Here is a 57,671-nt window from a genome sequence, read left to right on the forward strand (position 1 = left end):
GGGAGGGTGAAGGTGAAGGTGTCGCTGAACGTGCCAGCACCGATGCCAACGCGCGAGATTGCGCCGTTGTACGTGCCATTCGGGCCCATTGCAGCCTGGAACGAACCGACGCCAGGCGTCGTGGTGCCAACGGGGAACACAGCTGCCGAGGCAGGTGCAACGTTTGCGATCGCGACAACTGCAACAGCGGCGACGGCGGAGAGGAACTTGGTACGCATGGGAAACACTCCAGATTGGTATGTTTCCCGTATCCGCAAAAGCCGTGCCAATGGCGCAATTACGTGGAAATTCGTTAATTCAAAGGCATGCATGTAAACTTGGCTGACAGGCATCAGGGGCGCTGTGACGGAAACCATGCGCCGTTTCGTCCGTGACCAACCACTTGCTGCTAAGGTGATTCCGCTGTGGGAGCGGGCTGCCACAAGCGTGGATCTGCGGCAGCCCTGGCCGACTAGGTCATTTGGGGGAACGCTAGCCGGTTGGTGAAACCGTAGAGCGCTGTTCCTGCGGTCACAACGCGCAATATATTATTGACCGGGAGGGAGGCGCTTGATCTCTGGCAAACAAAAGGTGCCGCCGGCTCGCGCTGGCGGCACCTATGCGTTACGCGATTAGGCGAACTTGACGTTCGCGCTACGACGCCGATAGCGCAAGCCTGCACCCATCATGCCGAAGCCGGCCAGCATCATCATCCACGTTGCAGTCTCAGGGACAGCGCCCGGAACGAAGGTCAGGTTGCCACCATAGGATGCGCCACCTGCCGAGGTGCCCGAAACCACCAGCGTGTTGAGCTGGTTTGCGAAGATCTGCACATTGTTCACGCCGGCGAAGGTCAGGTTGCCGTTCGAATTGATGGTCAGGGACGTGCCGTTGAAGGTCACCGACGAAAAAGTGAGGCCAGTGACGCCACCAACGTTCGAGCTAATCACTGAGCCGCTGCCGAAGCCTGCCGCCGGGAGCGTGAACGTGAACGTGTCGCTGAACGTGCCTTCGCCGAGACCAATGCGGTTGATCGCGCCGTTGAACGTGCCGTTCGGTCCTGGTGCTGCCTGGAACGAGCCTACACCTGGGGTGGTCGTGCCGACCGGGAAAACTGCAGCCGACGCCGGTGCTACGTTTGCGATCGAAACCAGCGCAACTGCTGCGACGGCCGAAAGAAGATTGGTACGCATTAAACACCTCCAGTATGGTTAATCCGGTAAAATGCAAGAACCGGCCCAAACGCGGATATGTGCCAAAACGGGAGCCATTGGATTGTGAGATTGTAAGCACTAGCGACGGTTTCACCGTTGCCGTCTACGTAAACCTGATGCCGGCGTAAGGCTTCATACAAGCCATTTATCGTCGTGGCATTTCCCCGCAAACAACGGTTTTATAAGCTAGGTAGTCAAGGACAAAGGTAGACGCGATGCACACACCAGCCTTGCTGGTCGTGCTCAATGCGACGATTTCACCGGTCCACCGAACTGCTAACGATTGAACGGTAGCCAGACAGTCGCCTAATGAATTATAAAGCAATCCGTCGGTTTTTGGTCGTTGATACCCCGCCAGTTGCGTCAACAGACCGTCTTGGGCAGGAGACAAGCTCGAAAATCGAGTGCGTAGGATGGGGCGTCATACGGATGGTCCCGTGGCATGTAATGGGGATATTTGGCACGTCTGCCCTGGCGCACATACGCTGTCTGGAGGCCGGCAAAAAATATGAAGTCCATTTTGGGGAGGGCAATGAGGCCGAGCAACGCTTCGTATCGGATGCTCCAAGTGACCCGACAGGCGGTTAATAAGCTTATAGGTAATGTGGCAGCGCGACATGGCCAGGACTGGCGACGGCGGAAGATGAGCTTTCGGCGTCAGTCGTGAGGTAGCTCTCAATCCAACGAGAAAGTTTGTTCTTTCGACGATACTACGATCGCTTCCGCATGCTGATCCAGAGTAAGCATCCGAGCACCCTCCCCAGCTTACCGCCTACGACCATCTATTAAGTAGTTAGCCGCCTCCCTGACAACTAAATGGGTGGAAACCCGCCTGGCCGCTTTCGGGGGGCGAACGGCGTAAGCGGACGTTCGTTCAGGCAGCTAGGCAGGGGGCTGCATCGTCATATGGGTGGAAAGCGGAACGGCCGCTTTCAGGCGGCGATAGGCGGTAAGCAGCCATTCGTTCAGATTGCAGAACAGTGGGCTAACCGGCTCATTGGGTGAAAAGCGCCTAACTGCCTTACGCGTTGAATATGGGTAAATGGGCGTTCGCCCATATGGTGAGGCAGGCTCCCGGATGAACGGTAGTCCGGGTTCACGCATTCTCAATTAAACAACGTATCAACTTCTCGCTCGCGGCTGCGACGTTTCCTCCATGGAGTGCTTCAGTGCAAACCGAGCCGATTGATACGATCATGAAGGCCTCCGCAAGAAGGCGGTGCTCCGCGCTCACGAAGTTACTTGCTGCTAAACCGGCAAAAGCCCGACTTATGTTTTCTGACATTGTCTTGCGAACATCAGAGAAGATTGCGCTAATCCGTTGGTTCCGGGATGCCTCAGCTGCTATTTCCAAGAAAAGCCTGTCACCAGCCTTCTCCTGGCGACAGGTTGCAGACGTCAGCCATATCATGATTCCGTCACGGTTTCTCGCCGCTAATGCCCTCTCGAGAGTAGCCAAGTCCGCGAACTTCTTGCAGTCCGCCTCCACGATTGCTGCAATGATGTCCTCTTTAGAGGGAAAATCGCGGTACAGCTGCTGAACGGCCACTCCGGACTCTCGAGCGATCAAGGCAATTCCGGTTGAATGGAAGCCGTGCTCTACAAAGAGCCGCCGCGCCACCGCCTTAATATTGTGCCGGCGCAACTCCGCGCGCGAGGGGGGCGGGCATTCAACAGTCGACAATCTAAGGTCCTCTCTCATGCCTTGTTGACGCACTCAACTGGCACGTCTAACGACGCCGCTCGTGAGTGATCGCTCTCATACTTTTTTTCAAGCGGGAAATTTTATGTCCTCCAATCGGCTGATGCGCTGCGTGTTGGCGTCAAGCGTTTTGCTCGCACTGCCGGCGTGTGGTGCGAAGCAGCCGCAGCAGGCGCCGCAGGGGCCTGCACCGGTTGGCTATGTCGAGGTGAGGCAGGAGCCGATAACCCTGACGACGGAATTGCCTGGACGAACATCTGCATTCGAGACATCTGAAGTGCGACCTCAGGTCAACGGGCTGGTGCTCCAGCGCCTGTTCGTCGAGGGCGACGTGGTTCACAAAGGCCAAGGGCTTTATCGCATTGATCCGGCCCCCTACGAGGCACAGGTTGCAAGCGCCCGCGCCGCGCTGACGCGCGCCCGCTCCAGCATCGCTTCTAGTGCCGCGTTGGCTCGCCGCTATGGCGAACTGGTAAAAATTAATGCCATCGCGCGTCAGGAATTTGAGAACGCCCAAACCACTTCAGCGCAGGCGCAGGCCGACGTCGCGGCGCAGCAGGCGACGCTGCGCACTGCACAGATTGATCTGGCCCGTACGACCATTCGGGCGCCAATCACCGGTCGGATCGGCCGGTCGGTATACACGACGGGCGCACTGGTCTCCGCATCCCAGACCAACGCCCTCGCAACGATCCAACGCCTTGATCCGATCTATGTCGACATTCAGGAGTCCAGCGCCGATCTGCTCAAGCTACGACAGCAAATTCTCAATGGCCAACTTACCCGCGACGGCAACGCTCGCGTTAAGTTGAAGCTTGAGGACGGCAGCGAATATCGCTCACAAGGAACGCTGCGCTTCGCCGACGTCACGGTCGATCCCTCGACCGGGTCGCAGGTCATCCGCGCGCTGTTCCCGAATCCGAACGGCCTGCTGCTGCCGGGCATGTTCGTCCGCGCGTCGCTCGTCGAGGGCACGCAGGCCAACGGCATCTTGGTCCCGCAGCGCGCGGTTAGCCGCGACGAAAAGGGGCTTCCGACCGTCATGGTCATCGGCGCTGGGAACAAGGTTGAGGTGCGCTCGCTTCAGGCTACCCGTGCGATCGGCACAAACTGGCTGGTAACGAGCGGATTGAAGCCGGGCGACAAAGTCATCGTCGAGGGTGGCATGATGCTTCGCCCCGGCATGTCTGTTCAGGGCAAGCCATGGAATCCTAACGCGCAACCCGCCGGTGCTCAGCCCCAGCCGGGTAAGGCGCAGGCACAGGCGAAGTAACCAGCCATGTCACGCTATTTCATTGATCGCCCGATCTTCGCCTATGTGCTGGGCGTGATGGTCATCATCGCCGGTATTCTGTCGCTACGGACCTTGCCGATCGCGCAGTTCCCGGCGATCGCCCCGCCCGCCGTCTCGATCACCGCCAACTATCCGGGCGCAGACGCGCAGACGCTCGAGAACACGACGACTCAGATCATCGAGCAACAGATGAAGGGGATCGATCACCTCCGATACTTCTCGGCATCGTCCTCGTCCGCGGGAACGGTGACGATCACGCTCACCTTCGAGCAGGGTACCGATCCGGACATCGCTCAGGTCCAGGTGCAGAACAAGCTTCAGGCTGCAACGCCGCTGCTCCCACAGGAGGTGCAGCGCCAAGGCATCGTCGTGGCCAAGGCGACACAGAACTTCCTGCTCTTCGTCGGACTTTATTCCGAGAACGGAAAGCACGACGCTGCCGATCTGGCGGATATCGTCGCGTCGAAGATCGCTGATCCGCTGTCCCGCGTTGCCGGTGTTGGCGATACCCAGATATTCGGTTCGCAATATGCGATGCGGATCTGGGTCGATCCGATCAAGCTTAACAACTACGCGTTGACGATGACGGACGTGACCAACGCAGTCACGGCGCAGAACGCGCAGGTCTCCGCTGGTCAGATCGGCGCACAGCCGGCCCCCAAGGAGCAGATGCTGAATGCCACGGTGTCCGTGTCGTCGCGTCTGACGACGCCCGAGCAATTCGCTAAGATCCGCCTGAAAAGCGGTGCCGACGGGTCGGTCGTTCGGCTGGGCGATGTCGCCCGCGTTGCGATTGGCGCAGAGAATTACGCCTTCTCCGCGCAGTGGAACGGCAAGCCCGCTTCGGGCATCGGCATCAAGCTTGCTCCTGGAGCGAACGCCCTCAACACTGTGGTTGCCGTCAAGGCACGGGTCAACACGCTCGCCAAGCAGTTTCCGCCGGACGTGAAGGTCGTCTTCCCGTACGATACCTCCCCGTTCGTTCGGCTTTCGATCGAACAGGTCATCGAGACGCTGATCGAAGCGGTGGTGCTCGTCTTCCTCGTGATGTACCTGTTCCTGCAGAACTGGCGCGCGACGCTGATCCCGACGATTGCTGTTCCGGTCGTGCTGACCGGGACCTTCGCAGTGCTCGCGGCCTTCGGTTACTCGATCAACACGCTCACCCTGTTCGGGATGGTGCTCGCGATCGGCCTACTGGTCGACGATGCGATCGTCGTGGTCGAGAACGTCGAGCGGCTAATCACCGAGGAGCACCTCTCCCCCAAGGAGGCGGCGCGCAAGTCGATGCAGGAAATTACCGGTGCGTTGATCGGCATCGCTGTAGTGCTGTCGGCGGTATTCCTGCCGATGGCGTTCTTCGGTGGGTCGACCGGCGTCATCTATCGCCAGTTCTCGATTACGATCGTGTCGGCGATGGTCCTCTCGGTCGCGGTCGCGCTGATCCTGACGCCAGCGCTTTGCGCGACGATCCTCAAGCCGCACGATCCCAACAAGGGGCAGGGCAACGGGCCGCTGTCGCGCTTCTTCCGCTGGTTCAACGACCGGTTCGATCGCGGTCGGGCACGCTACGAGGGTGGGGTGCGTTCCACGGCAACCCGGTGGGGCCGTTCGCTCATCGTCTACGCGCTTATTGTCGCAGGAATGATCTTCCTCTTCACGCGCCTACCGACTGGCTTCCTGCCGGACGAGGACCAGGGCGTGATGATCGCGTTGGTACAGGGGCCTCCTGGTGCCACGACCGCACGGACCCAAAAGGGTCTGGACTTGGTGCGCGATCACTTCCTGAGCGACGCAGGCGATGCGATCCGGGGTGTTTACACCATTAACGGTTTCAGCTTCGCGGGTCAGGGACAGAACAGCGGTATCGCCTTCATTCCGATGAAGGAATGGAAGGACCGACCGGGCGCCAAGAACAAGGCGCAAGCAGTGGTCGGTCGTGCGATGGGTGCCTTCTCGAAATATAGCGACGGACTGATTTTCGCGGTCATTCCGCCGGCCGTGCAGGAACTGGGCAACGCTACCGGATTCGATCTGCAGCTGGTCGACGAAGGCGGGATCGGCCACGACAAGTTGCTGGCTGCCCGCAACCAGCTGCTTGGAATGGCGTCGCAGAACAAGTCGTTGATGGGGGTCCGACCCAATTCGCTCGACGATGCGCCGCAGCTCAAGGTAAACGTCGATCAGGACAAGGCGGGCGCGCTTGGCCTTGATCTGGCCTCGGTCAACAGTACGATCGCGACAGCGTGGGGCGGGGCCTATGTGAACGACTTCATCGATCGCGGTCGCGTGAAACGTGTCTATATCCAGGCAGACTCGCCCTATCGCATGGCCCCTGACGATATCGGCAAACTCTACGTACGCGGCGCGAATGGTAACATGGCGCCGTTCTCGGCCTTCTCCGACGTGTCCTGGAACCAGGGCCCGACGCAGTTGACGCGCTACAATGGCCAGCCGTCGATGGAGATCCTCGGACAGCCGGCACCGGGCGTCTCGTCCGGAGCCGCGTTGAAGGCGGTCGAGGACATGCAAGCCAAGCTCCCGCCGGGGACGCGGTTGGACTGGACCGGGCTAAGCTACGAGGAGCAACTGTCCGGAGGACAGGCACCAGCGCTGTACGCCTTGTCGCTGCTGATCGTCTTCCTGTGTCTCGCAGCACTTTATGAAAGCTGGTCGGTGCCAATCTCGGTGATGCTGGTGGTTCCGCTCGGGATCGTCGGCGCGCTGCTGGCCGCCACGTTGACCGGTCTCAACAACGACATCTATCTGCAGGTCGGCCTGATCACGACTATCGGCGTCTCGGCGAAGAACGCGATTCTGATCGTCGAGTTCGCCGAGGAGAAGATGCGGGACGGGCTGAGTGCGTTCGATGCGGCGATCGAAGCGGCAAAGCTGCGTCTTCGTCCGATCCTGATGACGAGTCTCGCCTTCGTCTTCGGCGTCTTCCCGCTGGCGATCTCCAGCGGAGCGGGCGCAGGTGGACAGAATGCCATTGGTCGAGCGGTGGTAGGCGGCATGCTGTCGGCGACCGTGCTCGCGATCTTCTTCGTCCCGATGTTCTTCGTCGTGGTCATGCGCCTGTTCAACCGTAAGAAGGCGGAGCAGCCGGGGACGGACGATCGCAGGTCGGATGGCGATCGACACGATGATGGTGCGCATGGGCACGAACCCGCGCCGTCGCAGGGAGTCTGAGTGATGTTGAACAGCAAGATCGTCCTTGGCCTGATGGGCGCGACGGTACTGGCCGGCTGCAATCTCGCGCCGAAATACATTCGCCCCCTGGGGGAAGTCCCGGCTGCTCTACCGGCAGGCGGTGTGTACCCGGTCGCACCGACGGATGCGCCGGACATCACTAAGATCGGCTGGCGGGAGTTCTTCACGGATGACCGACTGCGCAACACGATCGCGTTGGGATTGCAGAACAACCGCGATTTGCGGATCGCGGCCGGCAACGTCCTGCAGGCACGCGCGCAATATCGGATCCAGCGAGCCAATCTTGTTCCCTCAGCGACGCTGTCCGGGTCGGCGACGTACACTAACAATATCCAAGGAGCGACCGGCGCGCTTGGCGGGGCCGCGGGGAGCGGTACCGGAACTGGCGTGGGTACGGGTACTGGAACTGGCACTGGCACAGGTACCGGGGGTACCGGCGGTACTGGAGCTGGTACCGGCGGTACTGGGGTCGGCGCAGGGATAGGATCGTCTTCGTCCAACCTCGAGTTCTATTCGGTAAACCTCGGGGTCTCGGCTTACGAACTCGACCTGTTCAGTCGTTTGCGCAACCTGAGCCGTGCAGCGCTGGAACAGTATTTCTCGACCGAAGAGGCGCAGCGGTCCACCCGCATCACGCTGATCGCCGAAATAGCCACCGCATGGTTGACCTATGCATCGGACCAGGATCAGCTTCGCATTTCGCAGGAATCGCTCAAGTCGTTCGAGCAGTCGCTCGAATTGACCCGCGCGCAGTTCCGCATCGGTGTCGCATCCGAACTCGAGGCACGACAGTCCGAGACGACGTATCAGGCGGCTCGCAACGACATAGCAGTGCTGCGGACCCGTCTGGCGCAAGACAAGAATGCGCTGGACCTGCTGGTCGGCACGCCGGTAACCCCGCAATTACTGCCGCAAGGGTTGGGGAATGGTGAGGTCGCGATCAAGGCCTTGCCCGTAAGCCTTGCGTCCGACATCTTGCTGCAACGTCCCGACGTGCTGCAGGCCGAACACCAGTTGATTGCGCAATATGCCAATATCGGAGCAGCCCGGGCAGCCTTGTTCCCGAGCATCTCGCTCACCGGAACCCTCGGGACGATCAGCCCCGCGCTGAGCGGCCTCTTCTCGGGAGGGAGCTTCACCTATACCGCAGCTCCGGCGGTCTCCCTTCCCCTGTTCGACGGAGGCCGGTTGCGCGGCAATCTGCAGGTTGCGCGTGCGCAGCAGCAGGTTGCGGTATCGACCTATGAGCGAACTGTGCAGACGGCGTTCCGCGAGGTTGCCGATGCGCTGGCGCAGCGTGGGACAATCGACGAGCAGATCGCGGCGCAGACTGCGCGTGTGAATGCGGCGAACGCTGCATTGCGCATATCGGACGCACGTTACCGGGCCGGGGTAGAGTCGTTTCTGACGACCCTGGATTCACAGCGGACAGCCTATGCGGCGCAGCAGCAGCTCGTTACGACGCGACTGAACCAGGGGAGCAATTTGGTCGAGCTGTACCGGTCGCTTGGGGGCGGTCTAGATCCGGTGGAACGCGACGTCGGGCAACGCCGAAAGGTCCCGGCTGGTACGCAAGGTTCCTAGTTCGCCTGGGCGGAGCTTGTGGCCTTCGTCGACACTCTGAATTCTCGACTTGTGCTATGCCTCGCAGTGCACATGTGTTGCGGATACCCGATGCCAGCACTGCATTCTGTGGTTATAAGACGTTCCAGCCCAAGCCGACGGGCATCGAGCTTCAAACATTTCCGGCTTGCATGTCGACATTCGTCTTGACGGGCCTCGGCATAAATTCGTCGACGCCATAGACTTCCTCGGCAGCGTCGGCGAGCTTGTGGTGTAATCCTTGAAGCCTTACGCCTTGGCATAATGCTAGAGGGTCCGAGGCCCGTGGGGCCATTCTGGTGGAAAGCGGCCCGTCCGCTTACGGAAAGAGCTCATTGTAAACAGCCGTTCGTTCAGGTGGGGGAGGGCCGCGACCGAAGAATGGCTTCCTGTTTGAACCTCTGTCTTCGCAGCTTGAAGATGTGCCAAAGCTGACGTGCGGTCGCTGAGGCGGCTTCGCGATTCCATGTAAGTCTTCTGATGCTCGCCATCGAAGCCCCCCACGCGACTCCGCTGTCCCCCTGGTCGGAGGGCGACAAGGACCACCGCATCTACGTCTCGGGCTAGGAGCCGGGCGTCTCGAACTGCAGCAGTTCCACGCTGGAGAGTTCGGAGCGGTCGCCGGCAACCTTATCGCTTACACCTCCGTCGGCGACTGGCCCGCTCCGCGTCTTGACGTGACGTTGTCCGATACCGTTTAGTCCGTGACTGTGTTCGTTTCCACTCGTGGCCGATGACCACGTCAGCTACCGCTTGCCCTTGGAGTTTCAGCGCATTGAGCACGCGTCCTGTCCAGATAGTCCATTTCGTCGCGACACCGGCCCGCGTTTCGCTTCGCCGGACCGCAGGGGACGTAAGCCGGCACCTCCACACGTTGTGGGTCGCGGTCGAGACTCTCGCTAGGAGCCCTGAAATCCGCCCCGCCGATCTGCACCTGGGATGGGCGAAGCCGCTCACGGCGGCAGAGTAGACCGAGACGCGCGAGTTCGTCGCGAAGTCAGCCATGACGTCCATGCTGGACGGTGTCGACCAGTACATGAAGGTGCTCGGGCAGATGCCGCGCCTTACCGATCCGTCCTTGGCCAGTGTCCTGAAAGGAACCGCGCGCACGCCTGCCGGCGCGAGGCTCACGATCTTCGCCCGCTTCGCAACCGTGGTGGCGCACTATTCTTGCGCGGTTGGACCGGAGCAGCTGGCCACGATCGAGCTGCTGGCGACCTGGCGTAACCAGTTCGTCCATGGCGGCTACAGGCACTCGCTCGGCTCGCACACCCGATCGACGCTGGAGCGCGCCGGCGCCTACTTCAGGAACTCACAGGGCGGCGCGGACATCGCGGCCGCGCTCGCTCGCTTCGATGCCCGGCAAGGGCCCACGCTGGCCGACCTGGTCACGCTGATCACCACCTGCCAAGTCGCTGTCGCAACGGTCGACGAGCACCTGCTGCATCTCCAGGCACCCGCCGATCTTGCCGTTGCGAACGTCGAATTTGCACTGGCGCAGAATGTCGACCCTTCGGCGCTGCTGGAGCGCCTTTTCGTGCAGGGTGGTCGCCGCAGTTCAGGTGCCGTCCTCGCGCTGCTGCACAGGATGGGAGTGGTGAAAACGCAGGGCTATGTCGGCAGTGCGCCGAGCATGACCAGGCCAGCCTTCGACGGCGTAATCGGAATGGGCCGGAACGCGGCCAGCGCGCTGTTCGGGATCGCCAGGCCATGAAGTCGCTTCGTCGGGCCGAGCGAGCTTACTCCGGATACCGGTATCGGCCGAGCTAGGGCCTGCAGCGGCTACTAGCCCGACAGAGGCGACTTGCCGCCGACGGCGCTCTGGCCAGAGCGCTTCCTTCGGACCGTCTCCGACGACGTCGGCTTGACCTTGGCTACCGGTTTCCTGTTGGGCCTGGTCCCTGTCCCATGGACGATGATGGGCTGCCAGCTCATGTCCGCTCGCGAAAGCTTGAACTCCTCCAAGATCCGCTCGGGGGCCGCGACCGGCGTCGCCGTGTAGAAGACCGCGAAGAAGCGGTTCCACTGCGGATCACCCGCGTAGCCGTTCATGTCCGCGTAGACACCGTCAAGCTCGCTCTTGAGCTCCTTCTCGTCGAGCGCATACTTGAACTCGACCAACGCCTTCAGCGCCGGAACACCCAGATCGGCCCTGTAAGTCTTGAAGAGGTGCGACACCGGAATTTCGCGGCGGCAATCGGAAAAGACCGTCTTCAGCACATCAAAGACCGGCTGACGGACGTCCTTCTCCGAGATCGGCGTCGTGCCGCGATTGGCCAGAATGTACGGCGTCTGGCGCAGTATGCGCTCGAGCAAACCCAGCTCGTATTGGTCGCGCGTGCCAACACCCCGAAGCATCGCCGACAACGCGTCGAAGCTCTGGTCCATGAAGATGAGCGGTTCGCTGTAGAGGTCCTCCGGGTCATGCGGAGAATGACCGAGCACTTCGAGCTTGCCCTCGTATGCGGCGAAGCCCGCGCGGAAGTTCGTCAGGAACTGCGAAAGCTCCGCACGCTCTATGAGGATGAGCATCCGCAGGAACGCCTGACGGAGTCGGAACCCCAGATACGACCTCTCCGCCCCATAGCGTTCGTCCTCGTGATAGCCATGCTCGTCCTGCGAGTAGCCGAAGACCCGTTCGCACTCTCGGAGCTGCTGCCGACAGGCGTCGATCTCGGCCGCCACGGCCGACCACTCTGCGGTCCGAAGATCATCCCTCATTCTCGTCGTTCCCACGCTGAATGGAGCCGCCAGCGAGTGCGGCGTGTCCGGGCGATTAGATGGTGCGCGCATCGACGGCGGCAACTGCAGCGTCAATCCCCTGATCGGTCGGCGGGTCCACCAGCCGAGGCCTGGCGGAACGACGCGCCTTGGCACCCTCCCATTCCTCGCTTGTTCCGAGCGGCTCGGGCTGCCGAGCGGCCGTCCCTCGTCGTAGGTCCATTCGCCGTTGGTCAACCGCGTCGAACTCGTCGATCGCGGCCAGCACGCCCTCCCTCGTGATCTCGGCTCTGGCTCCCGATAGAGGTAATTCGGATGCCGCCTTGTTCCGCGCTGTACCGCGTTCGGGAAGCGGAATGGTTGTGCGACGCGGGCCAGCTTGTGGAGGACTGGTCAGATGGCGCGGGCATATCGATATCGGCGCGCTGCCGGTTCTGCCCGATCCGTTGCCTTGCGCTGCGCGCTCGCCGCTACTCGATAGCGAACCGTCCAGCCCGCCGAAATCAAGAAACTGAATGAGCGGGTGATTTTGGGAAGCGGCGAGAGCGCTTTGAATGACCGGGTTTGGGTCGACCGGAAGCCGTAGGGCAGTGCGTGTTCGCCCACAATTGGACGCCCCGGTGGGCGATGGCATTCCCAAAAGCGGACATCCGTTCAGCACGATGATCCCCGGTCAGACCGCCGCGACCCCGCCATCCACGAAAAGCTCATGGCCCGCAACGAAGCTGCTTTCGCTCGACGCTAGGAACAAGACGGCACTCGCGACATCTTCGAGGCGCCCTAGGCGTCCAAGTGGAACCCCGTTGATTACCGCTTCTTCAGCTCCCGGTGTTGCGTCGAAGTAGTCCCGAATAAGACGCGTTTCGGTGCCACCGGGTGAGACGACGTTCACGCGGATGCCGCGTTCTTTCAGATCAATGGTCCAGCTTCGTGCAAAGGAGCGAACCGCCGCCTTGCTGGCATTGTAGAGCGACTGGCCCGGATACGCCTTGGATCCAGCTATCGAGCCATTGAGGACGATCACGCCCCCTTGCGTCATCAGCGGCAGTGCCTTCTGCACAGTGAAAAGCAGACCTTTCACGTTGAGGCCGAACGTCGCATCGAAATGAGCTTCCTCGATTGCTTCGAGCAGAACGGGCTGGTGCATGCCGGCATTGGCGAACACAACATCGACCTTGCCGTGGTCACGCTCGACACGCTCGTAGAGCGTCGTAAGGTCGGCGAGGTTCGTGACGTCGCCCTGTACGCCGATCGCACCGTGACCGATCTGGCTGACTGCCTGATCGAGCAACGCCTGTCGCCGCGCGGTGATGTACACCTGGGCACCCTCTTCCGCGAAGCGCTGTGCGGATGCCAACCCGATGCCATCACTACCGCCGGTAATCACCACGACCTTGTCTTCGAACCGCTTCGTCATCACATCAAACTTTCGCGTAACTGGAGGATTGCTCCACTTCTAATATGGAGGCATCCTCCACTTGCCAAGGCAGGGAAGGAATAATTTTGGTTGAGGCTGGCCTACGTGCCGACGCGGAACGGAACCGCCAACGCATCCTCGTCGCCGCAGAGGAAGCGTTCCTAGAGCGAGGTGCAACCGTCTCGCTGGAGGAGGTGGCCAAGCGAGCGAAGGTCGGGATCGGCACACTCTATCGCCGCTTCCCGACGCGCGAAGCGCTTTTGGCGGCCACCAGCAACGAGCGGTTCGAGTCGGTCGCGGAGACGAGCCGCGCGCGCGATATGGATGGCGATCCCGGAGACGCGATGCGCCAGTTCCTTGAGGATCTCGCGATGAACACAAGCGTCTATCAAAGCCTTGCTGCTTCGCTAGGGACTGTCATCCAACACGGCACGCCTGGCTGTAACGCGATCACCGCGGAAGGGCAGCGACTGCTTGAGCGCGCTCAAGACGCCGGTATCGTTCGTTGGGATGCCAGCTTCGACGACATCATCTGTGTGGTAAGCGCGATAGCCATTGGGGTCGAAAAAGACAGCGCACCGGTGCCGCGGATTACTCACCTGGTGGACTTGCTCCTCAACGGCATGCGCGTGCGTTGACAAAGTCCGGTTGCCTGCCTGGCCTAATATTCGGTTTTACGATCGTTTTCGGGAAAGGCGGTGCCGCGCATCGATTCCAAGAACGCTTGCGCTGTCTTGATTGTCTTTCATTTTTGGGAAACAACGACTCCGGATGTCGCAGTCAACCACGCAGCGAGGTCAAGTAGGCCACAAACATGTCCGCCATCGCATCAGCGAAAGCGTGGATCTCCTGATCCGTTCGTGATCGCTCTGAGAAGCGGCTCCCGACCTGCGTCATTGTCGTCTCTATTAGCCCTGCCGCCAGCAAGATTTCTGCGTCGGAGCGATTGGGAAGGGCCTCGTGCATGAAAGCCAGGATCACGGAAGATCCTGCTTCACGGGCGTCGTCGCTTTCCGGAGCATCGCGATAGAGGGGGGCTGCGTCGGCGAGGGCGGTTCGAACCTCAGCCTCATCACATTCGGACTGCAGGAACGCATGGGTCAGTGCGCGGAGGCGTGATGCCGGCGATGCGTCCGTTTTATCCAATATGCCTTTCAGCAAGAGGCTTGTCCGCTGCCACTCATCGGTTTGCAGGCGAAACAGGATCGCGGCCTTGTTCGGGAAATACTGGTAGATCGATCCAACGCTCACGCCGGCGCGCTCGGCAACCCGGGCGGTGGTGAAGCGACCCGCACCTTCACTACGCAAAACCTGAACAGCAGCTTCGAGAACGGCCGTGACGAGGTCGTTCGCCCGCGCTTGTTTGGGATGCTTTCGCGAGGAAATCTCGGGTTTTCGGCGCTCTGTCACAAACAGCTCCTGCAATGCGATTAGCGAACCTGACGAACTAGTCGTATTTTCTCACGCATCGCACAAGTCGCTTTCAAGGAGCTTATCATGACCACCCTGACGACCAGCCCGGTCGCCCCGCTGCTCGACCGCCTGTTTGCCGAGGCTGATGCCGTCGATCCTGAGACGACGCCTTCGGTCGCAGACTATTGGAACGGCTTGTCGGCCGAGGAAAAGGGACGGCTCGTTCGCAGCCGTGACGACTATCTCGACCTCTATAGCCGCATGAAGGACATCCCCCTGGCGGTTTCCCGGAGCACGGGCGATCTGCTCTATATTTTCGCTCGCTCAACCGGCGCCACGTCGATCGTGGAATTCGGCACCTCCTTCGGTCTTTCGACGATCTGTCTGGCCGCAGCCCTGCGCGACAATGGCGGTGGCTTGCTTGTCACGAGCGAGTTCGAGCCATCGAAGGTCGTTCGCGCGAAGGCAAATCTCACCGAGGCAGGCTTAGCCGACCTTGTTGAGTTTCGGGAGGGCGATGCGCTCGGAACCCTGGCGAGCGATCTTCCTGAAAGCATCGATCTGTTGCTCCTAGATGGCGCCAAGGCGCTGTACTCGGATGTGCTCGACCTCGTGGCACACCGGCTCCGTCCGGGCGCGCTGATCCTCGCTGACAATGCGGACTTCTGCCCACCCTATGTGGAGCGCATCCGTGCAGCTGGCAGCGGCTACCGATCCGTGGCGCTTGCTGATGATATCGAGCTTAGCATCCGCTTGTGAGGCAAGGGCGTGGCGCCAAACCGTGCTCGTCGCCACGCCTGCTCATCCCTCGAGCATACTTTGCCGCTTCCGGCATTTGTCCTTCCTAGCAACCAAACGAGGCGTATTATGATCGTTGTTACCGCCCCCACCAGCCAGATCGGCAGCAAGGTTCTCGAGGGACTGCTTGCTACCGATGCCGACGTTCGCGTCGTTGTACGGGACGCTGCCAAGCTGTCCGAAGGCGTTCGGCAAAGGGTTCAAGTCGTAGAGGGATCCCATGGGGACCCGGCGGTGATCGAGCGCGCCTTCAGTCGCGCAGATGCGGTATTCTGGCTTGTCCCACCCGATGCCACCAAGACGCTCGATCAGGCTTACCTCGATTTCACCCGGCCGGCAGCTGAAGCCTTGCGCTGGAACGCTGTTCCACGGAGCGTTTCGGTCACTGCGATTGGGCGCGGCACACCGTGGCAGGGCAGGGCGGGGCCAGTCAGCACGTCTCTACAAGCCGACGAATTGCTGATGGAAAGCGGGGCGGCATTCCGTGGGTTGGCGATGCCCTCATTCATGGAGAACACCGCGCGGCAGGCTGGCGTGATCCGTGAACAGGGCATGTTCTTCGGCCCAATCGATCCTGACAAGAAGCTGCCGTTCACAGCGACGGCCGACATTGCCGTCGCAGCAGTTAGGTTGCTTGAGGACGCTAGTTGGTCAGGCTGCGCCGATATACCTGTCCTCGGGCCGGAGGATCTCTCGTTCAACAACCAGGCCGCGATCATGTCAGAGGTTCTGGGCCGCGATATCCGCTATCAGCAGATCAGCTACGAGCAGTTCCGCCAGGGGTTCATTGATCGCGGTGCAACCGCATCCTTCGCGACAGGCTATGCCGAGATGTACCGGGCCAAGGACGAGGGTATCGATAACACGGCTTCGCGTGCCACTGGAAACGTGGGAGCAACCAGTTTCCGCCTGTTCAGTGAGCAGGTCATGCGCCCACTCATCGCTCGCTAGGCGGCGGTCAGTGTCGAGAGTCGTTTACCGAGGAAATATCAGGGCATGGCATTCCGCAGATTATCGTCCCCACGGCTGGGCTCGAACGAGAAGCGACTTTCATGGCGATGCCTTTTGCTTGGGTTGGTCGCTGCGACGCTGATCCCAATCGGGATCCACACTGTCCTCCTGGACTATCTGGGCGTACCTTATCCCGATGCTTTGCCGCACGCAGGATTGGCGATCGTACCGGATCACGTTCTACTCGCGGTAGGCCTTCTCGTAACGGATCTGGTTTTGAGACGCCGCGGTATGTCACTGGCAAGCCGGCTGACTTTCCTGGTCCTGACAACAGCCGCGATCAATCAGGCACTGTTCCGCGTGCCCATCATGCGCAACATCGTCTCGACCAAATGGACGATCTTCCCCTTCATCGACAACCTGCCTGACCTGGGACGCATTGTCTTGATGGTCGTTGCGGCAGTGGGGCTCAATGCCGCCCTTCGGAGCCGTGCCGCGAAGGCGACGGGTGCCATCGCAGCGACAGCAATTATTGACCTGTGGCTGTCGCCACTGGTCCACCAGTCATTTGCGGGCATCATCGCTGCCAATGCCAAGCGCGAAGGTGATCAGCTGTACACCATACCCTATGACTGGCACGTCGACTTGCCGAGCTATCTCACCTCCATCGAACCCGCTGTCGGTGCGCTGTTTGTGGCGTTTGCCTTGCGAAAAGCGATCGTTCCCGCGTGGACGAGTGTGGCCGTGATCTTCGCGCTGCAGGCTGGCCCACTATTTCGGGTCGGACTTAATACCGTTTACGCACCGTCTGGCGTCGGCTTGGCGATCCTTAGCGAAGCACAATTTATGTTTCAATCCATCGCGCTGGCAATGATCGTGGTCGCTACCGCCCATCGCTCCGTCGGGCATTCGTCAGCGTAAGAGCGGGATTTCGGCTAACCAGCACCGGTCGCAATCGCAAAGCACTACTTGTTCTTAGGGAACATCGCGGAAGGGTACCTACTTCCGAAACCGCATACCCAATCGCTGCAGGAACAATTTAGCCCATTGTGAATTAGGGCAGAATGTTACCGATAGACCCCGAGAACGCCCGCGCGGTCTCGCTGGCCGTTCATTATCGAGAAACGACCTTCGTCGCTCCTGGTTTGCACCAACACCTCGTAGCTGATGCTGCTTGCCGGCGAGCGTAACCAGGTACATCCTCCGCACATGGACACGCTAGCTGGTCGACTCGATTATCTCGGCAGGAACTACGTTGTTTTCCTAGGGCCGTTGATGCTTTTACAGGGCGTGGGATATGCCACTTCTCTGGCTCTGGTGTGGATTAGCAGCGCCCTCATTGCTCTTCTCGTATTGAACAAGATCCGCATGATGATGAAAAATGCGAGAGCACCGCGCTGACTTCCTAGAGAGCGCATAAGCGAGGTCGGTGATACGACAAGCCCACTCCGAGCGTTTTTCGTTACTATAGCATCTGCGGCAGACAGGCGATGATTCCCGGACCTCGATCGATTTCGAGAACGCCGCGCCTTCTCGCTGGCCGTTCCTCAACGGGAAGGAGGTGGCTTCACATCACCGATGCGGATACTGGACACATGGGTGCTGCGCTGTACCGGCGAAGCAGCGTGGTGAGGGGGGGAGATTTGGTGCGTCGATCAAAGATTGCTTGGGCCGCAGGGTTGCTGCTGGCCGTAGCTGCTACGCCGTCAGCGGCGCAGCCTACAGGGCAAGTACCGTTGACGGTATCTGCCACGCGCGCGACCACTCTCGTCACCTGGGTACCTAAGCATGTAAAAGGCGTCATCCTGTTCTCGACGGGACATGGCTCATGGCCTGAGCGCTACGATGCGGTCGTGTCGGCATGGCAGAAGGCAGGGTTTGCGGTGATCGCGCCGGTGCATGTCGACTCGATGCACTATCCCGATCGCGAGAAGTTCAGCCGCGAGGCGAGCTTCGGGGAACGGATCGCCGACCTTCGCGCGGCCAGCGCCTATGGGGCGAAGACTTGGCCGGGGCGACCGGTAGTGGCGGCGGGGCATAGCTTCGGTACGCTGACCGCTTTGTGCTTGGGCGGCGGGCTGGCATCGCTTGGCAACTTCCGTGATCCTAGCGTCAAAGCAGTGCTCGGTTTTTCGTCACCCGGACGCATTCCTGGCCTGATCGGACCGGATGCCTATGCCGGCGATCGTGTGCCGATGCTGCTCGTCACCGGCGACCGCGACCTTGTGCCCGGATTGGTCACGGACTGGCATGATCATCTGCTGCCAGTGCAATCCGCTCCGGCCGGCGACAAGTTCGGTGTCGTCTACGCCGGTGCCGATCACGAGTTCATCGGACGGCCCGACGATGCCAATTTCATCAGCGCAGCGGCAATCAGCACCGACTTCCTACGTGCCTACGGCCTGTCGGACGCCAAGGCGCGCGGTCGGCTAATGAAGATATCCGACACAGCCATGACGACGTGGACGCGGCGCTGATAGAAGGTAGGCAGGGAGCTCACACCGGCGAACCTTCCCGAAATTCGATCCCAGTCGGGTCGCGCAACGGCGCGCTGACGTGGCGTTAGCGTATTTCTGGGTCTGCTTTATGTGACGCTCCGTTGGAGCTGCTGCGGTGCAGTTTGATAGGGTTCCGTATGGTCTTCCTTGGCTAGGGCTCCAGGCAGACCGACGGGCTATTTGAGCCAAATTTTAGAGGTTTGATTTCGGCGCAAATCGGACCGGCTAGCATAGGAACGCTCAGGGTATACTTAAAACGTACAGGCGGAAGTTGAGCATATAGAAGGGCGGCGGCAGGAGGGGGGGGCGGGGTAGGGCGGTATTCGTCGGGAAAGCGGACGGACCGGAAGCGCCCAATAGCGGACAGGCGCGGGGCTGGTATGGTGGAGCTTTGGAAGGCGAACGAATGCGTATCGACATACGAGCGACATCATACCCGAGCCTGCTGGAAGCGGTTGGCTTGGCCATCATACGTTGTGATGGGATGGAGCGCGCGATACCCAGCGTGTTCCGCGCGGCCTTAGGCGTGAGCCTAGATTTTCAGCGGGGAGTCTTCGATGCGACGCGAGGGCTTGAAGTTCACCTTAAGCTGACCGAGGCCGCGGTCCAGGAGGGAGCGCCAGACTTTCTCAAACGGGGGCAAGAGCTTGCATTTAGAGTGCGTTCATCTGCAGGGACGCGGGGCAGAGTCGCTCACGCTGGCATGTCTATATACGGCGGTGGAATAATAATCGAAGTCGATGAAGAAGGAATTCCGACTGGGATCGTCAAAACAGCGGGTCCGCCAGTTGAATCCTTGTCAAAGTATACGGCGAAGGGGCGCGAGGAGATCACAGAAGCAGAAATACGGGAATTGGCTGAGCGCGTTCTCGCCCTCGATCACGAGATTGTGCAGTTTGCCGCCGATTTGATAGTGAACAAACCGCGCTAGCCGATGTGAACGTCCGCCTTCCACCAGGTCGCGACGTTCAGCCGGTCTGAACATGACCACCGTTGACGGAAGCCGACCGGCAGCTTTCGGGCGGCAAAGCGGACGGACTGAAAACGCCTAATAGCGGACATCGGATCGAGATGATAAATAGCCATCGTGCCATCCTTCTTTACCCATACCACCGACCGTCGCAGCGGACGACCTGAACCCCATCGGTCGTGGCTGATGATCTCGGCTTACATGTGGATATTAGGGTTTGGCGCAACTTTGTTTTGCGTGATGGCAGTATACTACGCTGTGTGGAGGGATCGCCCTGACGCACTTGTCAGCATTCTGCCGATAGCCTTTTCATTCGCCGCCATCACATTTCTTCTTCGGTGCTTTCTAAGGAGACGGAAAAGGGCATTGAACACCGCGACCGCAGAGTATGAACGCATCTTAGGGACGCTCGACTAACGGCAGCTTTCCACCAGGTCGCGACGTTCAGACGTTAGGCTCGCGACCACCGTGCCTAAAAGCTGACTGTCCGCTTCGAGCCACGAAAGCGGACAGACTGCAAACGCCCAATTGCGGACATTCACTAGTGAGGGCATGTTGCACTCATGCGCACGCTACTTTTGGCTCTTCTCGCCGCTTCATCGGCTTTCACGCCCCAGTCAAAAGCTGCTGACGTGCCTCGCGGCGTTTGTGACGTGCCGCCCGTCGAATACGTCGGACAACTCCAAAGCGAGTTAAGCCAACGCGCTGTTCAAGCGATCAATTTGGCGACTGCGTCGGATGGCAAGTCCATGGCTGCACTAGAAAGACTGATCGACCCTACCGCTTCTTTCTCCTCGGGCGGGGGAGATGTCGGCTTGCCTCTGCCGAGCGGTGTTGCCGGGGCTCTTGCCCTCGCACGCGAGATGAAGGCTGATACGTTCCGGTTTGCTGGTTGGGATGGCATTCCAACACCAGTGAGCGACCGATGTGGGGATCAGAAGGTAGAAGTTGAGTTTACTGACACCCACGGCGGCAATTTCTTTCCAGTCACTTTCACGTTTAAAAGTGGCAAGATCATCGCCGCCCAAGGCTGGCGGCGCTCATTTCAGTCTGGACCTATGATAGCCGTTCGACAGTGATCCTAGCTTTTCCCGAACGACCGCTTTCCACCAACTATTACCGTTCAGACCCTTCGCGGGCATCGATCGTGCCTGAGAACCGACCGGCAGCTATCGAGCAGGAAAGCTGTCAGTCCGCAAGCGCCCTCTAGCGGACGTCCGACGTAACAAGTAGAATGGCATGGTGCGAATTGCTCGAACGAAGCCTCTTCGCTGAAGGAGAGGTAGTTTGTCGTGGTCTCGGTTCGTAGTGCCATCCCTTCTCGCAATCAGCATTGCTGGCGCGGCCTGCGGTCAGAGCCGCAAACCTGACCCATCTTCAGTGCAAGAGGTCCTGCCGAAGAATGAACGGCCGGGCGTCTGGCAGCCATCTCAAGGTGGAGTCCAAACACCGCTCTGGCCTCCAAGCATGCCTCTCGCCAAACCTGACTCTGGCGACCGTCCAGAGGGCCTCGGTAATGGCACAGGTCTCGTCGGCGGGCGCAAATGGCATTGGGCAAGCTACGTAACCCGGCCGACCATGACGATCTACCGACCGAAAGGGCGCAATGTTGGCGCGGCTATACTGGTCCTTCCTGGTGGTGGGTTTGAGGTTCTAGCCCTCGATCTGGAAGGTACTGAAATTTGTGATTGGGCGACGCAGCAGGGGATGACCTGCGCGGTGCTGAAATACCGCGTGCCCCAGGCTTGGCCTGAGGGCGAGCGACCCAAAGTGCTGTTAGGATTGGAAGACGCGCAACGTGCGATGGGGCTGTTGCGTCAGCAACCAGCTTCTTACGGGATTGATCCGCACAAGATTGGCGTCATCGGCTTTTCGGCGGGCGCCTACCTAGCCGCCAATATGAGCAACACAGAAAAGCGCACCTATCCGCTTAAGGATGCGGCCGACCGGCAATCGCCTCGGCCAGACTTCGCGATCGTTGCCTATACAGCGCGTATGCTGGACGACAGCAAGGGCAGGAACAGTCTCGAACTCAAGCCATGGGCGACCATCAGCTCTAAGGCACCGCCGACGTTCATCCTTCATGCCATGAACGACGCTACGGACCCAATCCGGCAACCTATGGCCTATGCCTTGGCGCTCAGCGATGCAGGCGTGCCCGTCGATATGCGGCTCTATGCCAAGGGGGGCCATGCCTTCGGGATGCGGCCTACGGTCGATCCAATTTCACGGGAATGGCCCGGACAGGTCAAGCAGTGGCTACACAACATCGGCATGTTGTGAGGCCTTGGAAAGCGGACGGTCCGCACTCCACCAATGTCAGACATTTCGGGCCGGTTTTTCAGTGCTCCTAACCGTGCCAAAATGCGTCAAGCCTGCAATGCACGTAAACTGAAAGTGCGAGGCGGAATCTTCAGGAAACTGCGCGTTCACCATCGCGCGTTTGCACGAGGTCGACCAGTGGATAGAGTGTTGAAATGATTGATATTCCTCAAACTCCTCCGCCTGCGTATGAACAGGTTGCCACGCAGAAGTTGCTTCAGTGCGGACTTCGGAACGGCGGGTTCACGGTCAAATACGAGGATGAGCTGCAAAGCGTCGAGATTGTAATTGAGAAGGAGGCTGGTGCATCTGCGGCTAATCTCGATTGTATCCGAGAAGCCGCCGGTTACGAGATCGTCACTTTCAAAGACCCGGTCTTGCAGCAAGCCTATCAGGGCCGGCTGTATGAGGTATTGCGCCCAAAGATGCTGGCAGATGCGAAGGCAGAACTCGAAAAGCGCGGTTTGCTTGACGGCTTCCCCGAACGATCCAAGTTCGGCTCCGACAGTCTGTTCGCTGAGGCGCTGGAACGGCACTGTGGGATGAAGCCAGGTTCGTTTTTCGTCCAAAGCCAGTGGGGCCTGATCGGCCAACCGAAATCTGGTCGTCAGAGCAAAGGCTGACGAAACAAAAAGGTCCTGTCTCATGGCAGCCATTATGTATGTCAGCGCCAAGGGCGAGGACTTGAAATTCGGCTTTATCGGCAAGGAGGCTGTCGCCCCGTAGCGGTGACGGGGAATTTATGGTTAACCCGGCATTGGTGCAACCTGCTTTGCAAGTAAACTGAAAACATTTCGCCGAAGGTCGCAGATCCACGTGGGTTCGGTCGCTATGTAGCGAAAAGCGGACGTTCCGCTGTCGCCCAATTGCAGACGTTAGCTTGCCAGCATATCGTTGCGGCTATGACGGGCAGAATGACCAGAACACCGCTCTTTGGCCTGTTGGCAATGATGTGCGCTTCGGGCTGTCAGAGCGCTCCTCCCATGTCGCACGCCACGTTTACGGACGCTGCTAAAAGGTGTGAGCTATTGGCGACGACCTACACCTATCGTGACGGCATATTTCTAGACGAACCATTGGTCGATTTTACGAAAGAACCAGCGTCCGCGAAAGCATTGACATGCTTCAATTTGGCGTTGGAGAAGATCGACCGTGAAGCGACCGAACGAGGTGCCACGCACATCAGGCGCATATGGGAGTTTCGATCCTAAGTAGAACGGCGGCTAACGACCACTAGCGCCGTTCCAATGCTGACGGCTGGCCCGACCTACCTGAAAGCCGACCGGCAGCTACCGAAAAGGAAAGCCGCTCGACTGGAAGCGCCCAATTGCGGACATTCGATAAACCGGCGACAAGCGAACCTGATGCCTCCTCCTCGCCTCGCCGTACTCGCATTCGTCCTGCTAGAAGCCTGCTCGGCGACCGACATTACCCAATCGCCATGGGAGCCTTCACCTACGGGAGGCTGGCTGACCCGAACAGTCCGCAACAACACGTCGGGTCCGGGCAACAACTATCTGGCGGAAACAATTCAAGTTCGAAGCGTGGCCGCAGATAGACCGGTGGACGTCCTGACACTGGAAGAAATGAACGGGCCAGCTACGATTAAGCTGCGCTGGCGGGATCCAACCCATCTTGAAATCGCCTATGTCAACGGCGAGGTCGTGTTTCAAGCCGTCAAGGTTGGAGATTTAAGCATCGACGCCATCCCAACAGTCCACGTTAGGGAATGACCGCTTTCCACCAAATGGCGACGTTCAGCCGCTTCGAACGCCACCACCGTTCCCGGAAGCCGACCGGCAGCTTTCGGGCGGCGGAGCGGACGTTCCGGAAACGCCCCGTTGCGGACATTCGCAGATAGGTTAGTTTCTCGCGATGAAGCATGTCGCACCCATCCGAGGAATTGGCCGGGAATTGCTGGCAGTCGCCGCAATCGCTTTAATCGGGTTCGTTTATTTGGGGAGCAATTGGGAGACACGCACGCCCTCTGTCGCGCTTGGCCGCGTCATGAGGTTCGGCCTGGTGGAACAGAAGGGTTATGGACAGATCGGCAGCGTCCTTAGGGCTCAGGTCGCGCTTCCTGATAATCAGATTGTCTCTGTTTCGCTCTCCACGTGAGGTTGTGCTCCGATCCGTCCAGGGGTTCCCGCTATTCGTCGTCTGAGTAAAGCCCCGAAAACTTTCCGTCCTTAAGTCCACCAATAAGCCAAGTCTGCGGCTTGCCTTTCTCAAATGTTACCATGTAAGTTTCCTCGCGGCCGCCCGCTAGATCCGATTTCAGGAGAGCCAGTTTCTTGATCGGTCCCTTTTTTGCTAGCGGAGGACCCATTTTAGACATCTGCTGTTTGCACGCCTCGAGAAGTTTTGGCTGCATCATGTCCGCGGGGCAGGTACCGGTAGCCGTTCTAGTTAAGATCGTCCTCAGTGCAGCAGAGTAATTACCCTGCGCAGCGGCGACAGGTGCTGACATCGCAAGTACGGCGCCAGAAAACAGAAACGGGAAGGTATAATTCATTATCAGTCCCCCATTGATCCTGAATATTTTCTAATGTCTCAAAGGGGCGGTGACCATAGCAAAAGCGCGGTGTTGAGCGATTGGTCGCTGACGGCTCGCTTGGTTGTGCCGGCCCGGCGAGCCTTTTTGCAGTGGCACTTAGCGGATTGCCCTTGTTCTGTTTTAGCACTGCCGTTTCCCGCGTGCTGCTGTTCTGCGGTGGGTTCATTCTGCCCCATCCGCCCGGCCCGACCGTCGGCGATTTGTCTGGATTAGCTGTCGCGAGGTGTGGACTGGATCTCGGTCGTCCGCTGGCCTCAGCAACGCTCGCAATCACCATCGTCTTGTTGATCCTGCTTCTGCCGCAACAAGTGGAACCGGACAGAGCAATGCGCGCCACCGATCCTCAAACGACCGCTTCCCATCGTTCACGGCATTTATGACGGACGACCATGCGTCGGGCGCAGTCAGACCGGAGGTGAACGAATGTCTGAAGTCGGCTGGCTGAAAACACGTCGAGGATGGCCGACTTTGGGTCTACGAGCAGGCAAGGATCGTCGTGTCGCCGAAAGCACGAAGTCGAACGCCATTGGGTTCAGGTCCAAACTGCTTCCTGATCCCAGGCCTGCAGAAAACCACCTTGAGCGGGGGTGGCGAACGGCATGACTGGAAATGACTGCCAGTGCGCCTTCATGCGGCTTGGCCAGGATGTCCCGGGGTTAATCCGCCCGACGAAGTAGCTCGCTACCGCCGCAGCGCCATAAACACGCGTCCGGCGCTCCAGGTCGCTGCCGATGTGCACGAGCTGTGGCGCCTCGAAGGGCTTGGGCACCATAGGCTGATTGATGATGCCCGCGTTCCAGAGACGGGCATGATGCGCGCTGATGTTGCGTACGAATGCGAGCGTTTTGATCCAGCTCACCAGCGTGTTGGGGAGAAGACCGTAGCGCTTGGCAACGGCAGCACGATCGTTGGGATGTGCCATCTCGAGTAGCCAGGATAGCGTGCCGAAGTCCCATGTCTCGACCGCCATCCAGATAGGGACGGGCGGGCTGTAGGTAGCATAGAACTCCTTGACCCAATCCTCTTTCGACCGAGCGACCGCCCGGTCAGCGTTGTCGAGCCAGCTTTGATGACGAGTGCCGCCCTGGAATGGCTGATTGGCGCGATGGGCATCAAGAAACGCAGTCGAACGGTGTGCAAAAGGATCGCGCTTCCCGAGCGCGTGCGCGAGATCCACGCGCAAGGCTACCTCAATCCGCTCGACCGCGTCGAGAAATAGGAGACGGAGCTGCTTGTCGAAGAGATAAAGATCGACAGCGTGGCGAAACTCGGCGTTGGCTTGGAACTGCTCACTGCGGACGCTTAGCGTCGCATCGTTAGAATCAGGAACGAACTGCTGGAACGGCTGCCAGTAGGGGGTGAGGCGCCCGTAGCCGATCCGCTGAAGATGGAGAACCGCCTTCCCTTGATCGGTCACGACCATGCCACGTTGCACCAAAAGGGCCAGCTGGTTGGCAAAACTGAGATGGGGCTTTGTGTAGGGCGGAAGCATCCGGCCCAGGTATGAAGAAGGCCGCCCCTTGATGCCAGCGGCAACAGCGGGGACGGCCATGTTGAAGTCGATATATGCGTGAGCGCATGAGGATTCAATTAAAAGTTGAAAGCGGGTCAATCACCGATGGAGGGCTAGCGGCCTGCTGAAGCGGCACCCGTACATCCAGTGGACCCGCACTCGGCAAGCTGCAAACCAGACCTGGAAACGGCATGAATGAACGGCCGGTTTCGGGAAGCGGCAAACTGGTCGCAAACGTCCACTTGTGGGTCTATGCGGAACTCATATCAATTCCCCGGCCCGGTCATATACCGCAGGATCTCCGGCCTCTGTCCTGTCCAGATGCAGGTACGTTGCGGTGAACTGTGCAAGTGATCTCAGACGTCCCGGGTTCGTGACGGTTAGCGTTCGGTTGCGCAGTTCGATCAGCCCATCTTCACGGAAGCGCTGCAGGAGGCGATTGACGTGAGACGGCGTCATTCCGGTCGCATCGGCGAGGTCGGTCTGGGTGATTGGAAAGTCGATGGCGTTGGTCTCTGTTGCGCCGCTGATGCGGTAGCGAACCAGCATTTCATAGAGCAAGTGAGCGAGGCGCTCTGTCGCATCGCGCCTACCTTGGTCGACGATCCGTTCACGCAGAACCCCGAGGTCCGTCATCGTTCCCCACCACAACGCCTCGGCGATCGGCGAGGCTTCTCGCAACAGCGTTTTCATCTCGCTGGAGTGGATCATTGCTGTCGTACTCGCGGTCAGCGTTCCCACTGCATGATCCATCTTTTTCAAAATAAAAATCTCGGCGTCACAAAGGTCTCCCGGAACTAGGAAGGCCATGATCTGGCGCTCACCGTCCGGTAGGATTTTATACCGACAGGCTAGCCCGGTCAGCAGAATATGGCAGTAGTCCGAGTGCGCGCCGTCAGCGATGATGTCCTCCTGTGCTTGAAATCCCCGCTGTTTGAACGCTAATAAGGAATCGAGACGTTCACGTTCGCCCGCGGTAAATGCGGTAAATTGCTCCATCTTCGTCGCCCAGGGATTACTCATTTCCGCCTCGATTCAGTCGTGGCGAAATGCCAACCATCACTGATGGAACGCACAAGCGAGGCTGCCGGCGCTACACGTGAGGTTCGGAAGCGATCACGCAATCGTCGGCTTGGAATTGGGGCACTTACGATGGCAAAGAAAGTGATCAAAGTGTGATCTAGCGCAGAGATTTCCCGCCTAACCTCGCCTAAATCAGTTTTTGCAGCCAAATATTGAACTGCATGGGTTGCGCGTTACCGCAACGGTGTAACCGTCATGCTCGCTCTATCCAAAAACATCCTCGCGCCGGCTTTAAAAAAACTGGAGCAACGATCTGTACTTTCAGCAGCAGACCGCGCCGCATTTCTTGGAATGCCGTTCCATATGAAGAGTATGTCAGCGTCGAACTATATAATTCGCCAACAGGATTTGACAAAAAACTGCTGCGTCCTTCTTTCAGGTTTTGCCTTTCGAAGTAAAATCGTCGGCAATGGCGCTCGACAGATCCTGTCCGTCCATATTCCAGGGGAGGTGCTCGATCTCCAGCATGCCTTCCTGGGAATTGCCGATCACAGCGTTCAGATGTTGAGCAGTGGGAATGTTGCCTTTGTCCCTGCGGAGGCCGTCCACGAGATCGCCGTTGCGCATCCCGCAATAGGTCGGGCCATGTGGCTCGAAACGCTCGCAGAAAGCTCTATCTTTCGGGAGTGGATCGCCAACATTGGGCGACGCAATGCTCTGAGCCGCGTTGCGCATCTGCTGTGCGAAATTGCCGTCCGCCTACATTCTGCAGGGTTGATCGATGGAACCCGATACGAGCTTCCTATGACGCAGGAGCAACTGGCGGATGCTACAGGACTTACGACTGTTCACGTCAACCGTATGCTTCAGAAATTGCGATGCGATGGTCTCATTACCCGTGAAAAGCGTGCCATCACCATCGGGAACTGGAAGGCGCTGTCTGGTGTAGCGGATTTCAACCCTGATTACCTGCACCTGGACGATGCGCTGAGGCCAAATTTCGCCTCAAGTGAAGGGCGTCCGTACGCGTGATGCAATCGCCATGCCCGCTTAGATCACCGCCGTCAGGAGCCAATTGCGTTCCTCGATAACGTTCAGAGTTTTGGCTTCTTCCTAACCTGACGAACGACTGGACGATTGTTCGCGCGTCAGCGAACCTTCATGATTTCCTCGGAACGCACGCTGTACAAGTCATTGGCGTGAAGGCGGACCGCCTTATTGCACGGGAGGCGCTCCACGACGTGCGAAACCTCGGGCAGAGCTGGTCGGGGTAAGTGGTAGCAAACGATTTTACCGCGTGAGGCTTACAACCGACCGGCGGTCGTTTGATCCTGGCTCTGCACTATGCGAGCGACATGCTGATTATCGAGGGGGAGCCCTTCGAACAGGATCAACCCGCGGAGGCCGTGGTTTTGGTGCGATCAATGATTGCACGCCTGCGGGGAGCAGCTCCGATGCCGACACTTTTACGTTTTTACGCGACGCTGTCAGACAGGTCAGGGCGATTACAGGGTTCGACCGGGCGATGATCTATCGCTTCCATGACGATGGGGTTAGCGAGGTTGTCGCTGAAGCTACCCGTCGTAGCGCGCGCCAGACGGCGGGTCTCGCCATCGGACTCGCTTGAATTCACGCTCCTGCTATTGCCCGCGCGTGAATCACATCGGTGCTACAAACGGCATTCTGTCTATGGGGCCGTACCTAGCTCTAGACTTCGGAAAAAACGCTGGGCCGGTCATTGCTAATTATCGCACTGATCGAGGTGCGTGAGTATGGTTTGGTCACAACCGCCGCCTCCCGATGTTCCAACGGAAATTCGATGCCGTCTCCATACCCTGTCGCAAAGATGTAGTGAACGCCTAGCTCACGCAACCGTGAAGCGATCGGCCAGCTTGTCTCAGAACCCAGGTTGATGTCCAGCAGCGCGAAACTGGGGGTCTCCGATAGCAGTAAGCTGAGGGCCTCGGCTACGTTGCCGGCGACAAGGACCCTGACAGCGCCGAGTTGCGTCAGCATCTCTTCTGCCTCTAAAGCGATGATAATATTGTCCTCAACCAGCAACACGACGCCATCGAGTCCAATCGGTAGCCGCTGCGCCTCCGCCTCTGTTACCATCGGAAGCGTTTCACCTCCGAGCGATACAAACTGGGCTGGTACAACGAAGCGCGCGCGCAATCCGGACGGAGCGTAATCCAGGTCTGCTTCGCCCCCTAGCTCGTGGGGAATCGATCGATGGATGATCGTTGACCCGAAACCACGCCTAGTCGGTACCGTTACCACAGGGCCGCCGGTTTCGGACCACTGCAGGATCAGATTGTTATCTACGTCGAGGTGCCATCCAAGCGTGACGTGTCCCGTCGCATTTGCGAGTGCCCCATGTTTGGCGGTGTTGGTCATGAGTTCATGAATAACGAGCGCGGCTGTCGAAAACGCCTGGGGCTCGAGTTGCACCGCCGGACCATCGAACAAAACACGTGCTGCCCCGTCACCCAAAAACGCACCAGCCTCCGTCGCGATCAGGGTGGCGAGCGAACCGGGACCCCAGTTCTTTGCCGTTATCTGATCGTGCGCCCGAGCCAAGGCGTGGACACGGTCGCCGAGCACGGTGGCAAATGTATCGACGTCACTGGCACTCATGCGACTTTGCGCCACAAGCCCCCGGATCAGACCTAGAATGTTTCGCACACGGTGGTTGAGCTCAGCGATCAGCAGTTCCTGCTTCTGCGAAGCTGCCCGGCTTTCCCCCTCACTCATTCCAGCTTGTTGCAGGACAATCTCGATCAGCGTGACGCGCATCATTTCCGCTGCGGCAAGCTCTTCGGGCTTCCAGACCGTCGACTGTCCGCGGACGATTTCGCGCCATGCTGCGAAGCTCTTGCGGGGTGACAGGATCGGTCCGTCCGGACCTGTCGTCTGTACCTTCTCAGGGCGACCCGCCCAAGTGACGGCATGTGCGGCTTCGTGTCGAAAAAATACAAGATAATCGCGGGTGAAGCGCGAAATCGGCAAGACGAGTATCCCGGCAGCGCGATCGACGTAATCCTTCGCTGGCTCATGGTCTCGGCTCAAAGCTGAAGACGAGAAAATGCGGTTGGCGGCATGGGCGTCGAGAAAGTCGCGCAAGAGAGCACATTCGTCGGACGTCGGGGTGTCGCCCACCAATGAGACTGCCCCATCAACGTAAATTGCAAAACCATCGCAAGGTACCAGCCCAGCGATGCGGGCCGCGAGCTGGGCAATGCTGTGAACCATCGCGCCGCGTTCGATCACATCCGCTATAAGCTGCTGGCGAAGCTGCTGCGTATGGGTTGCATAGGCCTCGAGATCGACACGCTCGCGCTTCTCGATCAGCAACGACAGAACTTCCCCGAACAGCTCAGCGGTTGTGCGCTGCTCGAAGCTGACATGGCGCGCCGTTCGATGATGGCAGGAGATTAGTCCCCACAGTTTGCCATCGCGCACCAGTGACACGGTCATCGTCGCACCGACCCCCATGTTCTTAAGATACTCGATATGCATTGCTGAATGCGCGCGTAGCGTGCTCATCGAGAGGTCGAGGGGCGCGTGGAAAGCATCATGCACGGAAACTAATGGGCTTGGCTCAGCGCATACATCGACCAGTATTCGGACGGGGTTTCGAACGAGCAGTGCGCGCGCCTGTTGCGGAATGTCGCTGGCAGGATACCGCAACCCGAGAAAGGGCTCGAGGCCACCACGCACGCGTTCCGCGACAACCTCGCCGGATTCGTCCGGGTGAAACCGGTAGATCATGACGCGGTCAAAGCCCGTCAGCGACTGCATCAGCCGCGCCGCCTGCGCCATAAGATTGGCTTGCCCTTTCATCCGGGCCAGCATCGCGCGAACCATTGCCCCGGCGTTCAGATCACCCGCCGCCACCGTGGGCTCGCCCTCGACGATGATCATTTCCCCGGAGTGGTGGATCGCCAGGTCATAGCTTGGCCCTTCATCGAGCAACTGGACGTCAAAGCTGCGTTCGACACCGTCGAGGGTACTCAAAACGGACAGACGGTTGCGAATTGTGTGAACCGCTTCTGCGCGAAGGACCTGATGCAGGGAGGCACCCAGCAGTTCGCAGATCGGACGGCCTAGAAAGTCCAACGCGTTGTCAGAGACGTACGCGACCCGCCAATCACGTGTAATGGCGATCAGGAAGCCGATCGGCTGTACCGCATTGATGTGCTGTATTTGCTCTCGGTCACAGCTCGCCAGATCGACTAAAACCGGCACGGTGAAGTTCGGTGCTATGCTCATTCAGTCCCTCAAATACCAATTTCGGGGATAGTGCTGAATCGGCATACAGCGGCAGGGCTATGGGGCTTCCAAAAGAAACTAGCCAGTTAAATGATGTCATAACCGAGACATTAAGGCCGGCAACGGAAAACCGGAAACTGGATATTCGCACTTTATAAATACAGACAATATTTCTCAGTGAAGCAATATGCTATATTTGGTAATATCGCCCTTTTGGAATCATTACATGCGCCAAAAAAGATGATTTATGTTACAAAGAAAAATACTCGATCGTTAGGAATATTATATAATTTGGCCGATGAGGTGGGGCATGATATTATCAGCCTCCCAAACATGTTCCACTAAGATTGCAGAGACGACGTCAATGAGCGTCGATGCTCGCCGTCCAGCTGCCCACCCGGTTGTGTCAAACAAGTATGGACCACGCAGCGCCGCTTTGCCGGAAATGGCGACTGCGGTTCTCATTCTGAATGAAGACCGTAACGTCGAATATAGCAATGCGAGCGCTCGAGCAGTATTTGCACCGATCGATCCCGATGGTTGCACACTAGTAGCTCTACTGACCAGTTGCGGTGCCGTGGGTGGGGACAGCGTGTTCGCAGCGATAGATACGGCGACTGACCCAGTGCCAACGCGTCTTAGATTGTCAGACGATCGTCTACTCGATTGCACGGTGCGTGCTTTATCCAGTGGAGGCTTTGTTTTAAGCCTTGACGATGTAACGACCTATGTTCGCAATGCGGAACTTGCCGAACGTGACGCCTTAACTGGTCTTTCTAATCGTAAGGCCTTGCGAGAGCGTCTGATTGAACGGCTCGCGCTGGCCCAACGAACCGGCCAGTCGACCGCAGTGCTGTATATCGATCTCGACCGGTTCAAGACTGTTAACGATACGCTCGGGCACCCCGTCGGCGACTCACTGCTGCAAAAGGTCGCCGAGCGTTTGAAAAGTGCGGTCCGCGAGGGCGATCTGGTGGCTCGCCTGGGTGGCGATGAATTTGCGATCATACAATCCAGCGCGCCTCAACCAGAGGCTGCTACTGCGCTCGCAACGCGTCTGGTTGACCTAGTGGGGCGGGCGTACGCAGTCGATGGCCATATCCTGCATATCGGTGCAAGCGTCGGTATCGCGATTTCGCCTAACGACGGCTACGATCCGGACGGCTTACTGAAAGATGCTGACCTCGCACTGTATCTCGCAAAAGCCGAGGGGCGGGGCTGTCATCGATTTTTCGAGCCAGGGATGAACGTGCGTATGCAGGCGCGCCGATCGATGGAGATCGACCTCCGACGTGCGCTCGCGCTCAAACAGCTTGATCTCGTTTACCAGCCGCAAATTGACCTGATATCAAACACGATCACGGGTTTCGAAGCGTTAATTCGTTGGAACCATCCGATCCGGGGCATTGTTGCGCCTGCAGATTTCATCCCGCTTGCCGAAGAAATTGGCGTCATCACTGTGATCGGGGAATGGGTACTGCGGACGGCATGCAAGCAGGCCGCAACTTGGCCTGCCTCGACGTCCATCGCCATCAACCTTTCGCCGCTCCAATTCCGTGGTGGAAGAATTTCAGAAACGGTGATTTCAGCGCTCGCGCAATCAGGGTTGCCGGCGCACCGGCTGGAACTCGAGATTACGGAAGGAGCCATGCTCGATAATTCCGATGCGACTTGGGAGGCCCTCGGACAGCTGCAAGCTTTGGGCATATCTTTGTCGATGGACGATTTCGGTACGGGCTATTCGTCGCTCAGCTACCTCCAGAAATTCCCGTTCAATACAATCAAGATCGATCAATGTTTCGTCCGCGATATCGAACGACATTCCGATCGCCGGGCGATTGTCTGCGCCGTGAATACACTGGCCAAGGCGCTGGGCATGAGGACCGTTGCCGAGGGGGTCGAGACTGACGCGGAACTGGCCTGTATCCGCACGGCAGGGTGCGACGCGGTGCAGGGCTATCTGACTGGTCGACCAATGCCAGCGGCGCAGACCATGGCTCTCATGACTCCCGAGCCTTCACCATCCGCTATTTAGGATTACCGAGCATGTCCGATCCCCTCTACCGTCTGGTCTATTACAGTCGCAACGCCATTGCCGGCGGCGCAGACCTCGCGACCGCTATCACGTCGATCTTGGCAAAAAGTCAGGCGAACAATTTACGGGTTGGGGTGACCGGTGCATTGATGTTCAATTCGGGCTGCTTCGCGCAGGTGCTCGAAGGTGAGCGCTCTGCTGTCGAGGGGGTATTCGAGCGTATTCAGCAAGATGAGCGGCATGGTGACGTTTCGCTTCTTGCGTTTGATCCCGAACCTTTGCGAGCGTTTGAAAACTGGTCGATGGGATTCGTCGGTGGCTCAGTCGACGATGCGGCGCTTTACGCCTCGTTTGGCCAGAAGAGCGGCTTCGACCCCGCGCGGATGACGGGCGATGCACTGTTCGAAGCTTTGCACCGCCTGGCGCTGGACGAAGAATCCGGGGCGGTTCGCTGAGAGAATGACATCAGCGCGATGTGCAGTCGGAATTAGGAAACGTGAGTTATGCCATTAGACGAGCATGCCGGGTGGCTCGGCAAGGTGACCGGAGTGCCGGTCGACCAGATTCTGGGATCTGGCAAAGCGTCCTCTTATCAGCGCGTCGCAGATGAGGCTGCGCGCTCGGCGGGATGCGCAGCCGCATTCGTCTGCCAGATCCAAGACGGCGTGCTCTGTGCGGTCGCGTCCAGCGGTCATACCGCTCTGGTCGCACTTGCGCCTGCCTTTCTGCTATTGCCGCCTGACGTTTCAAAGCCGAACTTTATCGTTCAGATCGTCAATGCGTCAGACGGAGCGATAGCTGGTCGACTTGGTTTCTCCGGTCCAGGGGCGGGGGCGGTACGGTTCGTCGCTATCACCGACATTCCGTGCGATGGCGGAGGGGTATTAATCGTCGTCCATGATGAATCCCGCCCTAACCTCAATGCGGCTCAGACCTATGTACTGCGCGCTCACGCCGCACATCTAGCGACGCTGTTCGAGGTACGGCGATTGCGCGACATCGTTGACGGAGCGGACCATGCTGACCAGCGGGAACGCTTGGAGCGCTTACGCCTTCTTGAGTCGGTTGCGGTGCATGCGCGCGATTCCATCATCATTACGGAGGCCGAGCCGGTAAGCCTGCCCGGTCCCCGCATTCTCTATTGCAACGCTGCCTTCACACGGGCGACCGGCTATGAGCCGCACGAAGTGCTTGGTCAGACCCCCCGCATACTGCAGGGAGAGAAGACCGATCCAGCGGCGAGAGCTAAACTACGCCAGGCGTTCGAAGCCTGGAAACCGATCGAGATCGAGCTCATCAACTACCGCAAGGACGGTACCGAGTTTTGGGTCGAATTGAGCATCGTACCTGTGGCGGACGATCGCGGCTGGTATACGCATTGGGTGTCGGTCCAGCGCGATATCACCGATCGCAAGGAAGCCGAGCGCTTGGCGACGCGCGTCCTCCTCGCCGAGTTTGAAAACGAGGCGCTGGCATCTGAAATTCAGGAACGCAAACGAGTTGAGGCCGAGTTAGTCTATACTGCATTCCACGACAATCTCACGCGACTGCGAAATCGAGCATTCTTCATGGACCGTTTGTCCGCTGTCCTTCGCCAATGGCGGGAAACAGGGCAGGGGTCTTGCTCTGTCCTTTTTCTTGATCTTGATCGCTTCAAGGTCGTTAATGACAGTCTTGGGCATCTCGCGGGTGACGTGCTGCTCCAAGCGATTGCTCAGCGCCTTAAGCGGTGCGTTCGACCGCAAGACACGCTTGCTCGGCTCGGTGGAGACGAATTTGCGGTGCTGATCGAGGACGCTGACGGTCTTGCCGGGCCAGTAGTCGTTGCCGAGCGAATTATCGAGGCGTTGCGTTTGCCAGTCCAGCTTGGCCGGCAGAGTGTCTTCCCGTCCTGCAGTATCGGCATCGTTAAAGCAGCCGATCCGCGGTGTCTTCCCGAAGACCTCATTCGCGACGCTGACATCGCCATGTACGAGGCCAAGCGTGCCGGATATGGAGACTACGCAATCTTCAACGCGTCGATGCATGACAACGCGGTCGCACTGCTTGAACTCCAAACCGATTTGCAAAAAGCCCTTGAGTGCGACGAATTTCGACTCATGTATCAGCCGATCGTAGACCCGACGACGAACGTTGTGGTCAGCTTTGAGGCCCTGCTTCGCTGGGATCATCCCGAACGCGGCATGATTGCGCCCACAGACTTTATTGCGGTTGCCGAACAGATTGGTCTGATCCGACAGATCGATCGCTGGGTTATGGGCAGGGCATGTGAAACGTTGAAACAGTGGCAAGTCCAGTTCTGCCGCCCCGACCTACGTATGAGCGTCAATACGTCAGCAACTAAATTCGTTGATTCTGACTTTTTGAGCGATCTCGAGGACACACTGGAGGAATGGGGCTTACTGCCGAGCAGCTTGGAGCTCGAAATAACCGAAGGGATTTTTCTGAACCCCTCGCTCGCGATCGCTGGGACGATCAGTCAGGTCCGGGCATTGGGCGTCCGCATCGCGCTCGACGATTTTGGCACCGGCTATTGTGCACGGATCCGCGAACCGGTGCGATTGTCGCGTTAATCATAAAGCTCGGTGCGACACTGGGTATCGGCGTCATTGCAGAAGGCGTGGAGACATTGGAGCAGGCAGAGGCGCTTGGCGCGATCGGGTGCAACGCCGTCCAAGGTTTCTATTTTGCGCGTCCATTACCTCGGGACAAGGCCGCCGCGATATTGGAAGACGCTAAAGGCGTTTGCCCCCTCGATATGACCGTCTCATAACTAGCACCGCGAGCATCACTTCTGGTTTTTGGACGGCATAAATTCAGTAGGGTGGTGCCGGGTGTGAAAGGAACGGTAACAGTGAAACGGGGTTTCTCCTTTTCGCCGGACGCTTCCACCGCACACCTGAGCGAGGGTATCCTTCTCTACTATTTTTCAACAACTCCAGGAGTGGAGGATCATCCCCGGGTGAAGGGCCTTCTGGCGCTATGGCTTAGAAACGCTCGCATTGATCGCGCGACGAGCGGAAATCACGCGATCGCCATATAGCGTAGCCAGAGATCTATGGGCGGCCTTGGCGCACTTGTCTTTCGCCAGGGCGGATGCCTGGCGCTCTGCTTCTTGGCGCTTCTTGCTGTAGGCGAAATCATCGTTGTGAACGTCAAGCATGGCAGGCACTCGGCACTGCAAGCGGAAGCTGATCCCAGCTCTCTATCGTCACCGTGCTCGCGACAAGGGTGATGACGATGACGTAGTATACGCCAATGCGTATTTGGGAGATACAGCGATCGCGATAATTAGCTCGTTCAATATTCCGTCTAGCGCGAATCTGGTCGACGGTCATGCCAGCGAAACCTGAGGCACCTACATCAGCCTTCAGCCGCATTGAGGCGCCAGCATGTCGCAATCGGCCAGCCCCCCTGTTCGCGAATGCCGTGGTTGACTGCATCGGCGAGGGAAGGGCACCTACTTCTGCGGAAATGTTGCTCGCCCCACAGCGCATCTGGTCCGATAGCGCGGCATCCCGCCCTGCATTCTTGTGGAACAGCTTGTCAGTATCCTCGCCCCATCGTCGCTACTCGATGCTGGCGGCCAGCCTTGCCCTGCATGGCTGGCGGTAGTTCGGCGATAGCTGTTGACGTCGTTAATTCTGCGCGGACCGTGCGCAACGGGTGGGTGTCGATGCATCATCGCCCGTCAATGGTTGGTTTTTGGGCGGACGCATCCGATGGTCGTTAGGCCTGTATGGTCGCGCCTGACATGTCGAAGCAGCTGTCGCCGTTCACCTGAGGAAACGTTGAGGAAGAAACCGGCCGCGGGCCGCAAATGTCGGCCATCATGCAGAATGAATGAATATCGGAAGTTGGGGCACCAGGAACTGCGGTTGAATGTCCGCTTGTGGGTCTAACGTGATGTCCGTAGCTATCGGACGGTAGTGTCGTCGAAAGCACGAATTGCGAGAGCGATGGACGTTTGATTTCGGTCCCTGCAGTTGCGTCAGTCGCGATCCACTGGACGGTCGATGCCAGCAGCGACGACCGCATCACGAACCCGTCGAAAGAAGCTCGCTGGTAGATAGCCATAACTGACGGCCGGTTCGCGCCCTGGATCGGTCGGATGTCATAGCCTGGCCATGCGAACCGGTTCCACTCGGTGATGATGATCCACGATCGGTCACCGGACAGGCCCAAGTCGCAGCGAACGGCCTCTGGCACTTCGATCGCTAACTGATCGCGGGTAGGGGCCTTGGTGGTCAGCGGCACGACGTGCACCTGATCGATCCCATCCTTCTGACGGGTCACCAGCACGACGGCAACGGGCCGGTCCTTTATGCCTTCATCGCGGCCTTTAACGTACTCGTATTCCCATAGGTAGCTGTAGTTGAGGACTTCACCCGGTTGCGGCAGCGTTGAGCCTTTTTTCGGCGTCTTCGGCGCCGCGGCCGGGTTCGACGCCGCGGATGGCTTCGAGGGTTTCGTCATCAAGATCCTCCACGCGGCCTGCAACGCGTTCACGACGGCGCAGGCGCTCGTATTCATCGACGGGGACCATGACGAAGCGCACGCGACCGTTCCGACTAACGCCGACCGGGCGGATCATTGCTTCGTCGGAGTAGCGGCCGAACTGCTTTTGCAATTCGCCCGAGGGTACGATTTCCATGCTCGTCGCCATGAGCGGGTGTTCCTGTGCTGGATGCGTTGCAAGCAGTTACCTGCGCGGCGGGATCTCGATCGCATGCAGGCTGCTGCCGGTACGCGGGGGGCACGGTTGCGAGTGCGGCTCAGCCTGCACGCGCGGATCGTGGTAGAAGCACGACCGGCTTAAAGCCGATATCAATGAAATAGGGAAAACAGTGATAAGCGTCAAGACACGTGAAACCGGGACAATCGGTAAGGTTTGTAGGACCGAAATAAGGCGCTAAGCGCGAAACATCTGGCAAATCATTCTAGCGATAAAGCTGATCCCCGCTAGAAAGACGCTGGCGTGAAATTCGGCCATCGTGTACCCGTCGGATGCCGCAAAATGTGGCAACCGGCCTATTTTGACGATCGAGCGAACCGACGTGTCACACGACGCTGAAATTGACATGAGCCTTGCCGGTGACCTCGTCGTGACCGATCAGGTCAGCGCGCTCGCTGCATACCTACCCGATCTCGCACCGGACGATCGCGAACGCGTCGATGGCTATGTCGCTCGCGCGTCGGCAGAAGCGACGTTGCGCGCCTACCAATCCGACTGGCGGCTGTTTTGCGCCTGGTGCGAGGAAAGCGGATATCGCTCGCTGCCCGCGACGCCGGCGATCGTCGCTGCCTTCCTGACGTTACTGGCGGAGCGCGGCTTCGCGCCACGGACGCCGCATCGGGCGCGCGGAGGGCGCGAGGCATTGGCCAAGCCGTTAGGGCGTTCGACGATCGGTCGACGGCTGTCGGCAATCGTCTTTGCCCACCGTGCAGCTGGGTTCGATCCACCGACGCAGCAGCCAGACGGCGCGCGGTTGGAAAAAGCCATGCGTGCCATCCGGCGCGATAAGCGCGACGATCCGTCGGGTAAGAAGCGCCCCGCGGATGGTGACGTGTTGCGTGACATGTTGCGAACGATCGATGGCGAGGATCTGCGATCGCATCGGGATCGGGCCTTATTGGCGATCGGGATGGCGGGTGCGTTTCGTCGCTCCGAGCTGGTAGCGATTACCGTCGGTCGGGTGTCGGACGATACGCGCGGGTTGCTGGTCCGTGTTCCAACGTCAAAGACCGACCAGGAGGGCAGGGGGCATAGTGTTGCCATCCCCGATGGTCGGCGCCTCGAGCCCGTCCGGCATTATCGTGCCTGGCTTGCCAAAGCCGCGATCGACAGCGGTCCGGTGTTTCGCAAGCTGACCCCGCAAGGGCGGCTCACCGAGCGGTCGATGAGCGCGCAGGGTGTGGCCCTTGTCGTCAAAGCGGCCGCCCTATCGGCCGGCTATCCAGAGGCCTTATTCTCCGGCCACTCGCTGCGCGCCGGCTTCCTGACCGAGGCGGGGCGGCAAAATGCCAATCTGTTCAAGATGCGTGAGCATAGCAGGCATGCCTCGATCGATATGGTGGCGGAGTATGTCCGCGATCACGAGCGCTTCCGGGAACATGCGGGCGAGGGGTTTTTGTGATTGCGTTAGCCGTGGTGCGGTAAGAACGAAGGCAAGCGACACCAAAGTTCGTGCTTTCGATGACACTGCAACGGGGTACGACTTGGTCCGCCTGAGGCACACCTAGAAAGCATCATTCCCAGCTTCAAAGCAGACCTTCTGCTTTCGACCCGTAGCAGGACATTCAGGACCGCTTTTCCACCTTCCTAAAGCCGCCATCTAGCCGTGCGAATGGCTGCGGCTGACCTAAAAGAGCCGCGCCTCGGCTTCTCGCTGAGCGAAGCGTAAAGGCGGACGTCGGGGTATCGCAGATGTGCATCAAAACTTCGTACTTTCACGTTAGACATTCGCGACAGCTACGCCGCCAATCAAGTACGCCGGAGTCGGTGTCGCGAAACTTAAAAGTTTAGCGACATAGTCGCTTTCCGCTTTTCGTTTTCCCGTCGCCGCCCAGCCAATTCTGCGAACGTCAAAGGGTCTCAGGTTCCGGAAAACGGCTCTATCGGAGGCAGCGTGGCTACCGCCCGCCTGGGCTGTCCATCTCCGTCTCTAATCGAGAGACCTGGATCGCCGCGTATTCTCGTTATAGTCCAGTGGCGGCTAGGTTTCGGGTCGGTCGGGCATCGACAAATACCCAAGGACGGCGCGACGAACTCGTGCCAGAAGCCCCCCCTGTCCCTCCTCACCCCGTTCGCCGGCAGCATCGAGCATTCCCCGGATGATCGCCAGAACGTCGCCAGGGGCGGATGGCATGTCAGATTGCGAGGGAAGGTCCGGCCGGGCGAGAATATCGGCCAGGAGGGTCACGATCCTTGCCCTTACGATCTGCGTGTCCGCATCGAACGGCAGGCGGGCTTCCTCGAAATCGAGCAGCCGCGCCAATCGAGGACGACGCATCTGGTGCCGAACGGCCGCCTGGATGATCTCATCAAGAGCTTCCCGCCCGGCAGCCACGAGGCTTGCAGCCTCGACCTCCTCGACAAGGCGGGAGGTCTCACGCGCAATCAGCGCGCCGAGTAGCGCATCTTTGTCAGGGAAATATTGGTACAGCGTCCCGATGCTGGCGCCAGCCAATTCGGCCACCGCATTCGTGGTGAAACCACCATGCCCCTGCTCCTCCAAAATGCGAGCAGAGGCTTCGACAATCGCATTCACAGTGTGCTGTGCCCGCGCCTGCCGTGGCTGTTTCCGTGGGCGAGTGCGCTGGTCTTGGAGCTGTGCAGTCATGAAAGCCAATGCGAGTAGCTAAGGTGAGCATATGCTCGCATCCTTCTAGCGTCAATCAACGACGCAAGGATACATCATGGACAAGCAATCCACCCAGTTCGAAGTCGCACTCACGACGTTCTTCATGGTCAAGACCTCGCCGGAATGGCTGGGTTTTACGTTCGAGACGCGATTGGCGCATGCCCGCGAAACATTCCAGCCCATCCTCGAAGAGTTCAAGGATCGGGTCCGGCTCAAGTGGTACGATGTCGAGTTCTACACGGCCAAGATCAGCGATATCTGGATGATCGAATCAAAAGACCATCATAGCTACCAGCTTTTCTGCGAGAAGTTGCGCGAGACGCCGTTCTGGGATCGCTTTTTCCTCGTTCACGACATCTTTCCCGGTGAGCTGAACGCTTGGGCTAAGAACTACGAAGTAGAAGCGCTCCAATCGTAAAGATTGAGCGTTGTATGCCCAATTCGTTGTGGTGCTCCGCTCCGCGCTGAAGGCGTGGAGCGGAGCACCCCCACCCTGCGAAGCGTTCCCGATCACTGGTCGGTTGCCGGAGCGCGATAGTCTCGAGGCAGGCACGTAATGGGCTGCATGCAGACACGCAGCCCATTCACGCTCAAGCAGCTGCAGCCTCGATTGCCGGCTGAAGGGTTTCGATAAACCCTTGCATCGTCGTCTCACGCATATCGACTGCCTTCGCACCGCCACCGGCCACGACGGTCACGTCAGTGATGCCGATCACCCCGAGGACCATGCGGAGGTACTGAGCGGCGATGTCGCGGTCGCGGATCGGCGAGCCTTCGGTGTAGACGCCGCCGCTCGCCATCAGCACCGTGGCGGTCTTGCCGGTGACGAGGCCCTTACCATCGAAGCCGAGCGTCAGCCCCTTGCGCACGATGCTGTCGATCCACGCCTTGAGTGCGGCCGGCACGTTATAGTTATAGACAGGCGTCGCGATCACGAGGTGGTCGCAGGCGAGCAGTTCGCCGACGAGTTCGTCCGACAGGCGCAGCTCGGCCTTCATCTCGGGCGAGTGCTGCTCGGGCGGGGTGAAATAGGCCTGGAGCCACGGCGCGCCAATGAACTGGAGGTCGGTTTCCATCAGGTCCCGGTTGACGACCTCGCCGTCCGGGTGTGCCGCCTGCCACTCGGCAACGAAGAGGCGTGTCATGTTGCGCGAGATCGATTGGTCGCCGCGTGGGCTGGTCTCGATAACGAGAAGCTTGGTCATGGGTGTTCCTCCTTAAAATGGATTAGCCGAAACGAAAGCCGGATATCGGCTTGCCGAGCGCATGGCCGCGGAAGTGAACGGCACCGGTTTCGCCCGACGCCGCGCCTGCCGCCACCATCAGCGGCAGCAGGTGGTCCTCATGGGGCTGAGCAACACGGGCATGAGGCGCGTCTTCCCAGCGGATCAGAGCTTCGTCGCGCGTCGCGCCGTCGATCATGGCGGCGCGCAGCCAGGTGTCGAACCCCTCTGCCTTCTCGTCCACCGCCCCGCCGGCGAAGAAGCCCCGCATGTTGTGGTAAGTCTGGCCGCTGCCGAGGATCAGCACACCCTCGTCACGCAGGGGCTTCAGCGCCCGCCCGATTGCCAGGTGGGCGGCCGGATCAAGCCCGTGCTGCAACGAGAGCTGCACCAGCGGGATGTCGGCACCGGGCACCATCACCTTGAGCGGCACGAAGATGCCGTGATCCCAGCCCCGCTCGGCTTCCCGGCCGTTGGCAATGCCAGCATCCGACAACAGGTCGCGGACGCGCGCTGCCAATTCGGGCGCGCCCGGCGCGGGCCACGTCAGGCGGTAGGTGTAATCGGGGAACCCGCCATAGTCGAACAGCAGCGACGGATGCGCGCAGGCGTTGACGGTTGCACGCCCTCTTCCCAATGCCCGGATATGGCGAGGATGGCACGCGGTTGCTCCGTCAGCGTCGCCATGAACCCGCGCAGATAGGTTTCCAGCTCGCGCCACGTCTCACGCATCTGCCCAGGCTCCAGAAAGAAGCAGGGCCACCACCGTGGTTGATGAAGAAGGTTGGTTGCATGACCGCGATATGTCTGCTCGACTGGCCTCGCGGGAGCGATAAAAATATGATAGTTCCTATCAGCTGGGTTGATGGATGATCGGTAGCCTCACGTTGGACCAGCTCCGCGTCCTCACCACGATCGCCGAGACGGGCAGCTTCTCTGCCGCAGGGCGCAGGCTGGGACGGGTGCAATCCGCGATCAGTCAGGCGGTTGCGACGTTGGAGGACATACAGGGCGTGACGCTATTCGATCGATCCGGCTTTCGTCCGGTTTTGACCGACGTGGGGCGGGTGCTGGTAGCACAAGCGCACTCCGTCCTGGCGAGCGCTGCCCGGTTCGAAGCAGTGGCCGCCAGCACGCGTGAAGGGATTGAGCCCGAGTTGGCCGTCGCCATCGATCCGCTGGTGCCAACCGCTGCCTTCATCGACAGCCTGCACGCGCTGCGCGCCGCGTTCCCTTTCCTGCCGGTCAGCTTTTCTACCGAGGGGCTCGGCGGGGCTGAGCGACGGCTGCGACGAGGGGACGCGTCGCTCGCGTTTTGCATCCTGTTGCCGAGCGTGCCCGATGACGTGGCGGCGCTGCCGCTGCTCGGGATTGACCTCGTGTCCGTGGTGTCGCCGGCCCACCCCCTCGCCAAGCTAGACCGACCGGTGACGTTCGCCGACCTGGAGGAGCACATCCAGCTCGTCCTTTCGGACCCGGCCGCGCCCGATGGCCCAAGCTACGGCATTATCGGCACCAGGGCGTGGCGGTTCGTGGACCTTGCGCGGCGACTGGATTTCCTGCTGGCAGGCTTGGGATGGTGTCGGATGCCCGAGCATCTCGTCGCGCCGTATCTGGCCGATGGTCGCCTGGTTGCTCTGGCGATCGAAAGCGACCCGGCCCGCGCGACCGGTCCGCTGACGATCTATGCCGCTCACATGCGAAATCGGGCTGTTGGACGGGCGGGAAGTTGGCTGTTGCACGAGTTACGGTCTCGGCTCGCCTGATAGGCAAGTCTTGAAACTCCATCGTGTTCGGGACTACCGTCGCCGACAGCTAACGCCGATCCATCACTACCTTGCATGCTCGTTCATTGCGTCGCCGCGCTTTCCGAGAGCGTCTGCTTCTGTCGGGAGCCGCCATTCAAGCCGTTCAACTCAGTGACGGCTTCGTCCCAAAAAGCGTCACTTGGCAGCCGAAGTGGCGGGAAACCCTGTCGCTTTCTCCGATGCCCGACAAACGGGTATTTTGCGACGCCTGAGTGAACCTGTCGGCGCTTAGCGTATTTGAGCCCGTTCAATGTACCGCCCTCTGAATGGAGCTTCAGCGGTGCTGTTTGAATGGGTGCCGTATGGTCCTCTTTGGTTAAGGCTTCAGTCGGACTAGGCGAGCAAATTGACCAGAATTCTATAGGCCGTTTTCTCACGTAAAACGGACCAGCCTGGAGCGGTGATCTGAGGGCATACCAAAAACGTACCGGTTGAATAGGTAATCTGGCAGGGTCGTGGCTGTGCACCACAGAATACCGCCAGAGACACGGGGAGGAGCTGGGGGCACAAGGGTGAAGTCGTTGCCGTATGTGACCGCCTAGGCTATGTGATGTAGGCATAATCTACACGAGCGGATGTGCAAATATGACCTTGCAAATCAACATTACGCCTAACGGGCGAATGAGCCTGCCTGCAGACATCCGGAAGCGTCTTGGTCTGAGTGGCGGTGGTGCGGTTTACTTAGATGAAACTGAGGATGGAGTGGTGTTGCGGACGGCAAGCCAAGCAGTGGCACGCGCCCAGGCTCTGGCCAAGCAGTACACCGGCGGTAACCCCGACGCATCCGTTGACGCTTTTCTTACCCGACGTCGGAAGGAGAGCGGCGAATGAGCGTGGTGCTGGATGCGTCTGCGATCATCGCCTTGCTCAAGGGCGAACGCGGAGCGGCGAAGGTAGCGGCTGAGGTCGAAGGGGCGCGGGTGAGCAGCGTCAACTATGCCAAGGTCGTCAGCCACTTCGTCCATGCGGGCATGCCCGAGCGCGAAGTCGATGCCATGCTCGAGCCACTGCCGCTGATCGTCGTGCCGGCTGACAAGGCGCTCGCGCAGCTCGCCGGGCGGCTGCGGGCAGCAACCGCCGAGGCGGGGCTTAGTCTTGGTGATCGTTTCTGCCTGGCGCTTGCACAGCGCGACGGTTTACCCGCGTGGACCAGCGACCAGAACTGGAAGAAGATCGCCGATGCCGTTGAAGTCAAGGTTGTCGCGATCCGCTAACCCGGCACAGTTGCAGAGTAGGGGGGCAGGACGTCCGGCTCGACAGTCATGGGTGGAAAGCGGAATGGCCGCTTTCGGGCGGTGATAAACGTAGGCGGACGTTCGTTCAGGTGGCAGGGCAGGGGGGCTTCCACCGGCAGTTCGCTGGTGGGTAACATCTAGGCCGTTATCGGGCGGCGATTAGCGTAAGCAGCCGTTCGTTCAATTTATGGGGGAGGAGCCTAAATGGCCGATCTCCGGAAACCGGAATGGCCCGTTTGGAGAGCAGCAGAAGCTTAACTGCCGCCCGTGACGGTTGGTGTCGCACCACTCCTCCTAAGTTTCGGACGTCTAGAATGTCCGCCATTTTGCGACGGAGGCCGATCCGGATGGTCAAGTTGAAAGCGGTATAAGCGTCTTATGTGCCGATAGCAGACAATCCCCTGCAACCGCTGTCAATGGGAGGAGCTTAGAAAGCTGGTCGCTCCTAAACGGCAAGAAACGGCACCCGAAAGAAATTGGCTGTCTCCGGATTGTCATCCCCGGGCCCTAAGTCGCTAGATCATGACTGTGTCCCGCGAACGAGCTGCCTGGCTGGGCCGTCACATCTTTCCGCACGAAGCGGCGCTGAGACAGTGGCTGTCGCGACGACCTAGCGCGGTCGGAATGGATGTCGAGGATGTCGTGCAGGAAAGCTACGCGATCCTGGCAGGGCTCCGTGACATCGAACACATCAACCGTCCCCGCAACTACTTCTTCGAGGTTGCGAAATCGGTCGTTTTGCAGTCGCTCCGGCGGTCACGCGTCGTCACCATCGATGCGCAGTCGAACGTGGAGGTGCTCGCAATCCCGGAAGACGCCCCGACACCTGAGCGGGTTGTCGCCGATCGGCAGGAACTGGCACACGTTGCCGCGCTGATCGCAACGCTTCCCGACCGTTGCCGGGAGGTCTTTACCCTTCGCAAGCTGCACGGGCTGTCGCAACGCGAGGTAGCGAGCCAACTGGGAATTGCTGAAAGCACCGTTGAGAAACATATGGTCAAGGCGCTGGCCATGCTGACCGATGCAATAGGGCGTGGCGGAAATCGTCACGTGGCGTCATCTATGGACCGTGATCCGCAAAACGAAGCAATATCCCATGAGCGAGCGCGACGCGCAGACCGCACTTAGCGAGCACGCCGCTCGCTGGGCGGTGCGTGTCGATGCCGGACAACTAACGGCCGCGGAACAGGACGAGCTTGAGGCCTGGACCAACGCCGATCCTCGTCACGCGGGTGCCTTCGCCCGAGCGATGGCGGCCAATGCCTATTTCGATCGTATGGCGGCGTTGAACCCCCAGGATATCCAGCAGGCAGCTAGTACCACCACGGAGACGCAGACGGTCAGTGATCGACCTGCAATAACACGGCGCGCCTGGTTGGGCGGCGGGCTGAGCGCGATGGTAGCGACAATCATCGCCGCCATTGGCGTCTCCCGCTGGCATACCGGCGAACACATAACGGCACCGCTGGGCAGCGTCCGCCGTGCCGCACTTGCGGACGGGTCCGCCGTGACGCTCAACACGAATGCAGAGATCACGGTGGCTCTGGAGCAATCGGTCCGTCGCGTGCACCTGCTTGCAGGAGAAGTGAACTTCGACGTTGCGAAGGACCGTAGTCGGCCATTCCTGATCGATGCGGGACCGGTGCAGGTGCAGGTGGTTGGAACCAGCTTTCTGGTTCGGCGCACCGATGGCGACACTGTTGCGGTCACCGTGCGCGAAGGGATCGTGGAGGTACACCGGGATGGTGACGCGCCAGTCCGGCTTCTGGCGGGCGACCAGCTGATAGTAGGACCTGCCGTTCCGATCCGGCGCGAGACGCTATCGATGGCGGACGTCGACCGTATGAGCTTGTGGCAGCGTGGCGAGATAGATCTAACAGGTATGACGCTGGGTGAGGCCGCAGTCGAGTTCGCCCGCTACTCCGACCGGCGCATCCTCATCGCCGATCCTCAGGTGGCAGGCCTGAAGGTAGCGGGCATCTACTCGACCAGCGATCCAGCTGGGTTCGCACAGGCCGCTGCACTGGCACTGAACTTGAAAATCCGGGCAGATCGAGCTGACCTCCTCCTCTCGCGATAAATCCAATGCAGAAAGATTTTAGAGCGGAATGGAGGAAATCCTGCGGGGCCGCATCTAGTGATCGAGGCCGGCAGAAGCCGGTTGCTTGGGGGTTTATCAGACATGCAGATCCGGTTTATGTCCGGCTGCGGCTTAGCCGCGGTCGCGATGGTGCTTGCTTCGCCAGCAGTGGCGCAGGTCCGCGCGATCGACATTCCTTCGCAGTCGCTACCTGCCGCCATAGCTACGCTCGGCAAGCAGGCGCGGCTGCAGATCGTGGCACCTGCCGACGGGCTTGAAGCGGTGCGCACCCGTCGCGTAAAGGGGTCATTGGACCCACGGGTGGCGCTTCGCCGTCTGATTGACGGCACCGGGCTGGAGATCGCGTCGGACGATGGCGCGCGCATCGTGTTACGCCGGGCTGCCAGACAGGTGGGAGACAACGCACCGGCGGTTCCCGCCGCAGGTGAGCAAGAGGCGGCTGGCGAGATCGTCGTGACCGGATACCGCGCCAGCCTGCGTACGGCGCGCGAGATCAAGCGTCGTTCCGACGCGATCGTCGATAGCGTGGCCGCAGAGGATATTGGCCAGCTTCCTGACAACAGTGCCACCGAAGCGTTGGCGCGTCTGCCAGGTGTGCAGGTCTTCCGAAATCGCGGCGAAGGGCAGTCCATCACGATCCGTGGCATCTCCAACGTCGTGACCATGATCAACGGGCAGGAAGCCTATACCGGCGCATCGCGTCGCACCCTGCTCAACAGCTATCCTGCCGGCCTGATCCGGTCCCTGTCGGTCTACAAGGCGCTGACTCCCGACCTGATTGAGGGCGGCATAGGCGGTGCGGTAGATGTTCAGTTGCGTCAGCCACTCGATTTCAAACCGGGGGTTACTATCGCCGGCACCCTCCGCGGCAGCTACGACGACCAGGCGGACAAGGTCTTCGGCAACGCGGACATGCTGGTTGCCGGCAACTGGAACACCGGCATCGGCAAGGTTGGCGTGATGATCAACGCTTCGTATCTGAAGCGCGACTATTACGAGATCTACCGCGAAAGCCTACAGCCGCAGGCAAACCGCGCGGGGCAGATCTTGCCTACGGGGATCCTTCTCAAGAACCCGAAGGGCAATTACGAACGACCGGTCATCACCGGCGAGTTGCAATGGCGCCCAACGGATAGTCTGGGTATGTACCTCCGCGCTACCAACGTCACGGATGATAACGAATACACCGACACGGATCTGCAGACTAACATCGCAGCCACGACGCCGCTGAGCAACGTAACCCTCGTGCCCGGCACCAATATCGTGAAGAGCGCCACCTTTACCGCAACCGCCGACTCCGGCCCACGGTCAAATCACACCCGCCAACTGCTCGATACAACGCAGATCGAGATCGGCGCCGACTATAGCGCCGGAATCGCTACATTGACCACCAGCGCAGTCTATACGACATCGCGGATCAACACCGACCAGCAGCTTTTCCTGCTGTCCTTCAACAAGGCGCCGGTCATCGACGCCGTATTCCAAAGCGATAGCAAATTCGGCGGGCTGTCCTACACCTACCGGGACGTCGACTTATCCAATATTGGTGGGTTTCACGTCCGTGCCTATTCCGACACGCGTACACGCCAGAAGGGTGATGGCGTGCAGTGGCGCACCGACCTTAATATCGATACAGGCACCGGCTTCTTCCGTTCGCTCAAGACCGGCTTTCGTTATGCCACGCGGAGCGCTGAATACCGGACAGGCACGGGTCTGGCCGACCTTAATCGCCTCAACCTACCAATGTCGGTCTTCCCCGGTGGCATGACGCCCGTCAGCCTGACAAACGGTGCCTCGGCCGATGATGTGGCGTTGCCGGGTGGATGGGTCGGCTATGATGCCAGCCAGCTTGCCGACATGGGCAATGTGAAGACACTGAACGCCTATGTAGACTCGTTGCTGACTACCAAGCTGTTCACCGATGAGGGGCGTCCTGCAGATGCGCAGCAATCCGCGTTCGACGGCAATGAAACAAGCTATGCCGTCTATGGCCAGTTCAAATATGGGTTGGATCTAGATGGCGTGACCGTTGACGGCATCGCTGGCTTGCGGTTGGTCAACACCAAACTCGATATCGCTGGCACGCAATATTCAGCGACACGCACGCCGACATCGTCCGCCATTGTCTATGCCTACACGCCGGTCAGCGCTCGCCAAAACTACCTGGATCTTGACCCGAGCGTCAGTGCCGTGGTGCATTTCACGCGCGCACTGCAGTTGCGCCTGGCTTGGACGAAGACGTTCAGTCGGCCTGACTTTTCCCAGCTCAATCCGAGCCAGACCTTCGCGCAGGTCCTGGCGGGATCGGGAGCCTATACCGGTAATGTGACTAGCGGAAACCCCGACCTGTTACCGATCCGTTCGACCAATTGGGACGCCTCGCTGGAGGCCTATTTTGGTCGGGCCGGTCTTGCTAGTGCTGCCGTGTTCAGCCGCGAAGTAAGCAATTACATCGTCAACATCGTACAGCCGGACACGACCATCCCTGGTGCGCTGGGGATCGTTAATGTCACTCGGCCGATCAATGCAGGCGATGGCGTGATCAAGGGCGCCGAAGTCAATCTTAGCACCTTTTTCGACTTCGCGCCCGGCATCCTTCGGAATTTCGGCGTGGCAGGCAACTACACCTATGTCGGCTCAAAGCAGGATTTGCCAGCGACCAGCGCTAGTGCAGCTTTTTCTGGGCAAACGGCAGGGATTTCTAAGCATAGCTACAATGCTTCGTTCTTCTATGATGATGGCCGGTTCCGTGCGACGGTTGGCTATTCCTGGCGAGGCCGCTTTACCCTTAGCTATAATCTAACGGACCCGACCAAGAACCTGAACTGGTATCCGATCGAACGGCTGGCTGCGTCGGCGACGTACAAGTTCAACCGTAACCTGTCTCTCACGCTGGACGGTACGAACCTAACCAACCGGCCGCAGCGCGCCTATTGGGGATCGGAAGACGTCCAGGACCGCGTCTATTTCGAAGGGCGAACCTTCTCCGCCGCGCTGCGCTTCAAATACTGAGGTGGTAATGAGCATAAGACGCTTCGCCTTCCTGCTCACCGCGTTGGCTGTGGGCAGCACCGTCGATGCCTCGCCCAAGGTCGCCGAGACCCCTTGGGGTGGCGCCTGGGGCTATGCCACGTCTCCAGCAATTAACGCCGCTCGAGATGTGCTGCCTGCCGGCACCTATCGTTATCGGTTGCGCTCCAGCCAGTCGGGCGACGGCCTGCGCCTTACCTTCACCAATCCGGAAGGTGCGGTGCCACTGGACATCGGTCGCGTCACCGTGGCGCAGGCGGCGGAAAAGGATGGCTTCGCGCTTCTTGGTGCGACTGAGCGGCCGATCGCCTTTGCGTCCGGGCCAACGGTCCGGATCACGGGCGGGAACACGCTCATCAGCTTGCCCGTGGATGTCTCGGTTAGGGCTGGTGACGATCTCATCATCACGGTCGAGACACGCGGGCCTAGCACTACGGTTGGTGGCAATTCGGGCTTTCCGCTGGCGTTCAGCGAAGCACCCGTGCCGGCAAACGGGACCGGGCTGCAACCACGCCGCTTGCGGCCGTTCGTCACGCAGGTTGCGGTGCAGCACCCCTCCGCCCCCTGCACGATTGTGACCTTGGGCGATTCGATCACGGAGGGGGCTCGCGGCACGCGTCTCGGCTGGCGCGGATGGCCAGGAGTTCTCGCGCGCCGGTTGACGGAGAAGACCGGCCCCCATTGCGGCGTGGTCAACATGGGGATTAGCGGCAACCGGCTGCTGCGTGAGGGACGCGGCACCGCCGCTGTCGAGCGGTTCGACCGCGACGTCGCATCCGTGCCGAGTGTGACGCATTTGATCCTACTGGAAGGGATCAACGACATTTGGCGTGCTGGCACGCCGGGGGAACTACCGGTCACGAGCGCAGACCTGATTCAGGGCTATCGCCGCCTCATCGCCCTGGCCCATGCACATGGCATCAGGGTGATCGGCGGCACTATAACGCCGGGCTGGGGTTCCAAATATCTGACGTCGGCGATGGAGCAGACCCGTGAGGACACCAACCGGTGGATCCGTACCAGCAAAGCCTTCGATGCCGTGATCGATTTCGAAGCCGCACTGCGTGCTGATCAGCAGCCTACGGCGATCAAGCCGCCTTTCGACTCAGGCGATCATCTTCATCCCGGCGACGCCGGCTATGAGGCCATGGGTCTTGCCGTGCCGCTCTCCCTCGTTCGTCCGCGCCGATAGCGCACGCCTCCTCTCCTTGCATCGGATCGAAACGCCATGAATACGTCCAAGATCTTGCTACTTGCGATGGTTCCCCCGCTACTGACGGTGCCTCAAGCCGCCCTGGCTTGGGGCCAGACCGGGCATGCAGCGATAGCCAACGTTGCCGAATTAAACCTGCGACCTGCGGTCTGGAACGAGATCAAGGGCCTGCTGGCGACCGAAGGCGCGACCCATATGTCGAAGGTTGCTTCCTGGGCGGACACTCAACGTACCGCAACCGACCCGGTACATACGACACGTATTCCGATCGACGGCAGTCCGGCGCCGGACCATGCTTGCACCGGCACCGCAATGTGCGCCGATCAGGCGATTGCCTTCTATAGAGCCATCCTAGTCGACCGCACCCGGACGGCAGCCGATCGCGAAGTAGCGCTCAAGTACCTGATTCACCTCGTCGGCGATCTTCACCAGCCGCTGCACGGCTCGGATCCAATTGGCTATAATCTGGTGACGCTGAACGGATCATCACCGGTTACCATTCACGCGATTTGGGACGATACGATCATCAATGATCACGGCGTCGCTTCGGCCTTGCTGGCGCAGGAGCTGATCAACAACGGCATCGCTGTCGATGGCGGCGGCACCCCGCGCGAGTGGGCGAGCGAAAGCAGCAGGCTCGCCCGCGAGCAGGTCTATGACATCCTTCCGGCCTGCTGGGACTACAAGGCGCCCTCTTGCCCTGACACGCCGGTCGCATTGCCATCCGGTTATGCGGCGAGCAAATATCCGGTGGCGGCACAACGACTAAAACAGGCAGGCTATCGGTTGGCCGCGCTGCTCAACACCCTGCTCGGCACGTGACCGCGGCAAATGGCTGACGCGCAGCACCGTCCCTTCCGGGTAATTACCGTGGTGGCGATCGGCTGCATCGCCGTAGTGGGTGGGTTCGGATTGCGCAGCATCGGCGTCGAACGATCGCCGGTGACAGACATACGTGTCGTCAAAGTGGGACTCCGCGGCATATCCGCCATGCCGGGGCCGGCCGCTGTGATTGCACCCAGCCGTGTGTCGTTGCCGACGCTCGATTGGCTCGTCGGCACTTGGAGCGAAAGAGACAACAAGGGCGCATCGGGAAGTCGATGCGACCTAGCGAGCGTCATCACCTATCTGACGTCCGGGTATTACGTTTCACCTGCCGGGTCGGGCCGATATGCCCTGGACGGAGCGACAATTATCCTCTGGAATAGAATTACCTTCGACGACGAAGCCGGGGCGGATCGCTCCCACGTCAACGAACGATCGGTCGTGCCCGTCACCCGCTTGAGAGGAAATGCAATGCGAAGCCGAGGAACGGCGCTCTATCGTTGTGACAAAGCCGCCAACAACCGTATCGAGGTCGCCGCATGATCCGCTTCCGCCTGTTGGCCGCGCTGGCGGCGGTGACTGCGCCGGTCTCCGCTCTGGTGCGCGGACCTGTCAATTTGGTTGATCCCTTCATGGGATCGGCGGGGGATCGCGGCCAGCTGGCACCAGCCGCCGCGGCGCCCTTCGGCATGGTCCAGCTCGCGCCCAACGCGGTCCTGCTAACCACATCGGCTATGAGCGTTCCGCCGCGGTGCTGAAGGGCTTCTCGCAGACACGCGCGCAAGGCGTCAGATGTGGCGGGGGTACGTGTGGACCTCAATCGGCGTTTATCCGCTGGTGCCTAGTCAGCCTTCTTACGTTCTCAGTCAGCTCGTAGCGTGGCGTGTCGTGATACAGCTCCTTAACAAACGGACGCTCAAAATCCGGCAGATCACGATTGGTAGGGAATGCACCGTCATACCGAACGGTCGAGATCTATCGTCTCGTAAGGTAAGCCACCGCGACTTACTTAATGGAGGCGTCCGGGCATATTCGATCCTGTGCCGCTCACCGGTCTAACCTTAGACGACGTGATCGTCGTCTCGCCTGTCGCGGAAATGCTGAGTTTCGATCATCTCAACACTTCCGCTCTCTGCGACATCAGATATTGTGTTTGGGTGGAAAGCGGAACGGCCGCTTTCGGGTGGAGATCGGCATAAGAGGACGTTCGTTCAGAGACCTGGGCAGGGGGACTACACTGCCATTTTGGGTGATGGCGTGGACGCCCCCCCCCCCCGACGGCATCGATGTGCGAAAGTGGGTTGTCCCAATCAATAAGGCACGGAGGGGGGCGACTAGACGCCGTGATCAACATGTTCATGTTAGTAACAAAAGCAGGCAGCGGTGGTACGTGTCAGAGCGGGCGGCAAGCTACCAAGTCAGGCGCGACTAGGCGGGGTTATGAAGCTCTCAATACCATGCGACCGAACCCCACGGTAACGATCTTTGGTCGAAGTCCAGTGAACGCAAAAAGGGGCGCGCCGCAATGACTGCGGCACGCCCCTCCCGAGCAGCAAAGCCACCACGCGTTCAGGCGAAGCGGACGCCCGTGGCGCGACGGCGATAGCGCAAACTGCCACCGATCAGGCCGAAGCCCGCCAGCATCATGGCCCAGGTCGCGGTCTCGGGCACGGCGGCGACCGGTGCCGCCATGCTGGTGAAGCGGAAGTTCGCGTCGCAGATGTTGCGCGAGCATATCGTGTCGCCTGCGTTGTTCCGGATCACTGCGCCGCCCGCATAGGCATCGTTCGCGGTATCGTTCGCGGGGTTGGTCGCAGCAGCGGTGTTCGGGCTGAACACCAGCGCGAGATACGATGCGGACGTCGTTACCACCGCACTATAGGTCTCCCCGGGGGTCAGCGCGACGCTGCCGCTGAAGACGTCATAGTAAGCAAAGGACGGGTTCGTCCGGAATTGCAGGCCGTTCAGCAGCGTCGTGCTGCTCGCCAACGTCGCGCCGCCCGACGAAAGAAGCGAGAAGGTGACGCTGGCGCTGGTGTTGGCCCGAACGCTCGAGGCGAACTGGAAAGCGAACCCGGTCAGCAGCGAGTCGCTGGTGCTGAACGTCTGGCCCATCGACGTCGCGCCATTGACGGTAACGCCGTTGCTAAGGATGGCGCCGGTCCGCACGCCGGTGACACCACCGAAAGTCGTTGCCGCGGATGCTGAGCCCGCGGTGCAGGCGAGGAGTGCAGCGGAAAGACAAGCAAGCGAACGAATCATGAGAAAAACCCCTAAACAGCGATACATACTGTAGCAGTTTGAGTCCCTATCCGCGGTTTGTTTCAGTTAGGCGACAGCGGTCCGGGATATTCTTCAACGGTACGACGGTCACATGTCCCGTTAGTCAGACATTCGAAACAATGCTCACGCAACGGGACGATGGCTTGCCGCAGCGCCGGTTTCGATACATGTTAAAATACGGTTTATGAAGCATTTTTCACATCTGTGTCACATGCGCCTCGTAGCCGGCAAATCCAGCGCGTGATTGCGGACCTTTGCACCGAACGAGTCGGATGCGTGGGTCGGCAGAGTTAAGGCGACAGGGGAGTAAGGCGTTGACAACCACCTATTGGAATCTCGGCAGCAGCGACCTTCTGCAGGATTGGTCGAACCTCGGGCTGATCACCAGCAACAACGATTGGTCGGGCGTGCCGTCGATCATGGGCTTCCGGGGCGACGGCCTGCTATCGGGCACGGGCGTCGATCCGCGCACCGTCACCGGTACCAGCACGGTGGTCAGTGTCAGCGCCAATCAGGCCAACCCCAACACCTTCACGACCGGCGGCGTCGCCGAGTTCCAGATCGCCAATCCGACGATCGGCCTCACCGGATCGGGCACCGCAGCCGCACCCTATCTCGCGCTGTATCTTGATGCGACCGGGCGACAGGGCGTCACGCTGTCATTCACGCTGCGTGATCTCGAAAATGGCGTCGACAATGCGGTCCAGCAGGTCGCGGTGCAATATCGTCTCGGCGACACCGGGGCGTGGTCAAACGTCCCGGGCGGCTATGTCGCCGATGCGACGTCCGGCCCCAACAGCTTCGGCGCGGATATCCCCGTTTCGGTAACGCTGCCGTCCGACGCTAACAATGCCGCGACGCTGCAGGTCCGCGTGATCACGACCAACGCAGTCGGCAATGACGAATGGGTCGGGGTCGACGACATCAAGGTCACCAGCAACGGCAGCGTCGGGGTCGTCCCCGGCGTGCTGAGCATCAGCGACGCGAGCACGACCGAGGGCGACGCGGGGAGCCAGATGATCGACTTCACCGTCTCGCGCGTTGGCGGCGCGAGCGGCGCGGTCGAGGCGACCTATTCCGTCCTGCTGCCCGGCGGCAATGGCGGCGCGGACGCCAACGACTTCGGCACGACCGCCTTCACCGGCGTCGTCTCGTTCGCCGACGGCCAGTCGACCGCGACGATCTCGCTCCCTGTGCTGGGCGACCACGCGCCCGAGCCGAACGAGACGTTCAGCATCACCCTGTCGAACGCGACCGGCGGCGCGACGATCGACCGCGCGACCGCGACCGGCACGATCCTCAATGACGACATCCTGCCGCTCCAGATCGGCCAGATCCAGGGCGAAGGGCAACGCTCTGCGTTCGAGGGCCAGACGATCGTGATCGAGGGGATCATCACCGCGGTCGACAGCAACGGCTTCTACATTCAGGACAGGGGCGACGGGAACAGCCGTACGTCGGACGCGGTGTTCGTCTTTACCGGTGCCGCGCCGCAGGACGTCTTTCTCGGCGACCTCGTCTCGGTGCAGGGCGTCGTGAACGAGTTCCGCGCGGGGACGGGCGGCCTGTCGGTCACCCAGATCAGCGCGCCGATCGTCAACTTCGTCGCGTCCGACTATCAGCTCCCCGACGCGGTGCTGATCGGCGAGGGTGGGCTCACCCCGCCGAGCCGCGTGATCGATAACGATGGCCTCACCAGCTACGACCCCACCACCGACGGGATCGATTTCTGGGAATCGCTCGAGGGGATGCGCGTCACGATCGACGCGCCGCTCGTCGTGTCGAACACCACCAGCGACACCTTTGCCGAAACCGACGTCGTGGCGTCGCTTGGGAAGGGCGCGACCGGGATCAACGATCGCGGCGGGATCACCATTTCGGACGGCGACTTCAACCCGGAGAAGATCCAGCTCCAGGGCGACAGGACGATCTTTGCCGGCTTCACCGCGGGCTATTCGATCGGCGACCAGCTCAGCAGCGTGACCGGCATCGTCAACTATGCCGCCGCGCGCTACGAAGTGCTGGTGACCGAGGCGGTCACCGTGACCAAGGACGTATCGCTCGCCAGGGAAGTCACGACGCTGACCGGCGACGCGACGCATCTGTCGATGGCGACTTACAACGTCGAGAACCTCGATCCGTCGGACGGCAAGTTCGACGTGCTGGCGTCGAACATCGTCTACAACCTGCGCGCTCCCGACATCATCGCGCTCCAGGAGATCCAGGATGCGGACGGCGCGGGCAACGGCAGCGATTATTTGGGCGTCAAGACCGCGCAGGGCCTGATCGATGCGATCGCGGCGATCGACGGCGGGCGCTATGGCTATGTCGAAGTCGCGCCGACCGCCAACAACACCACCGGCGGCGAACCCAATGGTAACATCCGCGGCGGCTATCTCTACAATCTCGACCGCGTGACCTATGTCGAGGGCAGCGCCGAGCTGATCGACGGTCCGGCGTACAACAATACGCGCAAGCCGCTCGTCGCGGACTTCCTGTTCCACGGCGAGACCGTTACCGCGATCAACGTCCATCTGACGTCGCGCGGGGGCAGCGACCCCTTGTGGGGCGCGACCCAGCCGCCCGCCGATGCCGGTGACGCGGCACGCACCGCGCAGGCCGCCGGGGTGAAAGCGTATATCAACGCGCATCTCGCGGACGACCCCGACCTCAACATCGCAGTGTTGGGTGACTGGAACGGGTTCGCCTGGGAAGAAGCGCAGACCCAGCTGACCGATCCCGCAAAGGGCGGTGCCATGACCGATCTGGCCACCTTGCTGTCGGTCGAGGAACGTTACAGCTATATGTTCGAGGGCAACGCGCAGCAGCTCGACCATATTCTCGTGACCGACTCACTGGCCGCCAACGCGCAATATGATGCGGTCCACATCAACGCGCAGTTTGGCGGGGATCGCCCGACCGATCATGATCCTCAGCTTGCCGTGTTCGACTTCGGCAATGTCATCGCACGGACAACTGTGGCGTCGGTCGAGCAGGACAGCGGCATGCACCAGGGTTTCGATTTTGGTACCGCACCGGTCGCTGCAACGGCGGATGATGTGTTCGCCTGGGAGCCCGACGCTGTGGCTGCGGTC

48 protein-coding genes and 2 pseudogenes (1 of these 50 running past the window's edge) are annotated in these 57,671 nt (G+C 59.9%); 34 read left to right on the plus strand and 16 right to left on the minus strand.

What is annotated here, in order from left to right:
* The 3 genes and pseudogenes from AC3WJR_RS19505 to AC3WJR_RS19515 form a co-directional block, all read right to left on the minus strand.
* Window positions 1-218 (minus strand): annotated as a pseudogene (locus tag AC3WJR_RS19505) (FxDxF family PEP-CTERM protein); the annotation flags it as partial.
* A 393-nt stretch (window positions 219-611) separates the two neighbouring features.
* Window positions 612-1,172, minus strand: coding sequence for an FxDxF family PEP-CTERM protein (locus tag AC3WJR_RS19510; RefSeq protein ID WP_492727213.1), 561 nt, complete (start codon window positions 1,170-1,172; stop codon window positions 612-614).
* A 1,117-nt stretch (window positions 1,173-2,289) separates the two neighbouring features.
* Entirely contained in the window at window positions 2,290-2,877 is a 588-nt protein-coding gene (locus tag AC3WJR_RS19515) for a TetR/AcrR family transcriptional regulator (protein ID WP_492727214.1), read from the minus strand.
* 103 nt (window positions 2,878-2,980) lie between these two features.
* Here AC3WJR_RS19515 and AC3WJR_RS19520 point away from each other — a divergent pair, with 103 nt between their 5' ends.
* The 4 genes from AC3WJR_RS19520 to AC3WJR_RS19535 all read left to right on the plus strand — a co-directional run bounded on the left by AC3WJR_RS19520 (window position 2,981) and on the right by AC3WJR_RS19535 (window position 10,718).
* On the plus strand, window positions 2,981-4,168 hold the full coding sequence (locus AC3WJR_RS19520; protein ID WP_492727216.1) for an efflux RND transporter periplasmic adaptor subunit: 1,188 nt from the start codon (window positions 2,981-2,983) through the stop codon (window positions 4,166-4,168).
* Between the two features lie 6 nt (window positions 4,169-4,174).
* Window positions 4,175-7,381 carry an efflux RND transporter permease subunit gene (locus AC3WJR_RS19525; RefSeq protein WP_492727218.1) on the plus strand — a complete coding sequence of 1,069 codons (3,207 nt, stop codon included), beginning with the start codon at window positions 4,175-4,177 and terminating at the stop codon, window positions 7,379-7,381.
* A gap of 3 nt (window positions 7,382-7,384) precedes the next feature.
* Window positions 7,385-8,986 (plus strand): efflux transporter outer membrane subunit, encoded by a 1,602-nt coding sequence (locus AC3WJR_RS19530; RefSeq protein ID WP_492727220.1) that lies wholly within the window; start codon window positions 7,385-7,387, stop codon window positions 8,984-8,986.
* A 1,021-nt stretch (window positions 8,987-10,007) separates the two neighbouring features.
* Window positions 10,008-10,718 (plus strand): hypothetical protein, encoded by a 711-nt coding sequence (locus AC3WJR_RS19535; protein WP_492727222.1) that lies wholly within the window; start codon window positions 10,008-10,010, stop codon window positions 10,716-10,718.
* A 71-nt stretch (window positions 10,719-10,789) separates the two neighbouring features.
* On the opposite strand, the gene AC3WJR_RS19540 is transcribed toward AC3WJR_RS19535, so the two are convergent.
* The gene (locus AC3WJR_RS19540; RefSeq protein WP_492727224.1) at window positions 10,790-11,962 is read right to left on the minus strand and encodes a hypothetical protein; all 1,173 of its coding nucleotides are present in this window, start codon (window positions 11,960-11,962) and stop codon (window positions 10,790-10,792) included.
* A 436-nt stretch (window positions 11,963-12,398) separates the two neighbouring features.
* Entirely contained in the window at window positions 12,399-13,142 is a 744-nt protein-coding gene (locus AC3WJR_RS19545; protein ID WP_492727226.1) for an SDR family NAD(P)-dependent oxidoreductase, read from the minus strand.
* A gap of 86 nt (window positions 13,143-13,228) precedes the next feature.
* Here AC3WJR_RS19545 and AC3WJR_RS19550 point away from each other — a divergent pair, with 86 nt between their 5' ends.
* Window positions 13,229-13,780, plus strand: a complete 552-nt coding sequence (locus tag AC3WJR_RS19550) for a TetR/AcrR family transcriptional regulator (RefSeq protein ID WP_492727228.1) — start codon at window positions 13,229-13,231, stop codon at window positions 13,778-13,780.
* 142 nt (window positions 13,781-13,922) lie between these two features.
* Here AC3WJR_RS19550 and AC3WJR_RS19555 read toward each other — a convergent pair whose 3' ends face one another.
* Window positions 13,923-14,552 carry a TetR/AcrR family transcriptional regulator gene (locus tag AC3WJR_RS19555; protein ID WP_492727229.1) on the minus strand — a complete coding sequence of 210 codons (630 nt, stop codon included), beginning with the start codon at window positions 14,550-14,552 and terminating at the stop codon, window positions 13,923-13,925.
* 87 nt (window positions 14,553-14,639) lie between these two features.
* Here AC3WJR_RS19555 and AC3WJR_RS19560 point away from each other — a divergent pair, with 87 nt between their 5' ends.
* The 10 genes from AC3WJR_RS19560 to AC3WJR_RS19605 all read left to right on the plus strand — a co-directional run bounded on the left by AC3WJR_RS19560 (window position 14,640) and on the right by AC3WJR_RS19605 (window position 23,827).
* The gene (locus tag AC3WJR_RS19560; protein WP_492727231.1) at window positions 14,640-15,314 is read left to right on the plus strand and encodes an O-methyltransferase; all 675 of its coding nucleotides are present in this window, start codon (window positions 14,640-14,642) and stop codon (window positions 15,312-15,314) included.
* A gap of 108 nt (window positions 15,315-15,422) precedes the next feature.
* On the plus strand, window positions 15,423-16,304 hold the full coding sequence (locus AC3WJR_RS19565; protein WP_492727233.1) for an NmrA family NAD(P)-binding protein: 882 nt from the start codon (window positions 15,423-15,425) through the stop codon (window positions 16,302-16,304).
* Window positions 16,305-16,349: 45 nt separating this feature from the next.
* Complete coding sequence (locus AC3WJR_RS19570; protein ID WP_492727235.1) at window positions 16,350-17,225, plus strand: hypothetical protein; 876 nt, start codon at window positions 16,350-16,352, stop codon at window positions 17,223-17,225.
* A gap of 246 nt (window positions 17,226-17,471) precedes the next feature.
* Complete coding sequence (locus tag AC3WJR_RS19575) at window positions 17,472-17,705, plus strand: hypothetical protein (RefSeq protein WP_492727237.1); 234 nt, start codon at window positions 17,472-17,474, stop codon at window positions 17,703-17,705.
* A 335-nt stretch (window positions 17,706-18,040) separates the two neighbouring features.
* Window positions 18,041-18,781: an alpha/beta hydrolase family protein gene (locus tag AC3WJR_RS19580; RefSeq protein ID WP_492727239.1), complete on the plus strand. Its 741-nt coding sequence runs from the start codon at window positions 18,041-18,043 to the stop codon at window positions 18,779-18,781.
* Window positions 18,782-19,208: 427 nt separating this feature from the next.
* Complete coding sequence (locus AC3WJR_RS19585; protein ID WP_492727241.1) at window positions 19,209-19,733, plus strand: hypothetical protein; 525 nt, start codon at window positions 19,209-19,211, stop codon at window positions 19,731-19,733.
* Between the two features lie 602 nt (window positions 19,734-20,335).
* Window positions 20,336-20,851, plus strand: a complete 516-nt coding sequence (locus AC3WJR_RS19590) for a hypothetical protein (RefSeq protein ID WP_492727243.1) — start codon at window positions 20,336-20,338, stop codon at window positions 20,849-20,851.
* Window positions 20,852-21,350: 499 nt separating this feature from the next.
* On the plus strand, window positions 21,351-22,055 hold the full coding sequence (locus AC3WJR_RS19595) for an alpha/beta hydrolase (RefSeq protein ID WP_492727244.1): 705 nt from the start codon (window positions 21,351-21,353) through the stop codon (window positions 22,053-22,055).
* Between the two features lie 194 nt (window positions 22,056-22,249).
* Window positions 22,250-22,717: a hypothetical protein gene (locus AC3WJR_RS19600; protein WP_492727246.1), complete on the plus strand. Its 468-nt coding sequence runs from the start codon at window positions 22,250-22,252 to the stop codon at window positions 22,715-22,717.
* Between the two features lie 624 nt (window positions 22,718-23,341).
* Window positions 23,342-23,827 (plus strand): hypothetical protein, encoded by a 486-nt coding sequence (locus AC3WJR_RS19605; protein ID WP_492727248.1) that lies wholly within the window; start codon window positions 23,342-23,344, stop codon window positions 23,825-23,827.
* A gap of 416 nt (window positions 23,828-24,243) precedes the next feature.
* On the opposite strand, the gene AC3WJR_RS19610 is transcribed toward AC3WJR_RS19605, so the two are convergent.
* From AC3WJR_RS19610 to AC3WJR_RS19620, 3 genes are all read right to left on the minus strand, one after another.
* Entirely contained in the window at window positions 24,244-24,609 is a 366-nt protein-coding gene (locus tag AC3WJR_RS19610; protein WP_492727249.1) for a hypothetical protein, read from the minus strand.
* 574 nt (window positions 24,610-25,183) lie between these two features.
* A complete protein-coding gene (locus AC3WJR_RS19615; RefSeq protein ID WP_492727251.1) occupies window positions 25,184-26,263 on the minus strand; it encodes an Abi family protein in 1,080 nt (359 codons plus the stop codon).
* Window positions 26,264-26,425: 162 nt separating this feature from the next.
* On the minus strand, window positions 26,426-27,187 hold the full coding sequence (locus tag AC3WJR_RS19620) for a Crp/Fnr family transcriptional regulator (protein WP_492727253.1): 762 nt from the start codon (window positions 27,185-27,187) through the stop codon (window positions 26,426-26,428).
* Between the two features lie 255 nt (window positions 27,188-27,442).
* Between AC3WJR_RS19620 and AC3WJR_RS19625 the strand changes: the two genes are divergently transcribed.
* Entirely contained in the window at window positions 27,443-28,219 is a 777-nt protein-coding gene (locus AC3WJR_RS19625) for a Crp/Fnr family transcriptional regulator (RefSeq protein WP_492727255.1), read from the plus strand.
* 104 nt (window positions 28,220-28,323) lie between these two features.
* On the plus strand, window positions 28,324-28,461 hold the full coding sequence (locus AC3WJR_RS19630; RefSeq protein ID WP_492727311.1) for a hypothetical protein: 138 nt from the start codon (window positions 28,324-28,326) through the stop codon (window positions 28,459-28,461).
* Window positions 28,462-28,894: 433 nt separating this feature from the next.
* On the opposite strand, the gene AC3WJR_RS19635 is transcribed toward AC3WJR_RS19630, so the two are convergent.
* The gene (locus AC3WJR_RS19635; RefSeq protein WP_492727257.1) at window positions 28,895-31,459 is read right to left on the minus strand and encodes an HWE histidine kinase domain-containing protein; all 2,565 of its coding nucleotides are present in this window, start codon (window positions 31,457-31,459) and stop codon (window positions 28,895-28,897) included.
* Window positions 31,460-31,823: 364 nt separating this feature from the next.
* On the opposite strand from AC3WJR_RS19635, the gene AC3WJR_RS19640 reads away from it, so the two are divergent.
* The 3 genes and pseudogenes from AC3WJR_RS19640 to AC3WJR_RS19650 all read left to right on the plus strand — a co-directional run bounded on the left by AC3WJR_RS19640 (window position 31,824) and on the right by AC3WJR_RS19650 (window position 36,267).
* Window positions 31,824-33,494, plus strand: a complete 1,671-nt coding sequence (locus AC3WJR_RS19640) for a putative bifunctional diguanylate cyclase/phosphodiesterase (RefSeq protein WP_492727259.1) — start codon at window positions 31,824-31,826, stop codon at window positions 33,492-33,494.
* An 11-nt stretch (window positions 33,495-33,505) separates the two neighbouring features.
* The gene (locus AC3WJR_RS19645) at window positions 33,506-33,949 is read left to right on the plus strand and encodes a BLUF domain-containing protein (protein WP_492727260.1); all 444 of its coding nucleotides are present in this window, start codon (window positions 33,506-33,508) and stop codon (window positions 33,947-33,949) included.
* Between the two features lie 48 nt (window positions 33,950-33,997).
* A pseudogene (locus AC3WJR_RS19650) lies at window positions 33,998-36,267 on the plus strand (putative bifunctional diguanylate cyclase/phosphodiesterase).
* A 956-nt stretch (window positions 36,268-37,223) separates the two neighbouring features.
* On the opposite strand, the gene AC3WJR_RS19655 reads toward AC3WJR_RS19650, so the two are convergent.
* A complete protein-coding gene (locus AC3WJR_RS19655; protein ID WP_492727262.1) occupies window positions 37,224-37,970 on the minus strand; it encodes a hypothetical protein in 747 nt (248 codons plus the stop codon).
* On the minus strand, window positions 37,879-38,160 hold the full coding sequence (locus tag AC3WJR_RS19660) for a type II toxin-antitoxin system Phd/YefM family antitoxin (protein WP_492727264.1): 282 nt from the start codon (window positions 38,158-38,160) through the stop codon (window positions 37,879-37,881). Before AC3WJR_RS19660 ends, AC3WJR_RS19655 begins: the two co-directional genes overlap by 92 nt.
* A gap of 415 nt (window positions 38,161-38,575) precedes the next feature.
* On the opposite strand from AC3WJR_RS19660, the gene AC3WJR_RS19665 reads away from it, so the two are divergent.
* Window positions 38,576-39,631, plus strand: coding sequence for a site-specific integrase (locus AC3WJR_RS19665; protein WP_492727265.1), 1,056 nt, complete (start codon window positions 38,576-38,578; stop codon window positions 39,629-39,631).
* 579 nt (window positions 39,632-40,210) lie between these two features.
* Here the strand turns inward: AC3WJR_RS19665 and AC3WJR_RS19670 are convergent.
* Window positions 40,211-40,837, minus strand: coding sequence for a TetR/AcrR family transcriptional regulator (locus tag AC3WJR_RS19670; protein WP_492727267.1), 627 nt, complete (start codon window positions 40,835-40,837; stop codon window positions 40,211-40,213).
* A gap of 76 nt (window positions 40,838-40,913) precedes the next feature.
* On the opposite strand from AC3WJR_RS19670, the gene AC3WJR_RS19675 reads away from it, so the two are divergent.
* On the plus strand, window positions 40,914-41,276 hold the full coding sequence (locus AC3WJR_RS19675) for a darcynin family protein (RefSeq protein WP_492727269.1): 363 nt from the start codon (window positions 40,914-40,916) through the stop codon (window positions 41,274-41,276).
* Between the two features lie 172 nt (window positions 41,277-41,448).
* Here the strand turns inward: AC3WJR_RS19675 and AC3WJR_RS19680 are convergent, their stop codons facing one another.
* Both AC3WJR_RS19680 and AC3WJR_RS19685 read right to left on the minus strand, forming a co-directional pair.
* Window positions 41,449-42,063, minus strand: coding sequence for an FMN-dependent NADH-azoreductase (locus tag AC3WJR_RS19680; RefSeq protein WP_492727271.1), 615 nt, complete (start codon window positions 42,061-42,063; stop codon window positions 41,449-41,451).
* Window positions 42,064-42,085: 22 nt separating this feature from the next.
* Window positions 42,086-42,718, minus strand: coding sequence for a DODA-type extradiol aromatic ring-opening family dioxygenase (locus tag AC3WJR_RS19685; protein WP_492727273.1), 633 nt, complete (start codon window positions 42,716-42,718; stop codon window positions 42,086-42,088).
* Between the two features lie 232 nt (window positions 42,719-42,950).
* Between AC3WJR_RS19685 and AC3WJR_RS19690 the strand changes: the two genes are divergently transcribed.
* The 11 genes from AC3WJR_RS19690 (at window position 42,951) to AC3WJR_RS19740 (ending at window position 53,352) form a co-directional block, all read left to right on the plus strand.
* Window positions 42,951-43,847, plus strand: a complete 897-nt coding sequence (locus AC3WJR_RS19690; RefSeq protein ID WP_492727275.1) for a LysR family transcriptional regulator — start codon at window positions 42,951-42,953, stop codon at window positions 43,845-43,847.
* A 627-nt stretch (window positions 43,848-44,474) separates the two neighbouring features.
* A complete protein-coding gene (locus tag AC3WJR_RS19695) occupies window positions 44,475-44,720 on the plus strand; it encodes an AbrB/MazE/SpoVT family DNA-binding domain-containing protein (protein ID WP_492727277.1) in 246 nt (81 codons plus the stop codon).
* Window positions 44,717-45,103 carry a type II toxin-antitoxin system VapC family toxin gene (locus AC3WJR_RS19700; RefSeq protein WP_492727279.1) on the plus strand — a complete coding sequence of 129 codons (387 nt, stop codon included), beginning with the start codon at window positions 44,717-44,719 and terminating at the stop codon, window positions 45,101-45,103. Before AC3WJR_RS19695 ends, AC3WJR_RS19700 begins: the two co-directional genes overlap by 4 nt.
* A 543-nt stretch (window positions 45,104-45,646) precedes the next feature.
* On the plus strand, window positions 45,647-46,252 hold the full coding sequence (locus tag AC3WJR_RS19705) for an RNA polymerase sigma factor (protein ID WP_492727281.1): 606 nt from the start codon (window positions 45,647-45,649) through the stop codon (window positions 46,250-46,252).
* Complete coding sequence (locus tag AC3WJR_RS19710) at window positions 46,221-47,204, plus strand: FecR family protein (protein ID WP_492727283.1); 984 nt, start codon at window positions 46,221-46,223, stop codon at window positions 47,202-47,204. The genes AC3WJR_RS19705 and AC3WJR_RS19710 overlap by 32 nt, the downstream gene beginning before the upstream one ends.
* Before the next feature lie 102 nt (window positions 47,205-47,306).
* Window positions 47,307-50,237: a TonB-dependent receptor gene (locus tag AC3WJR_RS19715; RefSeq protein ID WP_492727285.1), complete on the plus strand. Its 2,931-nt coding sequence runs from the start codon at window positions 47,307-47,309 to the stop codon at window positions 50,235-50,237.
* A gap of 7 nt (window positions 50,238-50,244) precedes the next feature.
* On the plus strand, window positions 50,245-51,447 hold the full coding sequence (locus AC3WJR_RS19720) for an SGNH/GDSL hydrolase family protein (RefSeq protein WP_492727287.1): 1,203 nt from the start codon (window positions 50,245-50,247) through the stop codon (window positions 51,445-51,447).
* Between the two features lie 36 nt (window positions 51,448-51,483).
* Window positions 51,484-52,290, plus strand: a complete 807-nt coding sequence (locus AC3WJR_RS19725) for a S1/P1 nuclease (protein WP_492727289.1) — start codon at window positions 51,484-51,486, stop codon at window positions 52,288-52,290.
* Between the two features lie 9 nt (window positions 52,291-52,299).
* A complete protein-coding gene (locus tag AC3WJR_RS19730; RefSeq protein WP_492727291.1) occupies window positions 52,300-52,836 on the plus strand; it encodes a hypothetical protein in 537 nt (178 codons plus the stop codon).
* Entirely contained in the window at window positions 52,833-53,051 is a 219-nt protein-coding gene (locus AC3WJR_RS19735; RefSeq protein WP_492727293.1) for a hypothetical protein, read from the plus strand. Before AC3WJR_RS19730 ends, AC3WJR_RS19735 begins: the two co-directional genes overlap by 4 nt.
* Before the next feature lie 34 nt (window positions 53,052-53,085).
* The gene (locus tag AC3WJR_RS19740; RefSeq protein ID WP_492727295.1) at window positions 53,086-53,352 is read left to right on the plus strand and encodes a glycoside hydrolase domain-containing protein; all 267 of its coding nucleotides are present in this window, start codon (window positions 53,086-53,088) and stop codon (window positions 53,350-53,352) included.
* A 510-nt stretch (window positions 53,353-53,862) separates the two neighbouring features.
* On the opposite strand, the gene AC3WJR_RS19745 is transcribed toward AC3WJR_RS19740, so the two are convergent.
* On the minus strand, window positions 53,863-54,555 hold the full coding sequence (locus AC3WJR_RS19745) for a PEPxxWA-CTERM sorting domain-containing protein (RefSeq protein WP_354283400.1): 693 nt from the start codon (window positions 54,553-54,555) through the stop codon (window positions 53,863-53,865).
* Between the two features lie 335 nt (window positions 54,556-54,890).
* Here AC3WJR_RS19745 and AC3WJR_RS19750 point away from each other — a divergent pair, with 335 nt between their 5' ends.
* A protein-coding gene (locus tag AC3WJR_RS19750; protein WP_492727297.1) for a DUF8508 domain-containing protein crosses the window boundary here: on the plus strand, window positions 54,891-57,671 show its 5' portion. Its footprint extends 105 nt past the window's final position; 2,781 of the gene's 2,886 nt are visible here — the first part of the coding sequence; the start codon lies at window positions 54,891-54,893; its stop codon lies beyond the right edge, outside the window.

Source organism: Sphingomonas sp. FW306-05-A (genome assembly GCF_058782275.1).

Bases quoted from the DNA above. Each gene is read 5' to 3' on its own strand.
- AC3WJR_RS19705 (WP_492727281.1), top strand. From the start codon at position 45,647: ATGACTGTGTCCCGCGAACGAGCTGCCTGGCTGGGCCGTCACATCTTT.
- AC3WJR_RS19565 (WP_492727233.1), top strand. From the start codon at position 15,423: ATGATCGTTGTTACCGCCCCCACCAGCCAGATCGGCAGCAAGGTTCTC.
- AC3WJR_RS19665 (WP_492727265.1), top strand. From the start codon at position 38,576: ATGAGCCTTGCCGGTGACCTCGTCGTGACCGATCAGGTCAGCGCGCTC.
- AC3WJR_RS19715 (WP_492727285.1), top strand. From the start codon at position 47,307: ATGCAGATCCGGTTTATGTCCGGCTGCGGCTTAGCCGCGGTCGCGATG.
- AC3WJR_RS19670 (WP_492727267.1), bottom strand. From the start codon at position 40,837: ATGACTGCACAGCTCCAAGACCAGCGCACTCGCCCACGGAAACAGCCA.
- AC3WJR_RS19645 (WP_492727260.1), top strand. From the start codon at position 33,506: ATGTCCGATCCCCTCTACCGTCTGGTCTATTACAGTCGCAACGCCATT.
- AC3WJR_RS19570 (WP_492727235.1), top strand. From the start codon at position 16,350: ATGGCATTCCGCAGATTATCGTCCCCACGGCTGGGCTCGAACGAGAAG.
- AC3WJR_RS19595 (WP_492727244.1), top strand. From the start codon at position 21,351: ATGACGATCTACCGACCGAAAGGGCGCAATGTTGGCGCGGCTATACTG.
- AC3WJR_RS19710 (WP_492727283.1), top strand. From the start codon at position 46,221: ATGAGCGAGCGCGACGCGCAGACCGCACTTAGCGAGCACGCCGCTCGC.
- AC3WJR_RS19620 (WP_492727253.1), bottom strand. From the start codon at position 27,187: ATGAGTAATCCCTGGGCGACGAAGATGGAGCAATTTACCGCATTTACC.
- AC3WJR_RS19675 (WP_492727269.1), top strand. From the start codon at position 40,914: ATGGACAAGCAATCCACCCAGTTCGAAGTCGCACTCACGACGTTCTTC.
- AC3WJR_RS19740 (WP_492727295.1), top strand. From the start codon at position 53,086: ATGTGGCGGGGGTACGTGTGGACCTCAATCGGCGTTTATCCGCTGGTG.
- AC3WJR_RS19535 (WP_492727222.1), top strand. From the start codon at position 10,008: ATGACGTCCATGCTGGACGGTGTCGACCAGTACATGAAGGTGCTCGGG.
- AC3WJR_RS19575 (WP_492727237.1), top strand. From the start codon at position 17,472: ATGCTGCTTGCCGGCGAGCGTAACCAGGTACATCCTCCGCACATGGAC.
- AC3WJR_RS19560 (WP_492727231.1), top strand. From the start codon at position 14,640: ATGACCACCCTGACGACCAGCCCGGTCGCCCCGCTGCTCGACCGCCTG.
- AC3WJR_RS19610 (WP_492727249.1), bottom strand. From the start codon at position 24,609: ATGAATTATACCTTCCCGTTTCTGTTTTCTGGCGCCGTACTTGCGATG.
- AC3WJR_RS19600 (WP_492727246.1), top strand. From the start codon at position 22,250: ATGATTGATATTCCTCAAACTCCTCCGCCTGCGTATGAACAGGTTGCC.
- AC3WJR_RS19525 (WP_492727218.1), top strand. From the start codon at position 4,175: ATGTCACGCTATTTCATTGATCGCCCGATCTTCGCCTATGTGCTGGGC.
- AC3WJR_RS19695 (WP_492727277.1), top strand. From the start codon at position 44,475: ATGACCTTGCAAATCAACATTACGCCTAACGGGCGAATGAGCCTGCCT.
- AC3WJR_RS19735 (WP_492727293.1), top strand. From the start codon at position 52,833: ATGATCCGCTTCCGCCTGTTGGCCGCGCTGGCGGCGGTGACTGCGCCG.
- AC3WJR_RS19625 (WP_492727255.1), top strand. From the start codon at position 27,443: ATGCTCGCTCTATCCAAAAACATCCTCGCGCCGGCTTTAAAAAAACTG.
- AC3WJR_RS19680 (WP_492727271.1), bottom strand. From the start codon at position 42,063: ATGACCAAGCTTCTCGTTATCGAGACCAGCCCACGCGGCGACCAATCG.
- AC3WJR_RS19660 (WP_492727264.1), bottom strand. From the start codon at position 38,160: ATGGCGACGAGCATGGAAATCGTACCCTCGGGCGAATTGCAAAAGCAG.
- AC3WJR_RS19510 (WP_492727213.1), bottom strand. From the start codon at position 1,172: ATGCGTACCAATCTTCTTTCGGCCGTCGCAGCAGTTGCGCTGGTTTCG.
- AC3WJR_RS19690 (WP_492727275.1), top strand. From the start codon at position 42,951: ATGATCGGTAGCCTCACGTTGGACCAGCTCCGCGTCCTCACCACGATC.
- AC3WJR_RS19545 (WP_492727226.1), bottom strand. From the start codon at position 13,142: ATGACGAAGCGGTTCGAAGACAAGGTCGTGGTGATTACCGGCGGTAGT.
- AC3WJR_RS19520 (WP_492727216.1), top strand. From the start codon at position 2,981: ATGTCCTCCAATCGGCTGATGCGCTGCGTGTTGGCGTCAAGCGTTTTG.
- AC3WJR_RS19725 (WP_492727289.1), top strand. From the start codon at position 51,484: ATGAATACGTCCAAGATCTTGCTACTTGCGATGGTTCCCCCGCTACTG.
- AC3WJR_RS19700 (WP_492727279.1), top strand. From the start codon at position 44,717: ATGAGCGTGGTGCTGGATGCGTCTGCGATCATCGCCTTGCTCAAGGGC.
- AC3WJR_RS19720 (WP_492727287.1), top strand. From the start codon at position 50,245: ATGAGCATAAGACGCTTCGCCTTCCTGCTCACCGCGTTGGCTGTGGGC.
- AC3WJR_RS19590 (WP_492727243.1), top strand. From the start codon at position 20,336: ATGCGCACGCTACTTTTGGCTCTTCTCGCCGCTTCATCGGCTTTCACG.
- AC3WJR_RS19635 (WP_492727257.1), bottom strand. From the start codon at position 31,459: ATGAGCATAGCACCGAACTTCACCGTGCCGGTTTTAGTCGATCTGGCG.
- AC3WJR_RS19655 (WP_492727262.1), bottom strand. From the start codon at position 37,970: ATGACGAAACCCTCGAAGCCATCCGCGGCGTCGAACCCGGCCGCGGCG.
- AC3WJR_RS19745 (WP_354283400.1), bottom strand. From the start codon at position 54,555: ATGATTCGTTCGCTTGCTTGTCTTTCCGCTGCACTCCTCGCCTGCACC.
- AC3WJR_RS19530 (WP_492727220.1), top strand. From the start codon at position 7,385: ATGTTGAACAGCAAGATCGTCCTTGGCCTGATGGGCGCGACGGTACTG.
- AC3WJR_RS19730 (WP_492727291.1), top strand. From the start codon at position 52,300: ATGGCTGACGCGCAGCACCGTCCCTTCCGGGTAATTACCGTGGTGGCG.
- AC3WJR_RS19585 (WP_492727241.1), top strand. From the start codon at position 19,209: ATGCGTATCGACATACGAGCGACATCATACCCGAGCCTGCTGGAAGCG.
- AC3WJR_RS19640 (WP_492727259.1), top strand. From the start codon at position 31,824: ATGAGCGTCGATGCTCGCCGTCCAGCTGCCCACCCGGTTGTGTCAAAC.
- AC3WJR_RS19605 (WP_492727248.1), top strand. From the start codon at position 23,342: ATGCTGACGGCTGGCCCGACCTACCTGAAAGCCGACCGGCAGCTACCG.